Genomic DNA, 57171 nt, shown 5'->3' with positions numbered 1-57171 from the left:
CCGCCGTGAAAGGGCGGTGTCTTAACCGCTTGACCAACGGGCCGATGGTTGAGAACTTATATCGAAATGTTATGGCGGAGAAGGAGGGATTTGAACCCTCGCGCCGCTTACGCGACCTACACCCTTAGCAGGGGCGCCTCTTCAGCCACTTGAGTACTTCTCCAATATGGCTCCACAGGCAGGATTCGAACCTGCGACCGATCGGTTAACAGCCGATAGCTCTACCACTGAGCTACTGTGGAATAATGAGACAAAACTTATTATATCAGCCTTGATTTTTAGCGTCAAGAGGTAAATGTTTTTATTTATCTCTCGTGACGACTTTTATAATGTAACATAGGCTCGCCATATTCGTCAACCTTTTTCACGAAAAAATTCTTTTTATTTTTCCGCGGCATTTTCCGCATCTGTATCTGTCGGGGTTCATGGCGCGCTTCTTTATATACTGTTGGCCGCAGGCCGTGCAGATATACATATAAGTTTTTTTGCTTTCTGTTTTTTTGTTAAGAGGTGTACAGAACCTCGGCGCGTTGACCTGCTGCAGCAGCTCTCGAAAATCTCTGTCTCTGTGCTTGTACCCCTTTCCTTCAAGGTGAAGGTGATAATGGCAAAGCTCGTGCTTAATGATGCCGATCAGTTCCTCTTTGCCGTGTTCAATCAAATATCTTCTGTTCAATTCAATGTTATGGGAGGATAACAGGTACCTTCCGCCCGTGGTTTTAAGCCTGTCATTAAAAAGCGCCTGATGGCGGAACGGCCTTTTAAAATACGTTTCCGAAATATCCTCTGTCAGTTTTTGAAGCTCTGTGTTATCCATGGTGCACCTCACTTAAAAAACATTGAACGGGACAATTCACCGTTCGCATACAATATGGTAATCACCGTCCCTCTTATGATAAAAGCTGAGGAGGAATGAGCCTATGCCAAATTGGCTTAAAAAACAGATGCAAAAAGCGTTCCTTGAAAAAGATAATTACCAAATTAAACTGCTGAATCAATGCTGGTATTTCTATAGGAAAAAACACTGCTCGTAAGCAGTGCTTTTATTTTACCATAGACAGCGATACTCTGCCTTTTTGTACATCTACGCCATCAACCCACACCGTCACAATATCACCGACGGATACGACGTCAAGAGGATGCTTGACGAATTGATTGCTGAGTTTTGAAATATGCACAAGCCCGTCTTGTTTGACTCCGATATCAACAAACGCTCCGAAGTCCACTACATTGCGCACGGTGCCCTGCAGTTCCATTCCCTCTTTCAAATCTTCCAGCTGAAGGACATCTGTTTTCAGTAAAGGCTTAGGCACCTCATCACGCGGATCGCGTTCCGGCCTTGTCAGCTGTTCACAAATATCTTTCAGAGTGATTTCACCGATTCCCAGCTCTTTTGCCGTTTCAGAAAGCGCAAGCTGATTGATTTTGTCCTTTAATTCCGCCGTGCCGATTTGTTCTGTTGAAAGACCAAGCTTTTTCAATAACGCTTTTGTTTCCTTATAGCTTTCCGGGTGGATGCCCGTTCTGTCCAAAGGCTCTGTCCCTTCCTGCACCCTTAAGAAACCGATGCATTGCTCATAGGTTTTCGCACCGAGCCTCGGAATGTCCTTTAGTTCTTTTCGATTGGAAAACTTTCCGATTTCCTCGCGTTTTTTGACAATGTTGCCTGCGACAGACTTTGATAATCCCGCTACATATTGAAGCAGCGCGGCGGATGCTGTGTTAACGTTTACTCCAACTTGGTTTACAACGGTTTCAACAACAAACCGCAGAGATTCATTTAAGCGTTTTTGGCTGACGTCATGCTGATACTGTCCGACGCCAACAGACTTCGGATCGATCTTGACGAGTTCCGCGAGCGGGTCTTGAAGTCTTCTCGCAATAGATACGGCACTGCGCTCTTCAACCTTAAGCTCAGGGAATTCTTCTCTGGCAAGTTCAGAAGCCGAATATACGCTTGCTCCCGCTTCATTGACGATCACATAATAAATTTTACGCGGCATGTCCTTCAGTACATTAACGATGAATTGCTCTGTTTCTCTGGATGCCGTGCCGTTTCCGATCGCCACCATCTCGACTTGGTGCTGCTCAAGAATCTTTTTCACTTTTTCATGGGCTTCTTTTGTTTTGTTGACTGGCGCATGCGGATAGATGACATCAATCTCCAAAACTTTTCCGGTCTCATCTGACACAGCGAGCTTGCAGCCAGTTCGGAAGGCTGGGTCAACACCGAGAACGGTTTTGCCTTTCATCGGCGGCTGAAGCAGAAGCTTTCTCAAGTTTTCAGAGAAAATATGAATCGCCTGTTCATCCGCTTTTTCTGACAGCTCTTTTCTGATTTCACGCTCGATTGCCGGCTGAATCAGTCTTTTATAGCTGTCTTCAATCGTCTCCTGCAAAATTTCTTTTACAGACGTTGAGCGGTTTTTGATGATTTGCTTTTCTAAATATGCCTTAATGTGATCCGCTGGCGGTTCGATAGACACCTTTAAAATGTCTTCTTTTTCGCCGCGGTTCATCGCCAGCACCCTGTGCGGAACGACTTTTGCGATTGGCTCTTCATACTCATAATACATTTCATATACATTTTTCTCGTCGGCGTCTGCCGATTTTCCGGCTGCTGATTGAATCGTTCCTTTTCTAAAGGTTTCCTGGCGAATCCACTTTCTGAAATTAGGCTCGTCTGAGATTTGCTCCGCAATAATGTGCTTGGCGCCTTCAATCGCTTCTTCCCGTGTGAACACTTCTTTTTCTTCGCTGATGTATTTGTCTGCCACTGCTGCCAGACTGTTATCTTGCGGGAGTGTGAGAATATAGTCGGCAAGCGGCTCGAGGCCTTTGCTTTTCGCAACTGTCGCCTTTGTTTTGCGTTTTTGTTTATACGGGCGATAAAGGTCTTCCACTTCTTGAAGCTTCACGGATTGTTCAATTTTACGTTTTAGATCATCTGTCAGTTTATCCTGCTCTGCAATCAGCCTGATGACTTCTTCTTTTCGCTGATTCAGGTTTTGTATGTATTGCCAGCGTTCAGAAATCGTCTGAATCTGAACCTCATCCATTGACCCCGTCTGCTCTTTTCGGTATCGGGCGATAAACGGGACTGTGTTGCCGTCCTCCAGCAGGCGGATAACACTTTCAACGTGTTTTTGTGACAAACCTATTTCTTTCGCAATTTGCTGTTTTAAAAGGGCTGACGTTTCCATATAACCAAAGCCTCCAATATTGTCGTTCTATCTCTAGTGTATCAAAAACCGAAAAAAACACATAAAAAAAGACAGCTGGCGCTGCCGGTTTCTTTCCTCTTATTTCAACATGTCCGTTTGATTGCCTGTAAAAAAAGAAGCCGGTATTCCGGCTTCTTTTTGTTCTTATTCTCCTAGGACAGCTGTCCAAGAATATAGGTCAGATCGTCTTTTCTTGATGTCGTATACATTTTCAGTGAATTCGATATGTCTTCTACCGATTGGCCTTTTTTCAAATGGGAGCGGATATCGGGTACGTTGAGTCCATCTGTATGTATAATGAACTTTGAACCCTTTTCATAAGTGGCGGTATGCGTTTTGTATTTTTGCGGCTTGCCTGATAAGTAGCCCGAAATCGGCAGAGGATAAAAGCTTTCACCAGACGGGGAATGCAGAATAAACCGTACGTTTCCGACAGAGCAGTACGTAAACTGCCTTTGTTCAAAATTGATTTTCAGGATTGACGCTGTAGCGCCTCTTTTGTTTTTCATGGCCTGATTACAGCGTTCGATAATGCTTTGTACGTCTTCATCCGCATAGTTTTTCACTAAATCTTTAATGGCTGAGGAAGATTCGTTGGCAAGCGATCCGCTTCCAAGTCCGTCAGCTACCGCACAAATTAGCTCCTTATCATCAGCTTTCATAAAAAAGCTGTCACCGCAAATCGATTTTCCTTCTTTATTCAGTTGGTATACAAGAGTTTGAATATGCTCGTTTTCTTCAACCTGGATCATTACATTAACTCCATCGAGGGATCTTCAATCAAGGCCTCTCTGAGCTTCTTCACAGCTTTTCGCTGCAAACGCGAGACGTGCATTTGAGATATACCGAGAATGTCCCCAGTTTCTTTTTGGCTTTTGTTTTGGATATACGTAAGGTCTATGATTTGTTTTTCACGGTCTGAAAGGACATGGAACACGCTTTGCAGCATCATTTGCTGGTTCACCCGCTCATATCCGTCCTCCTGTGATCCGACAATATCAAGAATTGTGACCGTGCTTCCGTCCGAATCCGCTTCAATGCTGTGGTCAACAGATAGAGCCTGATAGCTTTTGCCCATTTCCATCGTTTCAAGAACTTCTTCTTCTGAAACATCGAGAAATTCGGCAATCTCTTCGACTTTCGGTGACCTTTGGGTTTCAGTCGTCAGCTGATCAACCGCCATTTTGATTCTTGGGCCCAGCTCTTTAATTCGTCTCGGTACGTGAACGCTCCACGTTTTATCTCTTAGGAAACGTTTAATTTCACCGATGATTGTCGGAATCGCAAAAGCTTCAAACGATTTGCCGACGACGGGATCGTATCGCTTAATCGCACCAAGCAGCCCGATCATGCCGACCTGACGAAGGTCCTCGTGAAAGCTTTTGCCTTTTGAATATTTTTTCGCAAGCATATCAACCAGATTTGTATACACCCGCACAAGCGTTTCCTGCGCCTGTTCATCTTGATTTGTTTGGTAATCGCTTATGAGCCGATCGACTTCATCTTTAGTTAGTTTCGTAGTTTTTGATGGTTGTGTCATGATCAACTCGCTCCCCATTTAAATACTTTGTCATCGCTACGGTGACGCCTGAGTTGTTTTGCACTCTGACTTCATCCATGAGCGTTTCCATTAAATATAGACCGAGCCCTCCTTCTGATAATTGATCAACTGTGTGCGAAGGTGTGTACGGGCCTAGATCTTGCTGCTTTTGATCGAAATCAAAGCTGTCTCCTTCATCCGCCACAATCACCTCTAACCGGTCTTCGAACACACCGAATCGTATTGACACTTCCCCATTTTTATCTTCTTTGTAAGCGTGCTGAACCGCATTTGTACACGCTTCACTGACTGCGATTTTCAGATCTTCAATTTCATCGTACGTATAGCCCATTCTGCTTGCGACGCCTGACAGCGTCAGCCTTATAATTCCCACGTATTCAGGCTGGGCCGGCACTTTCATTTCGATGTAATCAGCGTTATTCTTCATTGCACTCCACCTTCTGACTTTGCAGAAATATCAATGATGTCCTTCAGGCCTGTGATGTCAAACAGACGGATCAGCCTGTCAGAAAGATTTTCAAGCTTCAGCGAACCGCCTTGTTTTTTCACTGTCTTAAAGACACCTACAAAAACGCCCAGTCCGGTACTATCCATGTAGCTCACATCTTTCAGGCAAATTTTTAAATCAGCGCCTTGTTCTGCCAGAGGAACAAGTTTCTCTCTGAGCACCGGAGCTGAATATACATCGATTTCTCCTGCAATATTTACTTGTATATCATTCTCGTTTTGCTTCACATCAACATTTATATTCATACATATCACCTCAAATTTTCCTTCAAATCACTAATTCACTTATACCCACGGCCGGCTGATGCTAAACCTTTCTTCGCAAAACAATTAACGTAAAATCATCGTGAAGCTGAAAGTCCTGCAATTTGAGGAGGCTGTCATAAATGTTTTTGACCATTTCCTGCGCGGAGGAACACATATGTTCCTCAATGAGTTTCTGTAAATCAGGACGCTCCAAGAAACCATTTTCTGTTCTGCATTCTGTGACGCCGTCAGAAAATAACACAATCATATCGCCCGTTTCGAGATGCTGATCGAATTGTTTATAGTCATAATCCTGCGAGATGCCGAGAACAAGCCCTTTGGCCTCTAAATCGTAAAACGTGTTGTCTTTTTGAGAATAATAGAATCCCGGTTCATGTCCCGCTGAAGCATATGTAATTTGATGTTTGTCCATATTGTAATTTGCATAAAACATCGTAATAAACATGCTGGCATCAACATTTTGCTCAACAACCCGGTTTAAATTTTTCAGCACCTGAGAAGGGTGTATGCCCGTTTCCGGCAAAGAATCCATCGCATATTTAATCATGGACATACAAAGAGCCGCCGGAATGCCTTTTCCGATCACATCAGCAATTGCGATATTGATGGATTCCTTGTCTTTGACAAAGTGGTAGTAATCACCGCTCATCTGTTTAGCGGGCACACTGATGGCGCCGATATCCAGCGCTTCTTCTTGCGGAATCTTTGTTCCTAGCAGCGTCTGCTGAACATTTGCCGCGATTTCAATTTCTGATTTGATTTCCTGCTGTATCCCCCTAAGGGTTTGATGCTCCTGATAAGCCATTCCATACCCAATCATGACTTCTATTAAAAAATCCAGCGAATGAAAAACATCTTCCGGGAGACTCGGATACAGCTCCTTCAGCACTTTTCGGTGTATGCTGATGATTTCTTCCGGAGGAATTTGGTGCTCGATTGTTTTTCGGCTGAATTTTTGGGCCTGATATAAAGATGTTTCTGTTAATTCGGCTATATATCGACTAAGCAGCTGGTGATACCGCTGCTCAATAACCTCCCTAAAATCCACTTTCTTACCTCCTACCGAAGCCATTTAATGGCTTGTATCTCTGTTCCTTCCCCCGTTACGGAATTTAAGCTGAATTCATCCATCAGCCTTTTCACGCCGGGAAGTCCCGCTCCGAGTCCGCCAGACGTTGAAAATCCGTCTTCCATGACTTTGCGGATATCGGGAATTCCCGGCCCTTTGTCTTCCGCTATGATTTTGAGGCCTTTTTTTCCTCTGTCAGCGACCTGTTCAATTCCGATCTGGCCTTTACCGGCATATAAATAAATGTTTCTGGCTAATTCTGAAATAGCCGTTGTAATTCTAGCCTGGTCTACAGTGCCGAAACCCAGTTCTTTTGCAACGTTTCGCCCCAGCTGTCTGGCGGCCACAATATCCCATTCTGTCATGATTTTTACACAGGATTGGTCGTTCATTCGCTATTCCCCCAATTCCCGCTTCAATGTCTCAAGCCCCTGCTCTAAGTCGAGCGCAGTTTCGATTTCCTCAAGCGCGATTCCAAGCTCAATCAGTGTCACTGCTACAGCAGGCTGAATTCCCGTCAAAACCACTTTTGCGCCCATTAGTTTGGACATCGTGATCACGTCGCCAAGCACTTTTGCGATAAAGGAATCAATCATGTCCACAGATGTCAGGTCAATGACAACTCCGTTAGCGCCTGTTTCGTATATTTTATTTAATAAGTCTTCTTGAAAGGTTAATGCGGTTTGGTCATCAAGTTCCCATTGAATGGACACTAATAAGCAATTATACAGTTTCAAGATCGGGATTTTCGGATGTCTCAAAATGTTATTCCCCCAATGAAACAATTTTTCGATCTGTCATTTCCAAAGCCGTTTGAATTCCTTTTTGCAGGGTATTCTTAGTAATAACTTGGGATAAATCAATGCCAAGGTTGACGATGGTCTGAGCAATCTCCGGACGGATTCCGGCAAGCAGGCATTTTGCTCCGACAAGCCTTACCGCTTCAGACGCTTGAATAATATGATGGGCAACCATCGTGTCGACGACCGGCACGCCCGTAATATCGATCAAAACGACTTGTGAGCGATATTTGACGACGCCATTAAGCAGATTTTCCATAATTCGTTTTGCGCGTTCGGTATCAATTGTTCCGACCAGCGGCATCACAGTGATATTTTCAAACACCGGGATGAGCGGCGCCGACAGCTCCTGCAGGGCGATTTTTTGCAGGGATACTGTTTTTTCCCATGAGATGGAGTACTGATTAAAGATTTCTGTATTAATCGGGCTGAAAAAGCGGTCAATCTGCCAGATGAGTTCCGTACTCTCTTGATCTGGCAATCTCTTATCATTCATTTTTGTGTAGAGACCCTTCCAGAATTCAGCAAGCGCCGTAGCGAGAAACTTCAAAGAAAGTCCGATTTGCACGGCTCTCAGCGCCAGTTCACTGATTTGGTCCTCAGCAGAGATGTCATCCTTAACAGATAAAAGAAGAATGTCGATATATTCTTTAGATATATTTTCATACACTTGATCAGTGAGCTGATATGATTCTTGCTCGCTTAATTCTTTTAGTGTGTCAGTCCACAGTTGGAGCAGTTCATTTTGATTCTCGGCAATGAACTGGTATACAGTCTGATTCGACATCAAATTCGCTTACCTCCCGATAAAAAGCAACATATTTTTTCGTTATTTCATTATTATATCGCTAATTTTTTTTGAAAACAAAAAAAGTTGCTCTATTTGAGCAACCTGTACATATGTCTAAAAATCAATGAGTGCCAAACTGATTTGTAAGGCTTCATCAACCTTATCCATCATTTCATCATCCAGATGAGTAATCTTATCCGTTAACCTTTGCTTGTCAATCGTCCGAATTTGCTCCAGCAAAATAACGGAATCTCTTTCAAAACCGTAGCGTTTTGCATCGATTTCGACGTGGGTTGGTAATTTCGCTTTCTGTATTTGTGCTGTTATGGCTGCAACAATAGCAGTTGGGCTGAAGCGATTTCCGATGTCATTTTGGATCACTAAAACCGGGCGCACCCCGCCTTGCTCTGAGCCAACAACAGGAGATAAATCAGCAAAATAAACATCGCCGCGTTTCACAATCAAATGATTATCCTCCGCTGACTAAGCGCTCAACTGTCGTTTCAGCCTCGCACTCCGCAAAGTGAGCCTCAGAAGAAATATTCAGGTTGATTTTCGCCATTTCCATATAGCCGCGTCTCATCAAATCACGGTTGTGACGAGTTGTTCGTTCGCTGACATACGCTCTCACTGCTTGTGATATCAGTTCGTTTCTGCTACGTTTCTCCCGCATCGCTACACCATCCAATTCAGCCACTAGGTTTTCGGGCAAGCTGATTTTCATTTCGGTTCTTGCGCTGGATTCAGACAAAAAACATACACCTCCACCAAACTTACGGATACGACTCTTTATCCATCCAGTGATAATGATACCATTATTCACTCTTCAAGCAAAGCTGTTTTATGAATTCTCCATTGAGATGAGCTATTTGCTTGCATTTTCCTGCAATAAAGGATTTCTCAATTCCATTATACTCCCATTTTCCAAAAACATACGGGGAACACGGGAACTTATTGTACAAGACACCTCGTAGTTGATGGTTTCCAGCCTGCCGGCGATTTCATCCATGGAAATATATTCATCCCCCTGCCGGCCTATTAATGTTACTTTTGTGCCCGGCGGATATTCCTGATCCAGCTCCACCATAAATTGGTCCATGCAAATTCGGCCGGCGATTTTCAGCCGTTTTCCCTTCACAAGAATCTCGGTTCCTTTCAATTTTCGAAGCCAGCCGTCGGCATAGCCAACAGGCACCGTTCCGATCCATGTGTCTTTTTCTGCTGTGTATTCCGCTCCGTAGCTGACACTCTCGCCTTTTCTGATCAATTTAACATGAGACAGCGTCGAATGCAGGGTAAATGCAGGGAGCAGCTGAAACGGTATTTCGTCCGTAATGTCGGCTGACGGACGGAGGCCGTACATGCCAATGCCGAATCTGACCGCGTTGAAAAAGCCTTTTTTCAGACGAAGACCGGCGGCGCTGTTCGCGCAGTGGACCATCAGGTTCTTTAACGGCAGCGGCGCAATCAGCTCTTTAAAGCGCTCAAATTGCATCAAAAAATAGCTTCTTTCTTTTTCATCCGCTGTCGCAAAATGGGTAAATACCCCCTTGCACTTTAAACTGGGGTTGCGGTCAAGAATCGCCAGCACGTTCTGAACTTCTTCTTCCGATTTTACGCCAAGCCTGTTCATCCCCGTATCGACCTTCAAATGAAAATGAAGAGGACGTTTTTTCAAGTGGCGGGCTGCTTCCTGAAGCCATTCAACAGAATAGCCTGTTAATGTCACGTCATATTCCGCCGCGATTTCCGCATACTCCGGCGGGACCGCGCCAAGCACTAATATAGGCGCCTTAAAACCCTTGTTGCGCAGGGAAATCGCTTCATCCAGAATGGCCACCGCCAAGCATGAAGCACCTGCATCAAGTGCCGCCTGCGCTGTTTCTGCGTCGCCATGCCCGTAGGCGTTCGCTTTTACAACCGCTATCAGTTGGACATGTTCGCCGATGTGTTTTTTCATATTGCTGACATTTTCCTTTATTGCGGACAAGTCGATTTCTGCCCACGTATCTCTGTAAAAAGGTTTTGTGCTCATCATGACACTTCCTAGCTTTTATTCAATATCATTTACATATCATACTAAAATTATAGACAAAGGGAAATGATCCCTAACGAAAAAAGGCCAAATCACGTTTGGCCTTTGGCGATTATTTAGACGATTGTCCCTGCATGCTTTTCGCGACTGTCACCATTTCCTCTTTAGAAAGATCTTTAGAGGAGAGAAGGTAATCTACACCGTCATATGTCCATGATAGTGATGCGTCTGACAAGGCGCCGATGGTGTAGCCGAGATTCACCGGTTCGCCGTTCATTGTAACTGAGGAAGAAGCTTTGGCGACCTGGGCTTTTTCCTGTATTAAAGTAAATGATTTTTCTCCTCCGTAGGTCATGATGATACGCTTCCCGTCTTCAGAGGAAATATCTTTTTCTTCAAGCAGCTTTACGCCAAGCGGCAGTTCAAGCGGGGTTTTGACCGCGAACGTGTCGGATGGCTTCGCGCTTGTGGCGACATCCATTTGGGAAAGCGTCATATTTTTCTTTTCGTCAAATGATTCTTTGTCGAATTGTTTATTAAATTCGAAGCTGCTGAATTCCACTTTCACCATGACTTTTCGGTCTGTATCCATCACTTTGACAGATGATGGGCTCATATCTTTTTTGTTAAATGTGATTTCTTGCGTCGGCAGCATTTTGTTATGCTGATAGTTTGTTTTTGTTTCGAATACGTATTTCTTTTCTTTCGCAGTGAAGACTGCATCCGAATCGTTTTGAACATCCTTTACAAGCGATTCAAACAGGTAGACCTGGCTGCTGTTGTTCGGCCAGTCGCTTTGAAACCTGAAGCTCTTATTTAAAGACGGCGTGAGAACAAATACTCCGTTTTCATTTCGTAAAATGACTTGGTTTTGGTCCTTTTTCGGATTTTCCAGATAAACTCTGTACAGAGACGGCTTTTTGTGCCAGATTTCCACATTGTATACTTGAGGCTCACTCCCTGTCTCGATGGTCATTTTTGCTTTTGCTTTGTACGAGGTGTATTCTTTCGCCTTTTCATCTAATCCGGTCACAATATCTTGCTGCGTTTTTTGCCCGCAGGCAGAAAGAATAAGGACAGCAAGCAGTCCCGTTAAAAGCAAAACAAAGCTTTTTCTCACCTTTTTCAACCCCTTTTTCTCAATTGATGTAAAAGGAAGAAATCGCTTGTTTGACTTTAACGGTACGCTCGGTACACGTTAGGCAGAACGGATGCGTACCATAAAAGCCTCAAACAACTTGTCTCCCTTAATGCACTATCAAATATATGAGTGGGGTTTCCCTAATATGCAGACTAGCTTGACAACCTTTCAATCACAACCTGCGCGGCCGCATATTCCTTTGTATGTGTGATTGATACGTGAACAGCGGCTTGGCTCAGTTTCGTGCAAATGATGTAAGGCTTGCCATTATGGTCTTTCTTAATTACGATGTCCTGAAAACTGAGATGCTTCCCTATACCGGTGCCATATGCCTTCGAGAATGCTTCTTTTGCCGCGAATCTGCCCGCGAGAAATTCGATTTTTCTTTTTTCTGAAAGCTCATGATATTGGTCAAGCTCGCTTCGGGTTAAAATCCGCTCGGAAAACCTTTTCTGGCGGCCTGCCATAGAGGAGATCCGTTTAAGCTCGGTGATGTCCAGTCCAATGCCGTAAATCATGTGCAATAACCTCCTTTGCGGTACGTACTATTTGAATGGTTTGTCTCATAAACGTGTTACTATAGAAATACAAAAATGAAGAAAAGGGGCTCGGAATGTTTATACGGACTGAAAATTTCCAAACGTTCATCAGACTTTATCCCGCTGTCACCTTTATATTGGCCTTACAAGCTGTTCTCTGGCTGTTTTTTTCACTTCCTGCCCATTCAGTCGTGTTGTGGAGAGACGCGGTCACAGGCTATAATCTAGGCGTTGCAAACGGTGAATGGTGGCGGCTGATCACACCGATTTTGCTGCACGCAGGTTTTACCCATCTGCTGTTTAATTCCATGTCCATCTTTTTATTTGCCCCCGCTTTGGAGCGCATGCTGGGAAAAGTGCGTTTTCTGCTTGTGTACGCCGGCTCCGGTATCATCGGCAATATCGGCACATATGTGGCAGAGCCGCTTGATTACGTGCATGTCGGGGCTTCAGGCGCGATTTTCGGGCTGTTCGGCGTGTATCTGTTTATGGTTCTTTTTCGGAAAGAGCTGATCGGACAGGAGCACTCCAAAATGATTCTCACACTGCTCGCATTTGCCATTCTCATGTCGTTTATCAACTCCAATATTAACATGATGGCCCATCTGTTTGGGCTTTGCGGCGGGTTTCTTCTCTCGTTTTTATGTGTGCAAAAAAAAGAGCGGCGGTATTAACCGTCCGCTTTTTCATATGAATACCAATTCAAGATGAAGCCCGCATCCTCTTCACCTACATCCCTCACCGTTAATTCTTCCATATGGCTTGATGATTTTACCGAGGTAGAAATGGTATACAGGCTGCCTTTCTTTTGAAAATAGGATTGGCTGAACTTGCAAACCTGCATTCGTTTTTTCAGCACAATCGCGGTTGTTCTGTTGAACAATCTGGACGTCAATTGGAGGCGATCGCCGTTAATCGTCCAAGCTGCATCCTTATATGCGAGGTAGCCGAAAATCAATTCAACCGGCAGCAAGATGATTGACAGATAACCCCACGGCTGAAAGAAAATGCATAACGGGATGATCAAAAAGATTGAAAAAATGACGGAACGGAATAAATATCGTTTTAACGCGCGCCGCGGCAGGCGGCGGACGTTTTCTTCCAGCGTGTATTCCGGCGTAAATGTCCGAAGCATGTCCGGAAGCTTTTTTTTATGAATCATCGGAAAGAGGATGGTCAAAGCGCCTTCTTCTTTTTCCCTGTCGCCGCCGCCCGCGCTGACGATGGACACCGTCACAAAGCCGAAGAGCTGTCGGATGATATTTTCTTTTATTTTAATGGCTTGTATTTTCCGGAGCGGTATTGTGACTTGATGTTTTTCAATAATTCCTCTTGAAATCACCAATTCCTGCTCTTTTTTTATGATTTGAAAGTTCGCGTATCTAAACATCATACCGGCGATGCTGAAAATCCAGGCAATAAATAAACCGATAAAAATAAGGACCGCGTAAATGCCGATGCTGGCGTGCTTCAGGAAGGAGAATTTATCGAAAATCCAATCCATCGGCAGCACTTCGTCAAGCTGGGAAATAAGCGCAAATACAGCGGAAATAATCACTCCGATTCCGCCGGAGGTTGAAGCGGCCACGAGCAATTCTTTTGCGTTCATGCGGTAGTGCTCTTGCGGTTCAACTGCTGGAATCAGCTCCTGCTCTGCTTCGGAACAATCTTCATCGTGTTCGCTTGCGTGTCTTTGCGCTTTTTTCTTAAAGACGGCTTCCTTGATGCGCTCGGCTTCTTCAACAGAAATAGCAGAAAGAACCGCTTCCGCCTCCTTGCCTCCGCCCGCCGTTTCAATTTGCAGCTTCACCAGCTTAAAAATTTGCTGGACCACGCCCGCACTCGTATTCATCGTTTGAATACGCTCAATCGATATGTATCGCTTTTTCGTCACAAACAAGCCTTCTTCGATCCTAAATTCATCATCTTCAATTCGATAGGTGAACTTTCTCCATTTGATGATGCTTGCCGCTACAAGCCAGATGAACAGCACGCCGAGCACAATGGCTCCGTAAAAACGGACTGTATGGTTCGAATTGACGATGTACACAAAAAAGAATGGCAGAATGATATTTTTTACCGTTTGAATAATGGTATGGCATAAATTCAAAATGACTGCCGCCGGGTGCAGGCGTTTCGGTTCAGACATCATCGTCAGTCACCCTTGCCAGACGGGAAATGGAGTCTCTCAGCCGATCCGCTTCCTCCATCTCTAAAGCTGGGATCGAATGAACGGTCGCGGCCGTGGAAATTTTCACCGTTGCCAGGTTGTATTTTTTTAATAATGGCCCTTGTGACGTATCGACGTGCTGAACTCTGACCATCGGGACAATCACACGTGTCACCACAAAAATACCTGACTGAATGTCTATTTCATGTTCATGGACTTCATAGCGCCACACTTTATGGCGGATCTTTGGAATGATAAGGACTGTCACAATCGAACCCAGCAGCCAAACCGCGCCGAGCACGCCGCTGATCCAGTACGGCCAATGAAAATAATAGCTTAACACTGCAACTGCTATGACAATAAGCAAGCAGACAGCGGATACGATGATTTCTTGAAGTCGCCAAACCTTTAATCCGTCTGGACTGATTTGGTTTTTTGGCTGCTCTCTCAATATACCTACCTCCCGTTTTTTCGTCGTTACTTATACGTCTCTTATACAGAAAGGTTTCATTCTTAAGCATACATAGAAAAATGGCTCCCGTCAGCTGAAAGTTTGCTGAATCACAAATTGCGAACATAAAAAAACCCAAAACGTTATGTTTTGGGCTTTAATCGATAGAATTAGTAAGATTTTTTCTGGCGTCTGTCACCTGAACCTGAAGAACGGCGATCGTTTGAACGCTTTTTGTCATAGGAAGAACGGTTGTTGCTTTTCCCTTTTCCGCCGCGGTATCCGCCGCCTTGCCCGTCTCTGCGTTTAGAAGAGCGTTGGTTCTTGTAGCGTTTGCTGACCATCGGCGCTTCGTCTGTTAAGCGAACCGGTGTGTCGTCCGGCTCTTTTGTAGCCATTTTGATAGCCGCTGCAACCACTGTTACTGCATCATGATCTTCAAGCAGCTCAGCTGCCGCTGTCATGTAGAAGTTCAGGTTGTTTTCACTGATTGTCGTGCGAAGACGTTCAACAGTAACCTGCTGCTGGCCTTCTAACGCTTCATCAAGTGTAGGCTCCTTCATGCGGTCCATTTTGCGTTTTGTTGTTTGTTCGATTGCGCGAAGCATGCTTTTCTCACGCGGTGTAATGAACGTCATCGCCATACCTGTTTTTCCTGCACGGCCTGTTCTTCCGATACGGTGAACATAGCTTTCAGGATCTTGAGGCACGTCGAAGTTGTACACGTGTGTTACGCCTGAGATATCAAGTCCGCGAGCGGCAACATCAGTTGCGACAAGAACCTCGATTGCACCTTCTTTAAATTTGCGAAGCGCAACCATACGTTTCGCCTGCGTTAAGTCACCGTGAATTCCTTCAGCCGCATATCCGCGAAGGTTCAAGGCTTCAGCAAGCTCATCGACACGGCGTTTTGTACGTCCGAATACGATCGCAAGCTCAGGAGACTGAATGTCAAGAAGACGAGTCAGTGTATCGAATTTTTTGCGCTCTTGCACTTCTAAATAGAACTGCTGAATGTTAGAAACCGTCATTTCTTTCGCTTTTACTTTTACATGTTCCGGTTCAGTCATGAAGCGCTCTGCAATGCGTTTGATCGGCGCTGGCATTGTAGCAGAGAACAGAAGTGTCTGATGCTCGCTCGGCACGTTTGAAAGGATAGATTCAATGTCATCAATGAATCCCATGTTCAGCATTTCATCGGCTTCATCCATTACAACAGTGTTTACGTTGTTTAAACGAATTGTGCGGCGGTTGATATGGTCAAGAAGACGTCCAGGTGTTCCGACAATGATATTCGGATTTTTCTTTAACGCCCGGATTTGCCGTCCAATATCCTGCCCGCCGTAAATAGGAAGAACCTTCGCACGCTTATCTTGTCCGATTTTATATAATTCTTCTGATACTTGAATGGCTAATTCACGGGTTGGCGCGATTACGATTGCTTGAATATTAGGAGACTCGGGGTTAATTTTTTCAACAAGGGGTATACCAAACGCAGCTGTTTTACCTGTACCTGTTTGCGCTTGTCCAATGACGTCTTTATTTGAAAGTCCGAGCGGTATTGTTTGTGCCTGAATCGGTGTTGCTTCTTCAAATCCCATACGATTAATTGCTTTCATGAGATCAGAACTTAAATTAAAATCTTGAAACGTTATAGTCAAATTATTCAAACTCCTTCTAATTGCTGTTTCAGTAATGTCGTGATTTACCACTTATAAAACTGCCCTTTAAACCAAAAGGACAGGATCCATCCGTATACAAAGCCCGAATTACTTTACATTTTATCTTACCATTACACTATTGGTTTTTCAATAAGATGAGAAGCAGATCCGCTTCTCGAATATGCCGGCTTGCTGCTTCATCCGCTTCCAAATGTCCGGCGGAGAACTTCGGGGCAGCGGAAGAAAGTCCGGACGAGTATTTACGCATCATGAAATAACCTGTCTTTATTGTATCATAGCCGCAGCCGGCCAGACATACATAATTTCCGGCCGGCATACATTATTGTTCGCACATCATATTATTTTATGATGCCATATGCGGTTTTTTTGCAGTTTTTTTATGAAAGCGGGCTCTCTATTAAATCTTTAACGATTTCTTCAAGCTTCATACCTCTGGACGCTTTGAATAAAATCAAATCTCCTTTTGACGCGTTTTCTTTCACAGCTTGGAGGAGATCTTTTTTTTCGGTGTAATGGCTGACGCGGTCTTTCTCAAAGTGTTCCAGTGCGCCTTCCGCGATAAAAGCTCCCAGCTTTCCGTACGTAAAGACACGGTCGATTTTTTCAGGGCTGATCACAGCGCCGCACTCTTTATGAAACGTCTCTTCAAGATCGCCGAGTTCAAGCATATCACCTAGCACGAGCATTTTTTTTCCGTAGCCATCAAGGCTTTCAGTCAATTGAATGGCCGCCTTCATGGAAGTCGGACTCGCATTATAAGCGTCATTGATAATCGAAATGCCGCTGTCTGTTTTGATGAGTTCAAGTCTCATGCCGGTTACCTTTAGTCCGCTTAATCCTTTTGCCGCATCCTCAGGGGTGATACCGAAATAAGCTCCCGCGGCAATCGCAGCCATGGCGTTCATGACATTGTGTTTTCCAAGGATCGGAATAAAAAACGTTTTTTCCATTCCTTTGATGGTAAAATGGGTTCCCGCTTCACTCTGGCTGACATCCTGAAGCTGATAATCATTTTGCGCTCCAGTTCCGTACGTTTTCGTTTGGCAGCTGTACGCTTTTTGAAGAAGCGGCTCGTCACCGATATAAATCAGCACTCCGTCTTCTTTAAGCCCGTTAATGATTTCAAGCTTCGCCTCCGCGATGCCTTCTCTTGAACCAAGGTCCTGCATGTGGGATTCACCGATATTCGTAATCACTGCCGCATCCGGGTTTGCCAAGCGGGACAATAGGTCAATTTCTCCTTTGGCGCTCATTCCCATCTCCAATACAGCGATCTCCGTATCTTCAGGCATGGCTAAAACCGTCAGGGGCAGACCAATGTGATTATTGAAGTTTCCTCCTGTTTTGTGAACGCGGTACCGGGTTTCCAAGACAGCGTGAATCATATCTTTCGTTGTCGTTTTCCCATTGCTTCCGGTTACCCCGATGACACGAGTGCCAAGCTCCCGCAAATATGCTTTTGCAAGCTGCTGAAGAGCGGAAAGGGTGTCGTCCACTAAGATAACGGCTTGATTCTCGGGCGGATTTGGTTCTGACCGATCCCAAAGAACGGCCGCAACACCGGCTTCAAAAGCCTGCGGCACAAAAGTATGGCCGTTAAAATGTTCCCCTTTCAGCGGGATGAAAAGCTGGTGCTGTTCCAGTTTTCTTGTATCAGTTGCCACTCCATAAATGACTGTTTGTTCATATTGCGGATTTGTCAGTGTGCCTTTGACCATCTCGGCAATGTTCTTTACTGTTCGCTTAATCAAGTGAGGTCCCTCTCTTTCTTGTGATATACGGGAAAAGACACTGCCTTTTACCGGCAGTGTCCATTTCATTAGAATGTATGCTTGATCAATTGTTTTTCAGCATGGCGTTCTTTTGCAAGCTCCACAAGCTGTTCAATCAGGTCTGCGTATTCCACTCCAGCCTCTTTCCAAAGCAGCGGGAACATGCTGAAAGGTGTAAAACCAGGCATTGTATTGACTTCATTGATCAGAAATTCGCCGTCAGCTGTCAGGAAAAAGTCCGCTCTGACAAGGCCTGACCCATCGATCGCTTTAAACGCCTTAATCGCCATGTCACTGATTTTCGCGTATTCCTCATCGGTCACATTCGCCGGAATCATCAGATCGGTGTCTCCATCCTCATATTTCGCTTTGTAGTCGTAGAAATCTGTCTTCGGCGCGATTTCTCCCACAGCAGAGCATTTAGGATCGTCATTTCCAAGAACGCCGATTTCGATTTCGCGGCCGTTAATTCCTTCTTCAACGACGACTTTACGATCATATTGGAATGCCAGCTCAAAGGCTTTTTGCAGTTCTTCACGGTCTCGGCACTTGCTGATTCCGACACTTGAGCCAAGGTTCGCCGGTTTTACGAAACAAGGGTAGCCTAATTCCTGTTCGACCTGCTCACAGCTTTCTTTCGGTGAACGAGTCCAGTCTTTCTTAAGGAAAGCTGCGTATTTAGCCTGGGCAAGGCCGGCTTGCGCGAATAAATGTTTCATGACGACTTTATCCATGCCGGCTGAGGAAGCAAGCACACCATTGCCGACATAAGGAATATTCAACAGTTCGAGCATTCCTTGAATCGTTCCGTCTTCCCCGTTCGGTCCGTGGAGGAGCGGGAATACGACGTCAATAGATTCATTTTGCTGTGACGCTTCCTGCGGAAACATCTCCTGATTCAAGGCAGCTGGAGAAAAAGCACTGCCTCCCTGCTCAAATTGAAGCATTTTCACGTTAGAAACAGGCTCAGTTAAACGGGCGCCTCTTACCCATTCGCCTTTTTCAGTTATATAAATCGGATGTATATCAAACTTCTCAGTATTTAGCGCTTTGATTACAGCCAGAGCTGTCTGCAGGGAAACATTATGTTCTGCCGACTTTCCTCCGTATACTAATCCTAGACTTGTTTTCAATGGATACTCCCCCCACTACAATTCATCTTTACTATCTTATCACTTTCACGAGAAAATGATCTAATTATTTTTGGGCATGCTGATGTTGAATGCATATATATGTAATTCCTTTTTATTTTATATTAAAATGACATTGAAAAGGAGATGTGACATATGAAAAAAATCACAACAAACGAACAATTTAATGAACTGATTCAATCTGATAAAGAAATAATCGTAAAATTTTATGCTGATTGGTGCCCAGATTGCACACGCATGAATATGTTCATCGGCGATATTCTGGAAGAGTACAATCAAAACGATTGGTATGAGCTCAATAAGGACGAGCTTCCCGAACTTGCTGAAAAATACCAAGTAATGGGTATTCCCAGCTTGCTTATCTTCAAAAACGGTGAAAAAACAGCTCACCTTCACAGCGCCAATGCCAAAACGCCTGAAGAAGTGACTGAATTTTTATCTGAACATATAAGCTAATTCGTTAAACAGCCTTATTTTATGTCGTCAGGCTCTACATGAACATGAACATGTGTGACATCGTGTTCATGTTTTATTTTGTCCTCTACTTCATCCGCCACTCCATGCCCTTCTTCAACTGTAAGCTTCGGATCAACCGTAATGACCATCTCGATATGAACAGTGCTGCCTAAATATCTCGCTTTCACATCCTTTAGGCGATGTACATTTTCAATTCTGCCGACGGTTTGTTTGTAAGGCTCAAGATCTTTTAATTGGAAGCCGTCTGTTAAGGAATGTGAAGCGTCTTTAAAGATATCCCAAGCCGTTTTGCAAATGATGATGCCGATGATAAAAGCTGTTACCGGATCGATCCACGGCAGATGCAGCTGAGACGAAAAAACACCGATAAACGCGCCGGCACTCACATAAGCGTCTGACCTGCTGTCCTTCGCCGCCGCCATCAAGGCAGAGCTTTTAATGGATGCCGCCAGCCTTTTGTTATACAAATAGATGCCATACATAAACACAGCACTTCCTAACGCCGTCCATGCCGCGATAAGGTTTGGCGTTTCCGTAGTTCCGTCCGCTATCGCTCTTCCTCCGCCGATTAACACTTCAATGCCGACAGCCATCATAATAAAAGACGCAACAAGAGACGAAATTGTTTCAGCCCGATAATGGCCATATGGATGATCGCTGTCAGCCGGCCTTTGGGAAATACGCAATCCAATCAGCACAGCTGCTGATGCTACAATATCTGTTCCATTATTTAATCCGTCTGCTCTTAACGCTTCGGAATGATATAGAATTCCAATGACAAGCTTCACAACAGCAAGGATGACATATGCCAAAATATTGAGGAGCGCCCCTTTTTCTCCCTTTTTCAGATTTTCTGTCCGCTCCATTGAATACCAGCCTCCATTCTATTACTTAGTATGGTTCAAAACATAAAAAATAGCAGCGACAGCATTTTCAATAAAGAGCGACATTTCGACAGCAAATTATTGCCCGGGAAACTTTTTGTCGATCTTTTGAACACTTTCATATTTTGGAAGAAAAGGACTGTTTTTACCTTTACAGGCTTTTGGGGACATTGTATAATGAAGTTAATTGATAATGATTATCAATATCGTTCGATTGGAGGTTGGTGACACAATGACACCTCAGTCTGCAGAAACCAGAAAAAAACAGCTCATTCATCTGTTAATACAGAATGGTATATACAAAAAGTCAAAGCGTCATTTGTATGAATTGTCGCTTACGGAGTTAGAAAGTGAATACAAACATGTCAGGAGGGCGCCAGAGCATGTCGAAGCGTAAAGTGAAAACGTACCAGCAGCTGATACAGGAAAACAAAGAGGCAATTATCGGCAATCCAAAGCTCATGAACGTGATTTATGACAGGATTGACCGCAAGCATCAAAAAAATCTCCAAGAGCAAAACAATACATAAAAAGAGCCGGGAAGGCTCTTTTTTTATGACTCAAACGCCTCGGCAGCCAGTTTTTGGATTACAGCGTCATCCATCGGCGGGTTATGGAGACCGGCGCGCACATCCCGATAATAGCGCTGAAGCGGGTTAGTTCGTTCAAGGCTTTTTGCCCCAACAATTCTCATTGCTTTATCGACAACAGACAGCGCAGCATTTGTGACAATATGTTTCGCTGCACCGAGCTCACTTCTCAAGTGAGGGCGGCGTTTGGGATCGTCATATAATTGAGCGATATGGAACAGAAAATGTCTGGCCTTAAGCAGTTCAAGCTCCATTTCGCCTGTTCTTTGCTGGACGGCCGGGACATCCTTGATCGGTCCATTCAAACTGTTTGGAGAATACTCAGAAGCAAATTGTACCGCATAGTCTCGCGCTGCTTGAGCAATGCCAAGATAAACCGCAGGAATATGAAGCAGCCAGCCATTCGGCTTCGCTCCCCGAGGCCCTTGAAGCAATTCCACCAGTTTCTCCTCATCGAGCGTTACCTCATTCAGTACAAGGTCATGGCTTCCTGTCGCCCGCATCGCACTCATATCCCACGTTTCTTCAATCGACAAACCGGGATCATCTTTATGGATGAGAAAGACGCCTGTTGTTTGTTTTTCTTCCATCCATGCGGTCACTAAAAAATAATCCAGCGCTTGTGACATCGTCGTAAAGGTTTTTCTTCCATTCACTGTCCATTTGCCATCCTTTTTGACGGCGTTTGTACCGGGACGCCCTCCTCTTGTCGGGCTTCCTGTTTGCGCTTCTGTCGCCGCCCTGTTGATGACGGCTCCATTTTGAACTTCCTTGGCAATAAACGCAAACACATCCTTATCCCAGCTGTTGCCTTCCCCGAGCTCCCCGATTACGCTTAAATGCCAGCCGATGCTGAGCGCTGTGGGAGCGTCCCCCCGTGCAAGCCGTTCTTGAAACAAAAGCATATCATAAACAGAAATGCCCCCGCCCCCATAAGACGACGGCAATGTTAATGATGTATATCCGGCATCACGCAATTTTTGTATTTTTTCAACAGGAAAACGCCCCTGTTTGTCATCATCAGCGGCTGTTTGCTGAAATTCATCCGCAAGCCGTCCGATTTTCTCCATCCATCGCCGTTGTTGATTGTTTTGTATAAATAATGACATCCGGCAGCCCCCCAAGTTTTTAATTCCGATAAATTTAATATGTATTATAGATTTCCCGCCGCCATTCCGCAACTGTTAACCTTATTGTCCGGTATAGAAAAACACGCCGTTCCCCGGGGAACAGCGTGTTTACACAGGATTTGCATCCCGGTCTTGTTTCATACCGAGATAAATCAGCATATAGGTCAGGTAACCCATTGTCATCACAAGGCCGCCAAAGAAAAAGCTTGAGAAAATCGGCTCTTCAAAAGCGGTCACTGCTGCAAGCACAATCCAGCTGGCATACAGATAGATAATGAAATAGCGGATGCCCGTCTTCATTTTATATATCATGTACAGCCCCGCGAGAGAGAACAGTCCCAGCGCGAGTCTGAAATAAACAAGATGTTCAAACTGAAACATAAATGACACAAATGAGAATCCAAGCAGCAATACGATCGGTAAAGCGGTAATAAAGTTCCTCAATCGAGACACCTCCGTCAGTACCTTTAGTATAAACCAAAATATCAAATGATATTGATTTACGTGAGCTTTTTCACAAAAATGTCATTCCTTTCCTTTACACCCGGACATCTCGCTTACAGAAGCACCACCAGCCAACGGCAATGAAGAATATGGCATGTATGATGATAATTCCCGCTGAAAACAACGGCGTCATGCCTGAAAACAGGACTGTCTGTCCGCTGCTGTATTGGGTAAAGTCAGTGTTTGCAAAAAGCAAAAAGCTTCCCCATTTGTTTTCAAAGAGCTTCATGATCTGGACAAGTGTGCTCGCTCCATATAAAACGACAAAAGAAACGACGACTGCTACGGCGCTGTTGCGGAACAGTGAAGAACAAAGCAGCCCGAATAATCCCATCATGACGGCTTCAAGCCAGTTTGACCCGATCAGCTCAAGGGTGTTGATCAGCAATGTCTTTGATTCCGCGCTCACGGATGTGCCGAAAAAGACGAGACCGAATAATAATGACAGAATGTAGTATGCCAAATACAAGTAAAAGCTGACCAGCACGACTGTGATTAATTTTGACCAAAAAATCTTTTGCCGTTTTACCGGACGAATGAGCAGAAATTTGATCGTCTTTTTATCAAATTCCATTGAGACAATTGTTGCTGCAATCACAATCGTTAAAGCCTGCAGCAGAATGTTCAGGCTCGGTGTATACGATAAATAGCCGATAAAGTTTTCATCTGTTCCGGCACTGATGACAATCCGTTTAATGATCAATGCCATGAAAAATTGAAAGACTGCCATCAGGATAAGAGATACCAGTGTGACCTTCCGATTAAAAAGTTTCATGTGTTCATTCCAAATTAACTTAGACAAGTTCTTCTCCCTCCTCTTGATGAGCAGTTGTCGCTTTTAGGAATTCATCTTCCAGTGATTGTGTGTAAGGCCTAATAGAAAAGACATTCAGAGCTTGTCCGACAAGTAAACGGTTCAGTTCCGGAATATTTTCTTTTGCCACCTCAACAACAATCGCCCCGTTTTGCCGCTCAGCTAGGTATTGATGGCCTGTCAGCCAATTGAGCGCTTTTTCTTCCGGCTGCACTTCAATGACCGCTTTCTCTGTTTTTTGATCCGTTTCATGTAAGCTGACTTCCGCTTTAATTTCGCCTTTTTGAATGATGATGACACGGTCGCACAGATCCTCAACCTCACGCAATAAATGTGTCGCGAACAGGACTGCTGTTCCTTCTATTTCTGCGAGCTCCTTGATATGGTCACGAAAATCCTTCATGCCTGCAGGATCGAGACCGTTTGTCGGCTCATCTAATATAAGAAGCTTCGGCCGGTGAAGAATCGCCTGGGCGATGCCAAGACGCTGGCGCATGCCGAGCGAATAGGTTTTCACCTTATCGTGAATCGCTGACGTCAGCCCGACACGTTCCACCACTTCATCAAGTCGTTCATCGGTTATTTTTTTGTGCATATTTGCAAAGTGCTTTAGATTTTCCCAGCCTGTCAGGTACGGATAGAACTCAGGGTTCTCGACGATCGCTCCAACAGCTTCCATCGCTTTTTCAAACTCTGTATCGTGCTGGAATCCGCTGATTGTCACGCTTCCGCTGTTTTGTGTTAACAGCCCGACGATGATACGGATGAGGGTTGTTTTTCCGGAACCATTCGGACCGAGCAGGCCGATGATTTCTCCCTCCATGACGTCCATGCTGATTTGTTTGAGTATTTGTTTAGATCCAATCTTTTTATCGAGTCCTTCAATATGTAAAATCGGCTCAGCCATAAAGCCTTCCTCCTTTTTCGACAAAAAATAAACAGTGCCTAAAAATAGGCACTGTGTGTATTATAGCATTTGTGGCTTCCAAATGTTTGGTTAAACCGATAGCGTCGGCGTTTGCTCTGGCTGTTTGTTCTTTTCGGTTTCTGTAATGATGACGGCGCAGGCTGCGTCACCTGTTGTGTTCACCACTGTACGGAGCATATCGAGCAGACGGTCAATGCCGAGAATCAAGCCGATTCCCTCGACTGGCAGGCCGACAGATTGAAGCACCATGGCGAGCATAATCAACCCGACTCCAGGTACACCTGCGGTTCCGACACTTGCCAGCACCGCTGTCAGTATGACCATCAGCAGCTGCGTGAATGTCAGATCCTGTCCGAATACCTGTGCAATGAAGATGGTGGCTACCCCTTGCATGATGGCTGTTCCATCCATATTAATTGTAGCGCCGAGAGGCTGAACGAAGCTGCTGATCGGCTCAGGCACTTTTAATTTTTTCTGGGCTACATCCATTGATACCGGCAAGGTCGCATTGCTGCTGGACGTACTGAACGCGACGACCATGACCTCTGAGAAATCTTTAAAGAACGTAATCGGATTTCGTTTTGCAAAAAGTGCAATCGTTGAACCGTACGTCACGATTGCATGAATGATCAGGGAGAGCGTCACAACAATCATATACAGTCCCATCGCCTTAATTGCGCTGAAGCCTTGGCTGCCGATTGCAGTCGCAATCAGACCGAACGTTCCGTATGGCGCAAATTTCATGACCAAGTTGACGAGATACATCATCAGTTCATTTCCCTGTTCAACGACTTTTAGAAGCATATCCGCTTTTTTGCCGAGCATCGTGATGCCGAGCCCTACAAAAATAGAAAATACAATGATTTGCAGCATATTTCCTTCTGTCATCGCTTGAACGGGATTCGCAGGAATAATGTTCAGAAGAGTATCGGCAATACTTGGAGCTTCCTCAGCATCAAACTTGGCAGATGAAACATCATATGTCCCAAATTCACCAGGTTTAATCGTAAGAGCAAGAATAAGCCCGATCGTAATTGCCACTGCTGTCGTGATGAGAAAATAAGAGATGGCCTTCACGCCGATTCTGCCAAGCTTCTTTGGATCACCCAGCCCGGCTACTCCCAGTGTCAGTGAGAAAAAGACAATCGGCACGACAAGCATTTTAATGAGGTTTAAAAAGATGGTGCCAAGCGGACCGAATACAAACTTATTCAAATTTTCAAATAATTCAGGCGACATAACGTTGAGGACCAATCCAGTCACTGCACCAAGAACCAATGCAATGATGATTTTTGTTGCCAGTTTCATCAGCATTCCTCCCTTTTTTGAAAAAAAGCCCGCGAGAGACTCCCGCGGGCTTTGGCTGTATATCAAACCACAGAGCCCTCTCTTCACACCGATGGGGTTAGCTGACGGGTTCGGACGAAGAGATGTCCGTTTTTCAGATGAAAAATTAACCCCAATAGACCGGGTCCCCCACTCCTTATGCAAGGATTAAGCGTGTGGCTTGCTATTGTATGATTTAGTTTATTTATACAGAAAATATCCAATTTTGTAAACTGTTTTTCGTTACTTTTCTCTCGGATTTTTTTTAGGTCGATCTTCCTTGTTGGTGACGTCAAGAATATCAAGGAGAAACACAAAGATCGGAATCCCGATAATTAATCCCCAAATGCCGAAAAAGTGCTCAGAGAAAATGAGTACTGTGAAGGTGAAAAAGATCGGCAGCTCCGTTTTCGCAGACATCAGCTTCGGATTTAAGAAATAGGTTTCGATCGCATGTATGGCGAAGATGACAAGCACAATATAGAGCACATACATTCCGCCGCCAGTGCTGTAAGCGATGATACTGAGCGGGATCAGTGAAATGACGACGCCTGCTACAGGGATTAACCCTAGGAAAAACACCATGATAGAAAGCCCAAACAGCTGCGGGAAATGCATAATCGAAAGCGCGATAAACGTCAGAATGCAGTTGACGAGCGCAATGATGAATTGAGCTTCAAGCACCTTGCCGAACGTTCTTGCAAATTTGCTGCCGAAAAAAGCAAATTCCTCATAAAAGACCGCCAGTTTGCTCGTTTTAAATTTTCCCATGAATTCAGTAAGCCGCTTTTTCTCAAACAAGAAAAACATGCTGAGAATGAGAGCCATTACGATCTGTAAGCCGAATGTGCTGATATCGGCCAGATACGTATACACCACATTGAAACCCTCTTTGACATATGAACTGATATTAATATCCCCGAAAACACTGGTGATCTCATCAAAGAAAGGGATGCTGTCCGGGTGGTACGCAATATGTTTAATCTGCTTAACCAGCTGTTTAATCTGCTCCGCGACGACCGGATAAAATACAAATCCTCCGACTGTCAGCAGCACAGCCAGCAATATATAAAGAAACGTAATGACAACCCGCTGGCTCACGCGGAAAAACCGGCTTAAAAACTGCCGGACGACAGACTCCAAACGATCCATAAGAAATGTGAAGATGAAGGTAAGCAATATTAAGTTGATCATGCTCTTAAATAGATATAACACACCTGTTAACACGAGAAAGATGGAAAAACGCCTTACTCCCGGGTGCTGAAAAAATTTAACTAAAGCTGCCATTTATACACTCCTGTTAGGACAAACGTCCCTCATTCAATATAGTATCCATTTGTAAATTATATAACAAAAAAATGCTGAGGTCTCTGTCCTAACCTTAATAATTCTTAAACAATTAAAAAAACGGCCCCGTGGATGGGCCGTTTTTTTTCAGACTGCTGTTTTCATGCTTTCCACAGCCTCCACGCTTTTCGCTTCATCGAATTCATTTTCACTTTTTGCCACAATGATCGTGGCGATTCCGTTTCCAATCAGGTTCACAATGGCTCTTCCTTCACTCATAAAACGGTCGACACCAAGCAGGAGGGCAAGCCCCTCAAGCGGAATGACCTGAAGCGCTGACAGTGTTGAGGCCAGAACGATAAATCCGCTTCCCGTCACACCGGCCGCCCCCTTCGATGTCAGCATCAGAACGAGGATAATTGTAATTTGCTGGCCGATGCTGAGATCAACTCCAAATACCTGTGCCAGAAAAACCGTTGCCATTGATAAATAAATGGACGTGCCGTCGAGGTTAAATGAATAGCCCGTCGGAATGACAAGCCCGACAACGGATTTCGAGCAGCCATAGCGCTCCATTTTATCCATCATACGCGGAAGCACCGATTCTGAAGAGCTTGTGCCAAGCACGATCAGAAGCTCATCTTTAATGAAGCGAAGGTAATTCCACAGGCTGAATCCATAAAGCTTGCAGATGATATTTAACGCAACAAATACGAACAGGAACATCGTAATATAAACAGACATCATTAAGCTTGCCAGAGGCTTGATGGAGTCGAGGCCGAAGTGTCCGATCGTATACGCCATCGCCCCGAATGCCCCGATTGGCGCCGCACGCATGATGTAGCCGATGATTTTGAAAAAGACGTGAGAAATCTTGTCGAAGAAATCAATGACGCTTTTCCCTTTTTCACCTAATGCCGCAAGACCGACTCCGAAAAGAATAGAAAAGAATAAGACCTGCAAAATATCCCCTTTTGCGAAGGCATCAATCATGTTGGACGGAACAATGTGTGTGACAAATTCAATCCAGTCGATTCCCTGACCGCCATTTTGCGTGTATTGTGATACATCTCCCTTTTCAAGCTTGCTGTAATCAAGACCGGCGCCCGGCTTCATGATATTGACGACAAATAAACCGATAATGAGCGCGAGAGTCGTCACAACCTCGAAATAAATAAACGCTTTTCCCCCTACTTTTCCAACCTTCTTCATATCGCCCATTTTTGCAATCCCGAGAACGATTGTGAAGAAAATAATTGGAGCGATCACCATTTTAACAGCATTGATAAATGTATCGCCAAGCGGCTTCATTTCTTTTCCGACGTTCGGCCAGACCAGCCCGACAATGACCCCGATGATGACCGCGGTTATGACTTGAACTGTTAAATTTTTAAACAGTTTCATATTCTTCATCCCCCTGTCCTATTTCCCTTTGTGTCTTTCTTACTAGAATGATAGCGTTTTCAAGTGAGGTCGGGAAGTTTATGATCATAACGGACATTTTGGTCTTTTTGGTCTCAGATTTATCCTTTAAACACGTAGCGGTTAACGGGCCGCCCGACTCCTCCGTATTGGACATCCAGCTTAATCGTTCCGTTTTTTTCAAGGTAATCAAGGTATCGTCTGGCTGTCACTCTGGCGATGCCGAGCGCCTTGGCGACTTCTTCTGCAGAAAGGGATGCGGTTTGCCGTTTCAAAAAAGCAGTGACTTCATTCATCGTGAAATGATTCAGCCCTTTCGGCAAATCCTGTACGGCCTGCTGCGGCATATGCAGGATTGCATCGAGCTGTTCCTGGGACAGCGTATCATGCGCTTCGATTTTTTGTTTATATTGCTTGTACTTTTCAAGTGCCTGTCTCATTCGCTCAAGCTTAAACGGTTTTAAAATATAGTCGGCCGCTCCATTTTGCAGCATAAGAGAGATCGTTTCCTTGTCTTTTGCGGCGGAAACGACGATGACATCCACTTCCAGCTTTTGCTTTCTGATTTCCTGCAGCGTTTTGATTCCGTCCTTTTTCGGCATGTACACATCGAGAATCACGAGGTCGGGCTGTTTTTTTTTAATCAGCTTAATGCCTTCTTCTCCGTTACCCGCTGTTGCACAGACAGTGAAGCCTTTGACAGTTGTAATGAAATCCTTGTTTACCTCTTGAACCATCGGATCGTCTTCAATGAGCAGAACCTTCCATTCCTTACGAGCCATGCTGTAATTCCTCCCCCTTCATTGGAAAAACGATTGAAAAAGATGTTCCCCTCCCCGCGTGTGAATCAACCTCTACCGTGCCCGATCCTTTGTCCGTGATTTGTTTCACTAAATACAGGCCGTAGCCTGTTCCGCCTGTTTTATTGACCGTAAACCCTTTGTCGTAAAGGTGCGGCATATGTGCGGGTTCAATTCCGCAGCCGTTATCTTCTATTAAAATAGCAAGGATATCATCCGTTTGTTCGATGCTGATGTCAATTCGTTTGTCATCAGATTGGACGGTTTCAAAGGAACCGAAGGCATTTTCAATCAGGTTGCCGAGAAGCACGACGATGTCATGCTGATCAACATGCTCGGGAAATTGCTGCAGACTGCTGTTTTCATCTATATGAACAGCAATGCCAAGCTCCCTTCCCCTTCTGATTTTGCTCAATAGAAGACCGGCCGCGGCGTCATTTTGAATTGAGCGGTGCAGAAACTCAGTCACATTTTCCTGCTCGGTTGACGCTTGGAATGCGAGCTGCAAGGCTTTTTCAGATTTCCCCAGCTGAATGAGACCGGCGATCGTATGCAGCTTATTCATATGCTCATGGTTTTGGACGCGGAGCGCCTCCACAAAGTTTTTGACACCGGTCAATTCCTCCGCCATCTTAGCCGCTTCCGTTCTGTCTTGAAAAATCGCCACGGCGCCGATGACTTTTTTCTTCATCACAATCGGTATTCTGCTGCTCATGATGACCTTTCCGCTGACACGAATTTCTTCATTATAAACCGCCTTGTTCCGCTCCACGATTTCGGGCAGCCGAGAATCCTTGAGAACCTCCCAAATCACCTTTCCGACCAGATCCCCCCGCACCTCAAAGATTTGTTTCGCTTTTTCATTAAAAATCGTGATGATGAGGCGACTGTCGATGGCGATCACCCCTTCATTCATGGAGTGAAACGTTGCTGTCCGTTCTTCATACATTCGGACAATCTCATGGGGCTCAAGCTGGAACATTTGTTTTTTGATATGACGGGCGAGCAGTAAGGAACCTGCAAGGCCAAAGCCGAGAGTCAGCACAACGATGAATGCGATATCTCGTTTTAACTGAAGCAGGATGTCGGCGATCCCCGGCAGAGTTTTCCCGACAAGCACCACGCCGATCTGATTTAGATCGTGATCCTTCACCGGATAAAAAGCGCGGACCGCCGTGCCGATCGCACCCTTAGCTTCTGAGAAATAAATGTGCTCCGCAAACGCCGCCTCTTCGTCTGCACCCTCGGATTTCTTGCCGATGCTCGTGCTGACAGGATGCGTATATCGGGTGTGATTCATATCCATGACGACAATATAGTCTGCTTCATTAATCATCCTGATTTCTTCCACTCCGTGACGAACCGCTTCTGTTTGTTTTTTTCGCGCCAAGGCTTCTTTCACCTCTGTCATCTCTGACACTGTCCGGGCCGTATTCATCAGCCGCTTTTTCAGCTCACGCTCCTCTGTATGCTGGATATTTCCAATGAGCACAATGCCGCCGATCAAAAAAGAGAAAATGACGAGAATATAGGATAGGATCGTGATTTTCCAGCGGATTGAGAGCTTCTTTTTGTTCATCAGCTTCTCCTTTCAGGTCTTTACGGATGGCATGGCCCCCATTATTCTTAACATAGAGGGAGGGGCTTTTCATGAAGAGTTTGCTTGCATGTCTCGCATTGATGATCGCCGGAATTGCAACCGCTTTATTTATTGGATTCCATGATCGTTCCGGCAGTAAAGAGCTTGTTTATGATGACGATCAGGAAGGTTTACAGGATCAAATCGTGTTTACATTCAGCCATGTGGTTGCCGAAAATACGCCGAAAGGGCTGGCTGCCAATAAGTTTGCCGAGCTGGTAAACGAAAAATCAGGCGGGAAAATAAAAATTGAAGTGTTCCCGAATGGAAGCCTGTATTCGGATATTGAAGAAATTGAAGCTTTGCAAAACGGCGATGTTCAATTTATCGCCCCCTCCACATCGAAGCTCGGCATGCTCTCGCCCGAATGGGGCGTACTGGATCTGCCGTATGCATTTACAGATTACAATGCCGTCAAAAAAGGGCTGAACGGCAGCATCGGCACACAGCTGTTTGATTCTTTGAAGAAAAACCAATTAAAAGGCCTCGCCTATTGGACAAACGGTTTTAAGCAAATGACGACAAATCGAGGACCGGTCAAAACCCCGGATGATTTAAAAGGACAGGATCTCCGCATTATGCAAAGCGATGTGATAGAGGATCAGTTCAAGCTGCTTGGCGCAATACCTCATCAGGAATCCTTCAATTCTACCTTTCAGCTGTTAGAAAACAATGTAGTTGACGGTGAAGAAAATACAATCTCAAACATCTATTCTAAAAAATTTTATAATGTTCAGGACTATTTGACAATAAGCAGCCACGGTTATCTCGGCTACGCTGTCATGACTGATGAGCATTTCTGGAACGACCAGACCCCGGAAACAAGACGCATTTTGACTGAAGCGATGAAGGAAACGACGGAGTGGAATGAAACGTATGCCGAACAAATGAACAAGGAGCAACTGGAGGAAATCAAAAAGAATTCATCTATTACAATCTATGAGCTGACAGAGAAAGAGAAAAAAGCATGGATGCAGCGCCTTGATCCTGTTTATCATCAGTACGAGCCCATTTTCGGCCGAAAACTGATTCAGGCGCTTTTAAAACTGCGCGAAGAGTCATAGCCCATCTTAATAGGCTGTTTTTTGTTTATCTTTGCTCCTGCCGGAAATATAGAAAGAGATAAACGAAAAAAGGAGATGGGTACATGTTTAAGCATACAAAAATGCTGCAGCATCCTGCTAAACCAGATCGTCCAAATCCGTTATTCGCTAAAAAAATGCAAGAAATTTTAGGCGGGCAATTCGGAGAAATTTCGGTTGCCATGCAATACTTATTTCAAGGCTGGAATACAAGAGGAAATGAAAAATACAAGGATTTGCTGATGGATACGGCAACTGAGGAAATGGGGCACGTTGAAATGATCGCCACGATGATCGCCAGACTTCTTGAGGATGCCCCGCTTGATCAGCAGGAAAAAGCCGCCGAAGATCCTGTGATCGGCTCCATCCTGGGTGGCATGAATCCTCACCATGCCATTGTATCGGGACTCGGCGCCATGCCGGAAAGCAGTACAGGCGTCCCTTGGAGCGGCGGCTATATCGTAGCGAGCGGAAACCTGCTCGCTGACTTTCGCGCCAATCTGAATGCGGAATCACAAGGCCGTCTGCAGGTCGCGCGCCTGTTTGAAATGACGGATGACAAAGGCGTCAAAGATATGCTCAGCTTCCTGCTGGCACGTGACACGATGCATCAAAATCAATGGCTCGCCGCCATTAAAGAATTAGAAGCACAGGAAGGCCCGGTTGTGCCGGGGACATTCCCGAAAGCACTCGAAAAACAGGAATTTTCGCATCAGCTGATCAACTTCTCTGAAGGCGAAGAAAGCGCCGGACAAACCTGGCTGAACGAAAAAGCGCCGGACGGAGAAGCCTTTGAATATGTGAAAGAAGCAAAAGCTTTTGGCGAAAAGCCTGAGTTAAAACCAGCGCCGCCTTATGTTCATAATACGCTTCCAGGACGCGAGTAAAGACCAAAGCCCAAAACAAGATGTTTTGGGCTTTGATTATGCCTTCAGTACCAACCAGTCTGGTTCGTATTGGATGTCAGAGTTATGTAACAGATCGTGAATGAAAGGTTCATCCTCTTCATACAGCGTCACTTCTATCGAATGAATCACAGCCTTCTGTTCGTTTCCATCGTAAATGCTGTCATGCTCGTTCTCCATAAAATGGTCATATGCGGCTCTGCTCTCCCAAACACTGATGATCTCTGCGGTCAGCGGTCCATCTATCGTTTTTTGCCAGCCGCCGGCCTGTTTGATGAAGCCATTTACATGTGATAATGCTCCCCACTGCGACTGCGCTTTTGCAAATTCTTCAGCGTTTGCATCGTCTACTTCACATATAATCTTTTTGATTAGCATGGCAGCTCCTCTATGATGACGGTTTTGGCTTGTTTATGCTCCACACAGAGATTCACCGTCCTGACGTAAGAGCGTGTGCGGTGAACTGTGCCTTTCGGGATCAGCAGGCTGTCATTTGCTTTGAGTACCGCGGTTTCTTTGTCCTGAAAATCGATCAGCAGTTCTCCTTCAAGAACGATGAACAATTCATCTGAGTCGGGGTGATGATGCCAGTCATATTCTCCCGTAAACACTGCAAGGCGCACGCAGTGGTCGTTGACCTCTGAGATTGAAAAATTGGCGTGCTTTTCTTTGACTTCATTTGCGATGGCGAGCAAGTTTTGCATTTCGGACATTAGCGAAAACCCCTTTTTCACTAATTGTATCGCAACATCGGCTTAGATCAAGAAATTTCCACCATAAAAAGCGATCCAGCTGATGCGCCGGATCGCTTTTTATCTTCAGATAGTCTGCCTTTATGCTTTTGATTAGTCGTTGTTGCGGGCGTTTCCGCCTTTTGAGCCAATTTCTTGATAGAATTCTTTATCGTGATTTTTGCTTGTTGCTTCTCCGCCTTTACGGCCGATTTCTTGATAGAATTCTTTGTCGTGATTTTCGCTAGTGGCTTCTCCGCCTTTTTCACCGATTTCTTGATAAAACTCTTTGTCATGGTTTTGGCTTGTGGCTTCTCCGCCTTTTTCGCCAATTTCTTGATAGAATTCTTTGTCATGGTTTTCGCTAGTGGCTTCTCCGCCTTTTTTCCCAATCTCTTGATAGAATTCTTTATCATGGTTTTTGCTTGTTGTTTCTCCGCCTTTTCTACCTGCTTCTTCTCTGCTCATTTTGTTATTGTCTGCCATTTTGAATTCCTCCTTTAATTGGTGTTGGTTGTTGTATTCCCGCTGACAATTCTTTTAAACAAACAAAACACATCGGGTGTGTTTTCATTTAAAAAAGCAGGCGGAGCGCGGTGTCCGTCTGCTTTCTGCTATACCGTTTCTTGTTGTGTTTCTTTCAGCCGCTCAAGAATGCGCCGCTTTTTATACAGCATCATGCCTGTTTCGGTAATGTCGTTTAATGTCGAGCGATTGGCTGATGCACCAAAGACCATTCCGGCGACCGGCACAAGCTGAAAAAGCTTTTTCCAGCCGAATGTGTCACGGTAGCCTAACACGACTTCACGCCAGCCTTGAATTTGAGAAGCGACATTCTTATATATACGGTCTTGATCGTAATCTTTTAATTCCTGCAAAATCGATTTTTTGCCGACAACATCAGCCGATGTCAGCTGCAGACATTTTACGATGAAGACACGCTCTTTTTTCTCCTTTGGGTCATAGCCGTAAGCAACCGCGATATCCTGTAACGTTTTCAACGACAGGCCAAGCACGGCCGGAATATCTGCCGCAAGAGTAAACACGCCGCCCACACCCGTTGTCGCGCCTTGAACGGTTGCGGCGTTGATTCTGTTTTTGCCCATTCCTTCCGCAATTTCATCCATGACAGGCAAAGGCGCTTTTCGGATATCCTCCAACGATTCGTAAGTCTCCTCCGGCAGTTTCTTTTGAAACATCTTGATAATCTGTTTTTCAGATGTCAGATACTGTCCTCCTGTTTGAACAAAGCTTCCCACCTCATCCAAGAGCTTGCCGATCTTTTTCTGGATGAATTCCGGTGTCAGCTTGTCCAGCAGCTGAAACGGGAGACGGCTGAGCTTTTCCCAAAACCAGACTTTTTGCTGATCTTTTTCCCATTTCTCTATTTCTTTTAATTGCTGATGCAAGTCTTCTTTTCGTTCAGTTGTCACCCAATCCGCACTTCCCTTCTGTTTTTTCTACTATATAGTAGTATACCTTCATTTTCTCGGGTGCGTTTTTATTTTTCACCCGCGGGTACCATTTTTATAAAAGGAAAAGGAGTGATGGACATGCCTTGGTCGATGAAGGATTATCCAGCTTCATTGAAAAACCTTGAGAAGCCGGTGAAGAAAAAAGCAATTGAGATTGCGAATGCGATGATTGATGAGGGCTATGAGGACGGACGTGCGATCCCGATTGCAACAAGCAAAGCAAAGGAATGGGCGGAAAACGCCTCTAAAGAAGAGATTGATGATTTCCTCAAACATGATGACGAGACAGAACACGATGAGGATTCCAGCAGCGGCGGAGACCCTGAACTCATGGATAAAGCGGAGCATGTCATCAAGCATCAAAACGGCTGGGCGGTCAAAGCTGAGGGTGCCAAACGTGTGTCTGAGATCAAGGATACAAAAAAAGAAGCCATTGAACGGGCAAAGGAAATCGCAGCGCATAAAGGCACTGAGGTGATTGTTCATTTGGCTGACGGAAACGTGCAGCGAAAAATCAAAACAGGATCATAACGCGATATGCTATTCGATGTTTCGGATTCGGCAGGAGCGGTTATTGATTGATAAATCATTTATGAGAGGTGAATAGAATGATTAGCTTTTTGGTTTCATTAGTTGTTGCTATCGTAATCGGATTAATCGGGAGCGCCATTGTAGGCAACCGGATGCCGGGTGGGATTTTCGGCTCTATGATTGCCGGGCTGATCGGCGCTTGGATCGGACACGGACTCCTCGGTACTTGGGGACCGAGCCTCGCAGGCTTTGCTATTTTCCCAGCCATTATCGGGGCCGCCATCTTCGTGTTCTTGCTGAGCCTCGTATTCCGCGGTCTGCGGAAGGAAGCCTAAACTCATTTGATACAGGAGGCATCGTTTCGAATTGAAACGATGCCTTTTTATATGGGACCTTATCCGAATCCCTACATATCATATTACATAACAGGGAAAAATTCAGTAATGGATTTTGAACATTTTCGGTTGACAAGAAACTGGGAAGATCATATGATGTAGATAAAATAATTTGCCTTAAGGAAACTCTTTGTTGTACGGCAAAAACAATCAGAATTCAGGTGAGGTATGATGAACAAGGACATCACAGCACAATCTCCCCGTTCCAAAGCAGTCCAAGATGCGCTTGACGGGAAAATCAGAGGATTCAGAGGGCTGCTCCCTTTTCTTGGTCCTGCGTTTATAGCAGCCATCGCCTATATTGATCCCGGCAACTTCGCAACGAATATATCAGCGGGTTCTAAATATGGATATATGCTGCTATGGGTGATTTTATTTTCTAATATCATGGCGCTGTTAATCCAATCACTATCCGCTAAACTCGGTATCGCGACAGGCAAAAATCTGCCTGAGGTTGCCCGCGAAGAATTCCCAAAACCCGTCTCCATCGGATTATGGATTCAGGGCGAGCTGGTCATTATCGCAACTGATCTGGCGGAATTTATCGGAGCGGCTCTGGGACTGTATTTGCTGTTTGGCATCCCTATGCTTGAAGCGTCAATTATAGCGGCGGTCGGATCTTTCGCGATATTGGAGCTTCAGCGCCGCGGTTATCGCTCACTTGAAGCCGGCATTGCCGGTATGCTGTTTGTAGTGGTGATCGCCTTTGCGCTGCAGACTTTTTTTGCAAAGCCTGATGCCGTGTCAGTGATGAAGGGCCTATTTGTCCCGACGTTTCACGGTACTGACAGTGTGCTTCTTGCAGCGGGGATTCTTGGCGCCACCGTTATGCCGCACGCCATTTATTTACACTCAGCCCTTACACAGCGGCGGGTGGTCGGCAAAACTGATGCTGAACGGAAAAAAATCTTCAGATTTGAGTTTATTGATATTTTAATAGCGATGCTGATTGCAGGTGCTATTAATGCGAGCATGCTGATTGTGGCTGCCGCATTATTCTTTAAAAACGGCCTGTTTGTCGAGGATCTTGATATCGCATTTCAGCAATTCGGACATCTTGTCAGCCCTGTGTCAGCGGCTTTATTCGGAATTGGACTGCTCGTTGCCGGACTATCCAGTTCATCTGTCGGCACACTTTCAGGCGACGTGATCATGCAAGGATTTATTAATTACCGCATCCCGCTGTATGTAAGGCGGTTTATCACGATTATTCCGCCGATCCTGATCATCGCGTCAGGCGTCAATCCTACGTCTGCTCTCGTGCTGAGCCAGGTTGTGCTGTCCTTCGGCATCGCCTTTGCCTTAATCCCGCTTATTATGTTTACAAGCAATAAACGGATTATGGGCTCACTGATCAACGCAAAATGGGTCACAGTTGTGTCTTGGCTGATCGCTGTATTGATCGTCGCTTTGAATGTGTTTTTGATTGTTGATACGTTTCGTTAGAAAAAACCGGCTGGCGAGGCCGGTTTTTTGTTTTGTCTAAAACTCATTGATATGCTTTTTGACAGAAATTTGTTATGATAAAAGAAAAAAATCGGAGTTTTGATGATGTCAGTATTTATTCTGTTTTATTTATGGATTGTTCCTATTGTAATCGGTATTTTATGTTCTGTTGCTGCCTATAAATCCAAGGGGAAAATGAGAGTCGCGCCTGGCATTGCCATGATCGTGCTCAGTATCATTTCCTTAATCACCGCGTTTACGGCCGGGCATACGAATTTCCACGTGTTTATCGGCGGCATGTTTTTATTCGGCACATTATTGGTCGGTTCTGCTTTTCCTTTCTTTTTCGGGCTTAAGAAAAAAGAGAAATAAGCTTATCAAGACATGGACACTCTGTCAGATGTGACAAGAAAAAACATATGAAACATACAAGGACAAATGCATCTTCTTGCTTTGAAAGAAGATGCATTTGTCCTTTTGTCTGTTTCGAGCAATGCAAACCATGAAGGCCTTGATAAACACAACAATATTTCCCAACATGTTACCCCCAATTATCCCCAACAAAAAACAGAGGCCGCTAAGGCCCCTGGTTTTTTAGAATAACCGTTTTAAACTTTTCTTCAGTGACGGCATTTCAATTTTTTGGTTTTCGAAGAAATTTTTCAGCATGTATTTGCTGAAGCCTTTTGCCTGTCCGTAGGTGATTTTGCCGGGAAGCGGCGGTTCGTTTCCGATCATGACATCCACAACGACCGGCTGATCTGAGTGCAACGCCTCATGAAAAGCTGGCGCAAGCTCTTCCGCTCTGGTTACTTTGATGCCCTTTGCGCCGCAGCTTTCTGCAAATGCGGCATAGTCGACGTTTTGAAGATTTGTGGCATAGTCGATATTGCCTTTGACCTGCTGCTCATACTCGATCATGCCGAGATTTTCATTGTTTAAAATGACGACGGTGATCGGGAGCTTGTATTTGACGGCAGTCGGGAGATCCTGCATCACCATGGAAAAGCCTCCATCACCACAGACAGCGATTGTCTGGCGTTCTGGTTCAGCCAAGCTTGATGCGATCGCTCCCGGCAGGCCGCAGCCCATTGTCGCAAGCCAGCTGGAAACGATAAAATCCTGGTTCGCATTCATTTTGAAATGACGCGCCATCCAAACTGTCACAGTGCCGACATCTACAGAGAGCACCGCATCATCGGCAGCCGCTTCCTGAAGACGTGCCACGACCTGCTGGGGTTTAAGCGGTGTTGCCGCCTCTGTCTCATCATTTTCAATTTCGTTCCACCAATGCTGCATATGTTCCGTGCAGGCATTCAGGAATCTTCTGTCTTCCTTCCGCTCAATATACTCCGTCAATTCGCGCAGGCCCAGCGCAGAATCGCAGACAAGACCCGCTGTCACCGGATAGCGTTTTCCGATTTTCGCCGGATCTGAATCGAGCTGGATGGCCGGTGTGTCATCAGGCAAATAATCACGGTACGGGAATGACGTTCCGAGCATGATTAATAAATCGCATTCCTCCATTGCCTCGTAAGCCGGCTTCGTGCCGATCTGCCCGAGGTTGCCGAGAAAATGCGGGTGCTTATCAGGAACGACGCCTTTTGCCGGGAGCGTGACTACGATCGGCGCGGCGGCTTTGTCCGCAAATTCCAAAAGCTCCTGTTTTGCCTTTTTCATTCCCTGCCCCGCCAAAATAATCGGCTTTTTGGCGTTATTAATATATTGCGCGCAGGTGACGAGCTGCTCCTTTTTCGGTTCAAGGTTCCCTTCTATATACACTGGTGAAGTGTACACGGGCTCGCGTTTGATTTTCTCCGCAAACAAATCATCAGACACGCTCAATACCGCAACGCCTTTTTTGCTGTAGGCGGTGCGAATAGCCTGATTCAAGAGATCCGGCAAAGATTCCGCGCTATGTACCTCTCTGTTGAACACAGCCACGTCCTCAAACATTTGCTCAAGCTTGATCTCCTGAAAATAATCCCGTCCGACTTCACCTGATGAAACCTGTCCCGCAATCGCCAGCACAGGGGCGCCATCCGCTTTTGCATCATATAATCCATTTAATAAGTGCACCGCCCCCGGCCCTGCGATCGACAGGCAGACGCCGATTTTGCCGGTGAGTTTCGCCTCAGCCGCGGCTGCCAGCGCCGCCACCTCTTCATGGCGGGTTTGAATGAATTTCAATTGATTTCGTTCATGTCTTAATTCCTCAATAAATTCATTTATACTGTCTCCGGGGATGCCGTAAACATGTTCAACTCCCCATTGTTCGAGCAGTTCTGTCATTGCTTGTCCTGCAGTTTTATGTGCCATGCCGTATCCTCCTTTTCCCTTTTCTCAATACCACAGGAGAAGGGCTTTGAAACCCGGAGACCCTGAATCACTTGCCCAGTCTTCTTTTGAACAGGTCGATCACCGCAAGCATGCTGGTATCCTTAAGGATGACAGTTACATCTCGATCGCCGTTCTTAAAATCGTTTATTTGCCTTTTTCGGTTCGGCACCATTAAAAGCGGCAAATGGTGCGGAGAGAACCACTTTAAACCCGCTGTCTCCGCACTGTCAGCAATCGCTTCTCCGCCTGTTATGATACCTGCAAACACATGCTGTTCATCTTGAAACTTCTGCCTTCGATAAACACCTATTTTCGCAGAAAGCGCGGCGCTGTATCCTGTTTCCTCCAAAACCTCCCTGACTGCCGCTGTCTCGGCCGTTTCCCCGGGATCGATCGTGCCGCCCGGCAGATCCCATAAAGGAACGTCTTTTCGTTTTACCAGCAGGATCTGATGTGTTTCGTTCGATACAATGACAAAAGCCCCTTTCGTATCCATCGCCATTTCTCCTTTTCCCGCAAAAAAAGACCAAGGTGATTCCCTTGGTCTCTAGAGCTTTACTTTTTAAAATGATACGGAAGCGTGGCCACTATTATGTCCTTTTTCCAGAACAGCCGGACTCTGAGAAGGAAGGCTGATTGGTTGTGAAGGATGGTGTGCCAGCGTTTTTTTGTAATAAATTGCGGAAACAGCACCATGACGGAAAACTGTTTCTTCTTCGCTTTTGCTTCTACCGTTTCCAAAAACTTATCAAACGGGTGGACGAGGCTTCTGTACGATGAGTGAAGCGTAACGAGACGCACTCCGTTATTAAGCTCCTCCCAGCGTTTTTCAACTTTCTTTTCCTGTTCTCTGTCAAATGACACGTGAACGGCAATGACCTGATCGGACAATGATTTCGCGTATTGAATCGATTTTTGCACGACAGTCGTGACACCGGCTACAGGCACAATGACAACCGTGCCTTTGATTTCTTCCGGCTGTTGATCTACGATGCGAAGCTGTTCACCAACAGCTGTATAGTGATTTTTAATCACATAAAACAGCAGAACGACGATAGGCATAAAGATTAAAACCGGCCATACGACATTAAACTTCGTCACAAATAGGATGGACAGAACCATAAACGAAATCAAAGCGCCGCACGCGTTGATGAGCATTTTTCCGATCCAGCCTTTTGGTTTTTGCTTGTTCCATTTGATGCACATGCCGGTTTGCGAAAGCGTAAATGGAATAAATACGCCGACAGCATATAACGGGATTAAGTGCTCTGTCTGTCCTCCGGAAAACAGGATGAGCACAATGGAGGCAATGCCTAAAAAGATAATTCCATTTGAGAAGCCCAAACGGTCGCCTCTGACTGTAAACATACGCGGCATATATTGGTCTTTCGCCAAGTTGAAGGCAAGCTGCGGGAAGGCTGAAAATCCCGTATTCGCCGCAAGGACCAAAATAAGTGATGTCACACCTTGAATGACATAGTAGAACACATTTCGCCCGAAGGTTTCAGACGCAATCTGTGAAACCACCGTTTCATTTGGCTTTGGCGCCACTCCATATCCGTATGCGAGCGCCGTAATGCCAGTAAACAGAATCGCCAGCAAAATCCCCATCATCGCAAGCGTTCTTGCCGCGTTTCGCGCAGGCGGGTTTTTAAAGGCAGGAATCGCGTTAGAAATGGCCTCAACCCCTGTCAGCGCCGAGCAGCCGGAAGAAAAAGCCTTAAGCAGCAAAAACAGTGTAATGCCGGCTACCGGTGTGCCGAGCGGTGTATGATGGGCTGGCTGGTCAATTTGCCCCGTCATGAGTTTGAACAATCCGACTCCAATCAGAACCAAAAGCGCCACCACAAACAGATACACCGGATAGGCTAGAATCGATGCCGATTCTGATAGACCGCGCAGGTTCAAAATCATAATGACTATTACAAGAAAAACAGCGATCGGCACGTGATAATGATGCAATGCAGGAAAGGCCGACGTGATGGCGTCTGTGCCTGCGGAAATACTGACCGCTACCGTTAAAATATAATCGACAAGCAATGAACCGCCTGCGATTAATCCCGGCTTTTCACCGAGGTTTTCTTTCGAAACGACATACGCTCCGCCGCCCTGCGGGTAAGCGTAAATAATCTGCCTATATGAAAGAATCAGTGCGAGCAGCAATATGAGAACGCCAACTGCAATCGGAATGGAGTACCAAAAAGCCGCAGCACTGACCGTTGCCAAAATGATCAAAATTTGTTCTGTCCCATATGCGACAGATGACAGCGCATCTGAAGAAAGCATCGCCAAGGCTTTTAATTTAGTCAGCTTTTGCTCTCCGGCTGCTTGAGATTTTAACGGTTTCCCAATCAAAAAACGTTTGATTGAATGATACATCATTGATGTTTTCTCCTTTTAATTTCTGATTTTATTAGAACAATAAAACATCAGCATCTGCATTCACATAATAGAAGAGTCCTTTCTGCTATGATGTCTCTGTAAACGATTTACATTCTAAAAAATGAACGGCAAAAAACACAGAGGCAAACGGATGCCCCTATGCCATCACATCGAACATAGGTTTCATTCATCTCCTCTCACAAACGCTTACGAGGTTAGCTGACGGATTCGGGCATATGAGAGTTTGCCCTACCTAAAAAGGATTCACCCCTACGGCAAAAAAGCCGTTCTAATGGGTCCCCCGCTCTGATTTCAGATTAAGCGATTTGTTTTCTAAAAGAGATCATACTCCCGTTCAAGCACGTTGTAAAGAGGCTTATTGGCTGAGCGAAAAAAATAAAATGACAGGTTCCACAAATGGAATTCACACACCAAAAAACATAAAAAAACAGAGGCTGGATTTGCCTCTGTCTTTTATATTTGATCATGTCCCAAACGGCGTTAAAAACCCTTGAGGCCTCGGAAACCGAGCACCGGGGCTGAAATGGCCTCTGTTTATTCCGTATCTGTCTTTCTTTTTCTTCGTCTTGCTGTAATCCAAATGAACACTGCCGCAATCACTATAATCAGTGCCAACACACCAATATAAAGCCATTTCCGGCTATGATCCTGTGATGATTGCTCAGCGCTGGAACTGCTTGTTTCCGATTTGAGCTGCTGGTGGTTTGAAAACACCTGCTGGCTGTCAGTTTCATTTACGACGGTTGCCGAGTCATCGGTGCTGTTCAGATCATTAATGATCTCTTTTGTGACGGCGGCGCCTGTTCCTTTAGCTGGTGCAAAAACAGCCATCGTGTAGCGTGAATCCCAAAGAGATTTTTGGGTAAACGCCACTTGTTTTGTCGTCTCATTCAGCATGTCAAAACCTGATACATCAAACGAGCCGTTCTTCGCTTGCGGAACTAGAAGATCTGATGATTTCTCCTTCAGAAGAGAAAATTGATTGATGCCTCCTATGAAAATGAGGTTCCGCTCTTTGGCATCATTTGCGGTTACATCAGATGATTTCTTCACCGTGTATGCATACTGCGCTTCGCTGCCAAAGGACTCCGTTACGAGTGAAAGCTCCGCAAGCTTCGAATGACTGACATTGTCAGGGAGCACGATCAGCGTTGCCCGTTCCTGAGTTCCGGCATAAGGAAGCGGCCACTCTTGAAAATCTGCTGACGGCGAAATGCCTTTCATGCCATAAGATAGGGTACTGCTTTTATCGATAAAGACCCATTTTTCTTCATCAGTCGTGTTGCAAGGATTGTTTTCCTTTAACCCCGTTGTGACAAACTGAATATCAATGTAACGGTTTTTTTGCAGCAGTTTAGGATCCACTTTTACCGTGACATGATAGAACCCGTTTTTATCTTCTTTTCCTAATTCATCAAGCCGGACCGAGTGCGGCTGGCCGTTGATCATGATCTTCAGCTCTGCAGCCTGAGAAGCTGATTCGTTTTCTGCCGTTGGGGCTTGAATCGTTTCGGACTTTTTCAGCTTAAGCGACAGCTTCGCTGATTGGTTTTCATCTAAAACCGCCGAAGCCGGGTAAAAGTAATGTGCTGAAGATGTTTTGTCAGCTCCAATTGTCATATCATCGGCTCCAAAATTCTCGAGGGTCAGCTTATCGCTTTCCTTTTTTTCTGCCTGCTGAAGCTTGCTGATAGAGAGTGTCTCGCCGCTGAGCTGGCCTGTGTATGTTTGATCCGTGATGACGCTGATTTTTTCACTGAGTACGTCATCGGATGCCGCTTGTGCAAACAGAACCGGCTGCTGCTTGCCCTCTGCTTTCAGCACCCGCTCCGCAAGCAGAAGGTGTTCTCCTTTTGCCTGTAAGCCGGCTTGTTTCATAATCTTCTTCACCTTGCCGTTCCAATGCTTGTCCACTCCGATGAAAATCGTCGGTTTGTCGATTTTTTTCAGATCAGATTCCGTGATATACGAAATGCTGACACTGCTGTCCACCGTTTTCAAATAGCCTTCTGTTTTGACTGCAGCTTCAATTTCCGCCGAACTTGGGTCATCCGGAATGACGATGGCGGTTTTCTCCGCTGTCGTTCCCGATTGGGCGAAAGGATACGGATAATGGTCCAGCGATGTACCCTTCGCTTCACTGCTGTCCGCCAGCGTCAGACGGCTGTCCGGATAAATTTTGATCCAGTTGCCGGACGTATCCTGTCTGACGCAGACACCCTCTTTCATCACCCCGTAAAACTTCAGCGATACGCTGTGATAGCCTTGGGCAGACTGGCTTTTATTCAGGTTCAGCTTCAATGTTTTCCGTTTGGAATCACCAGCAAGCTTCAACGTTTTGACCGGTTCATCGTCAATGACAGCCGTTAACGATGATGGAGAAATTAAAAGATTTGATGCCTCGTATTCAATCACCAATTGCTGGTTGCCGGAAGAGGCGCCTGCCGGGACCTGATACGTCAGCTCTGCGCTGTCTTTTGATCCGTACAGTGTGATCAGGTCACTTGTCAGGACCTGCTGTTTGGCTTTTTCTTGGCTGTTTTTTCCGAGGAGCGAACCGCTGACCTCCACCTCTTTGGCAAAAGCCGCTTGCCCGGTCATCGCCAGCACCATGAGGCTTGTGAGAAAAATCATTATTTGTTTCAAAAAGGTCACCCGCTTTTATGTTGATTGTATCGTTCTGTTTTGTACCATTTGACCTCCTGCTTGAATAAACGGTGCTTGATTTCTACAAATAAAGAATAGATGACCAGCACAATCCATGCCTGCGAGTATGTAAAGTACATAAGAAATACGATAAAAAAGTTTTGTTTGTTCATTTCTGTTTTTTCAATGCTCAGCGTAATCATGACCTCTGTCATAAATAAGAAGAACGCCAGGATCCAGAGAATCATCGCCAAAAATCCGACCGACAAATGCAAATCATAAAACAGATTCACGACAAATATCGTATTTGACATGATCACGCCAAAGAAAAACAGAAAGTACGTAAAGAAAAAATAAAACAAATCAAAGATAATCCGTTTTCGTTTCAGCTTAAAAAACTGCGCCAAAAATTTCAGCACGACATATTGATTGCCGCGCGCCCATCTGGTGCGCTGGCGCCACCACACTTTCCACGTTTCCGGCTCCTGCTCCCAGGTGATGGCGGCAGGGAAAAAGCGGATGTGATAGCCGAGGTTATACACCCGGATGGTCAGCTCTGTATCCTCAGCGAGCGCTTTGTCATCCCAGCCTCCGAGCTTTTCGATAATGCTTCTGCGGATCGCGAAGTTAGTGCCTGGGATAGTGGCGATTTTAAACCACTTCCATCTGCCTCCCTGAGCCATCCACTGAAAACAAATCGTTTCGATATTAATAAACTTCGTTAAGAGCGTTTTTGCCGCATTGATAACGCGGAATTTTCCTACCACGGCTCCTGCCTTTTCGTCATTCATCAGGCCGAGCACGAGATAATACACGGCCATTTTCTCAGGCGTGTTGTCGGCGTCATATACACAGATCACGTCGCCGTTTGATTCGGCAAAACCGGAGTTCAAGGCTGAGGATTTGCCTTTTCCAGCGTTTGGCGGCTTCGTCATCACCATTTTGATGAAATCGTATTTCGCGGAAAATTCATTGACGATATCACCCGTCCGGTCTGATGAATTGTCATTAACCACGATAATCTCCAGCCGGTCCTTCGGATAATAAAGGTTGACCATCGCCTTCAGCGTCTGCCGAATGACAACCTCTTCGTTATGCGCAGGGATGAGGACACTGACCTTTGGCAGCTCCTTCATATTTTCTCTCCACTTCGGGATATTCCGTTCGAAGGTCATATAGTGGCGGAACCCGCCCTGCATGAGGAACATGTGGTAGAGAAGCATGACCCATATTAAACTTAGCGAGATAAAGAACAGCGTATTACCCAAGGCTTCTTCTCTCCTTAAAAATTCGTTTTTTCAAAGTGGCTCTCAAGTAAAACGTATAACTGACAAACATGACAACAAATAAGAGCACGATTGCGGAGAGAATCCATAACGCTTTTTCCAGAGGGGTTTGCCGATGATGATCGAAAAACTCGTCAATGGCGCTTACGCCGTTTTTCACCTGAATCGTTCCGTCACCGCTTGTATGAATTTCCACTTTGTCTGTTTTGACGGTTTGTTTCGTTTTCTTTAAATCAAGCCATTCACTGTCCGGGATGCGCTCCATCTGGTTAACCAGCTCCGGCAAATATTTCATCCCGAGATACGGGTGATAAAACCCTCCGGCAACTCCGCCTTCAAAATCTATCATCTGGGAGATGTGCTCCTCCATATCGCCGAGCGGGTTTTGCTTAGATGTATCGACAAAGCCGATTGTTTCCGGATACAGCGTCATGCCGTGCAGCATCGAAGGAGTGGTCACATACGGAGATGCGCCGGATGTTTTCCAGGTGGCGCCGCTGAGCTGGACCTGGCCGAAAATACTTGTAAAATATTGCGAAGCGATTTGATAGCCGAATTCTGACATCGTGTAATGAGGGGCTTCAAACGCAAGCGGGTAGAGACCCGATGATGTCAAATCCTCAATTGCCCTTGTCAGTTTCTGCTTTGTATAAGATTCTTCCTTTTCACGAAATGGTTTCAGATAGCTGTTGTAGGCTTGTTCGTTCGAGAAGTCCTGTTCGTTTTCCAAAATGGACGGGGGGTCTTCGGCATTTCCGGATGTAATTGGCTGATCCGCCTTTGCATCCCAAAATTCAAAGCCCTCTCCTGTTTCACTGTAGCGATAAGCGTGGGTATAGCCGTGAACAATGATGCTTCCGCCCATGCTTTGCAGCTTTTTCAGCACTTTGACCATCTTTGGTTTATCAGACAAATACACTTTGTCACCAGTTTCCGGGTTCAAGTAAACGGGAATCACGGCCAAAATAAAAGGAACATGCCGCTTATACAGATATGTACCGGCTTGAAGGAGCAATTTTTCATCAGACATCGGGCTGATATCCTCGAGGCGCAAATACAATAACGTCGTCCCCGCTTTCTCACCGAAAGCTTCCCTGAGCTGTTTCGCCACGATCAAATTGTCATTTAATAAATTCGTTAATCCAATGTACACATTCGCTTTTTTTGTTTTCCATATAAAAGAATGCGTTTCGCCGTCGTCATCTGATTTGAAGGTATAAAGCGGCGTTCCTTTCAGTCCTGATACGCTCAGTACGTTAAGCCCGCTCTCCAAAGACACATCCGTCTTTTCCGACCTGCTGTGGACCTGAAAGACATTTTCTTTCTCAGCTAATGAAAGCCCGGAAAATTGGCTGAGTTGGCCTGCGTTATAGCCAATGGCGACAACAGGTTTTTTTACGCTGCTGATAAGAGACACCAGTTTTTTGCTGAGCTTTCTTTTCGTTTGCCCATAATAAATCACACGATCTTTTTCTTTTACATCAGAAGCTTCAACATCCGAGTCTTTTTTGACTGTCACGCGTGATGTAAAGTGCCCCGCAAGCAAATCGAGCATTTTGACTTGAGACGACTCTTTGCCGTTTAAGGTTGAATAGATGATGAGAATGCCGGCATCCCGCTCTTTCGCTTGTGCGGAAACGGGAAAAGCCGCAATAGCTGAAAGCAGAAGCGTTACGACGCAAAGCAGCGTGATTCTTTTATAGTTCATTCATCATCATCTCGTTTTCCAGTTCATCTAAAAATTGATCTGCTGTTTTGATATCTTTGCGGTAAGGCAAATAGCAGACGTGGAACGTAAGCGTCACATACTTGCCATTTTCCAGCTGATACGTGTCTAATTGTTTTTTCAGCTTTGTCAGGACGGCCGGCATATGTTCAGCAGGCGTATGCGTCAGCACGATCCCGATGCGCTCGTCGGAGGGACGGAATTTCTTATCCGTTTCCCTGACGCTTGACCTGATTTGCTGACTGACATATTGGAAGAGACGGTCCGTTTCTTTATCACCGTACAAAGACTTAAACTCTTTGAAATAATGCATGTGCAGCAGCAAAAACACGAAAGAATTGCCATAGCGCTCCGCCCGCTTGATTTCCTCTGAAAGCTCCAGCCTCATCCTCTGCTTGTTATCAAAGCCGGTCACTCTGTCAACAGCGACAAAGCTTTTGATTTCGGATTGAAGCCGTGTAACTGAGCGCCGGAGCCCGGCTGCAATGTCGTGGATTCTTCCAGATATAAATGAAAACAGCAAAAGCGCGATCCCCCACACAACAAGCGTTCGCAGCCCTTCCTCAGCCGGAAAGAGCACAGCCTGTCCAGTTTGAAAAAACAGCATCAAGGTGCCGAGAACAAAGAGCACGATTAACGTCACTGCCAGCGCGTAAATCGGTCCGAACCAAATGCCTGCGGCGATGACGACAAACGTGATGCTAAGGATCAAAGCGCCTTCCGATTGCTGGGCTGACACATAATAAATAAACAGAGACAGGGCTGCGATGAGCCCTGAAAAATAAGAAAATAATTTTTGTGATTCATTGAATGATAGTTTCATTAAAAAGCTTCCTTTCGGCTAACAGCGGCAGCAGATTGTCAAAAGAATGCGTCTGAGTGCCGCTCATATAACCTCCATAATACGATTGCACCGGATCAAGGATTTCAAAGTCATTCATTCTGTCATATATCGCTTTAATAACAGAGCTGTCTTCATGCTGCTTCGTTAGAAACAATACGGCTAATGCGTATACGGATGGCGACTCATATTGAACGGCTGTCTCCTTCGTGTCTGCCGAATATCGCCCGTACAGCTTTCCGTTTGTTTGAAATTTCTGCTTGATCCAGTCCGCTAAAACAGCGGCTTTTTCATCCCCTTCCGGCAAGTTCCAAGCGGCGTACAACTGGTCAATCAGGTTCACTTCACTGTCATAGGTGTATTCCTTTGTTTCCGAGCTGTACGTCTTTGGCAGAAAGCCGTTTTTTAATGGAGCTGAATAGAGAACATCGGCATTCCGCTGTTCTGTTTCTTCGTCTATGATTCCATTCTTCTTTAAGACAGCTAACGCATCAGGCATGACGTATGAAATCGTCACATCCTTTGAAGCAGCCTGTGAGTCGTAAAAATCTGTAAATAACCCGTTGTTCATATTGTATGTCTTCAAGGCTTCGCCGATATCCCGAGCCGCTTGCGCATAGTCGCTGCGATCCCATTTTGCGGCGGCTTGGTCAAGAGACAGCATAATTCTCATATCATCTATCAGCGCATTCGTCCCGCTCGCTTGGCCGTTTTGAATCTTCCATGTTACCAAGTGATTGCTCATCAGAAATGAGTCAGTCAGATGCTGGTATTGCTCCTGAAAATGCGGGGCATCATTTTTGCTGACGAGAAACTCCATCCATAGGCCGAGAGATTCTGATAAATAAGAAGGCTGGTCTGACAAGTCAGTTTTGATCAGCCCTTTGTCATTCATTAGATTGTGATAGATGAAATACTCCGCCGGCTGAAGCGGGCTGGCGTTCGTTTCTGCCGCTGACTGAATTTGAGTCTTGTTTCCAGCCTCAGCGCCCCCTGCAGACAGCCCGATAGATAAGAACAATAAGATGACAGCGATTAACACATGCCTCACAGGAAAAATCCCCCTTTGTCGCCTGAAGCGAATCAGACGCTCACAAATATATGTAGACGAAAAAATGACTGCCATGTTACAAAGTACATTTACTATAAAAGAAAAAATTGCAGATTACTAGCTTTTTTCCCCCTTTTTGAACAGTTAAAAAAAGGTAGATAAGTCCGATAGAAAAACCTGTGCGGGACGCACAGGTTTTCTGTTATTTATCCAAACCGAGTTTCTTCAGCTGTTCTGCCAGCGCGGTATTAATCGGCTCATCTTTATTTTGTTTTTTCATATAAGAGGAAACGTCCCGTTTGGAAGCACGGGCTTTATCTTTGTTTTTTCGTTTTTCAAATACGGAAAGCTTCTCACGGTGCCCGCACACACACGCGAAGGTCTGGCCCTCGCCTTGGCCGCGAAGCTCCATTCTTTTGTGGCAGTTCGGGCAGCGCGCGTTTGTTTTACGGGCAACCGTTTTTCTGTTTCCGCATTCACGGTCTTGGCACACGAGCATCGTGCCGCGTTTGCCGTTTACTTTCAGCATCATTTTGCCGCATTCCGGACACGCCGTTCCCGTGATGTTGTCGTGTCTGAAGGTTTGGCTGCTGTTTTTGATTTCTTTTACCGTTTGGTTAGCGTAAGCTTTCATGTCCTTAATAAAGACAGCAGATTTTAATGCACCGGCGGCGATCGCAGACAGCTTTTGCTCCCATTCCGCCGTTAAGGCCGGTGATTTCAGATCCTCCGGAACAAGCTGCAGGAGCTGTTTTCCTTTAGATGTGATAAAAATATCTTTGTCTTTTTTCTCGATTAAAAAGCTGTTGAACAGTTTTTCAATGATGTCGGCACGTGTTGCCACCGTGCCGAGGCCGCCTGTTTCTCCGAGCGTTTTGACGAGGCCTTTTTCTTCTCCCTGCATAAAAGCGCTTGGGTTTTCCATCGCCGACAGCAGGGTCCCTTCGTTAAATCGGGCAGGCGGCTTCGTTTGGCCGCTTGTTTCAATTAATGTGCGAACGGCTAGAGCATCGCCTTTTTGAAGGGCCGGAAGTGTTTGGTCTCTGTCATCTTCCTGCTCATCATCCTCATCCGCCATATCATAAACAGCTTTCCACCCTTGCGACTGCACGGTTTTGCCTTTCGCCGTAAAGGTTTCTCCGCCGATTTCTGCGATGACCTTTGTCTCCTCATATTCGAATGCCGGCATTAATACAGCAAGGAAACGTTTCGCAATCAGGTCATACAGCTTTCGTTCTTTATCACTCAGGCTGCTGAGAACGAGCGGCTCTTCTGTCGGGATAATCGCGTGGTGGTCTGACACCTTCGCGTCATTGACGTAGCCTTTATGGGATTTGATGCCTCGTTTTTTAATTCGGCTGACATATTGGGCATACGGTTTGACTTCCATGCCTTCCAGACGGTCTTTTAACGTCGGAACGATGTCACTGGTTAAAAACCTTGAGTCTGTCCGCGGATACGTGACGAGCTTATGCTGCTCATACAGCTTCTGCAGGACAGAAAGCGTTTCTTTGGCAGAAAATCCGAAGCGCTTGTGGGCGTCACGCTGCAGCTCCGTTAAATCATAAAGGGCAGGCGCAAAGCTTTTTTTCGCTGTTTTTTTCAGCTCAGCAATGATCGCTTGCTTTCCTTCGAGGTCTTTCAGCAAACGGCTTGTTATGTCTTGATTGAATGTTCTCGTTTGCTTTGATTTTTTATCCTGCCACGTCAGCGTCATGCCATCGACCGCCGCGCGGATGCCGTAATACGGAACCGGCTTAAATGCTTGAATGTCTGCTTCTCGCTTTGCGATCATGGCAAGTGTTGGCGTCTGCACACGCCCGCATGAGAGCTGGGCATTGAATTTTGTGGTGAGTGCACGAGTCGCGTTAATTCCCACAATCCAATCCGCTTCCGCTCTGGCGACGGCAGAATGATACAGGTTTTCGTATTCTTTACCGCTGCGCAGCTTTTGAAAACCTTCCTTGATTGCTTTATCCGTCACAGATGAAATCCACAGCCGTTTGATCGGCTTGCGGACGTTCGCTTTTTCAATGATCCAGCGCGCAACAAGCTCCCCTTCCCGGCCTGCATCAGTCGCGATGACAATCTGATTGACATCTTTACGGGTAAGCTGGGATTTGACCGCATTGAACTGTTTTCCGGTTTTCTTAATCACTACAAGCTTTAAGGGTTCTGGGATAATTGGCAGATCCTCGAGCCGCCATGATTGAAATTCTTTTCCGTAGCCTTCCGGATCAGCAAGTGTCACCAAATGGCCCAAAGCCCAAGTCACAATATATTGATCACCCTCGAGATAACCGTTTCCTTTTTTATGGCACTTCAGCACCCGGGCTAAATCCCGGCCGACTGAAGGTTTTTCAGCTAGTACAACTGTTTTTGACATGCTTGATCACTTCTCTTTCTTTCACGCTCATCCTGTTATTATAACAGACTTCGCGCAGCACTCTCTAACCGCGCCCGTTATTCGTGTCAATTTCTGAGAAAATGACGTGAGTGACGGTTTGCGCGTATGGCGATGTTTTATTGATGAAATCTTCTACCGCTTCAAGGCTTTCGGCATTGATTTTCAGCATATAGCAGGCCGCGCCAGCAATCCGGTAGCAAAATTCGATATTCGGCAATGTTTGAATATAGCTTTTGAACCGCTCGTAATCCGCGTTTTTGACGGTCGCTTCCACAATACAGGAAACGGGAAACCCCAGTTTTTTCCGATCGACTTCCAGCGTGTATTGCTTGATGATCCCGAACGATTCAAGCTGCCTCACCCGTTCTGTCACGGATGGCGGTGACAGCTTGATTTTCCTGCCCAATTCCCTCATCGACAAACGGCTGTCCTTCTTCAGCTCCTCAATGATATTCAGATCAATCTGGTCAAGTTTCATTTCAACATCCTTCTTTTATGATTTTGTACACATTATCTCGGGTATTTTTGTAAATGACAAGTACAGTTCCCTAGAAAAGGCATATAAAAATGAAAGTTTTCCGAACATTTTCTGAAAGCGGTCATATGCGCTCTCCGGATTGTTTATCATATAGAATGAAAATGTGTCCACAAGGAGGGCGATTTATGTTGCAAACGCCGATCGGAAGACTGCGCACGATGGGTTTTATTGAAGGAATGTCACTCTTAATCCTGCTGTTCATCGCCATGCCGCTGAAATATTGGGCAGGCCTTCCGCTTGCGGTGACCATTATCGGTTCGGTTCACGGCGGATTGTTCATTTTGTATTTGCTTGTTTTGGCGTATGCGGCTTTCTCTGTCAAATGGCCGCTGAAATGGTCAGCCGCCGGGTTTATCGCCGCTTTTGTCCCATTCGGAAACTTTTTGTACGACCGCGGATTAAGAAAATATAAATAAGAAAACGCGAAAAAGGCTGGATCTTTATGATCCAGCCTTTCTTAGTTAAAACCACTTTGTCAGCCACGCGATATAGTAGGCGCCCGGGATAAACAAGAGCTGGGCGAGGAGCGTGCCCGCCACCCTTGAGGTAACCATTGTGATAGAGGTCCACTTTAAATACGTATAGCTTCTTTTTCCTTTTGCCACGTCATCTGCGAGAACAGATACCTTAGGATCAACAAAAATGGCCAGCAGCATCGTCGCAATCCCGTTGATCAAACCCGATGCCATGACGGCTGTCGTGCTGCGCTCCGGCGCCAGAAGGCCTGCGTATAAAGCCGAAAGCACGCCGATCGTATAAATGGATGTAATCAGCATGTTGATGACAAACAAACGCTTCGGGATCAAGCGGATGTCAAACCCTTTTACATATGAAAGAGACGGCAGACGCAAATAGGAAAGGGCATTTTTGAATCCTTGTTTCGAGAATCCCTTTTGAAACACTTGGAAAACGGAGCCGCCGCCGCCCGCCAAGTGAATAATCGCCCGTGAGAAAAGAGCGACAAAAGACGGAAGCAGGATAATGCCCAGGATGGTGCCGACTGTCGATCCGAAAATCAAGAAGCGGAACTGCTCGCTGACAATCGCCAGAGCGTTTTTTCCCGCATCATCAATTAAATGTCCGGTAAAGGGCTGCTGCACCATGTTCGACATTCTGGATACGATGACCATGACATTAAACAGAGAAAGCGCGGACGCAATAAATCCAACGCGGGCCCCGGAAAGCCTGGTGGCATAAGCTAAAGTTTCTATCGAGTGAATCAGTAATAAAAAACAGAAAATAAAAAGTACTTGTGTTGTAATGACATGCACGTTATTCTTCCTCCAATTTCATCCTAGAGATAAGACTATAGAGAAGATAAAGAGGTTTCAGTTTCCAATAAAAAAACCGCCGGCTCGCGCCGGACGGTTTGTCTTATTCTTTTCTATACGCAAATAAAGATTATATCATCCGCACATCGGGCGGGTTAGATTCATAAAGCATTGTTCCGAAGAATCACTCTTGAAAGTAAACACCATGGAAATTTCTTGAACACAAGACAACGAAAGCCCTACCTCTCAATCGTCACTGCGGCTCCGAAGCCGCGCCAGTGTGAATTGTAAAACAAAAAAGTCTTTTTTCCATCTCATCGTTAGGGGCGATTTGTTATGAAGGAAAAGAATAAGGGCAGCTGGTTTGCTGCTCGTGAAGCGGTAAAGCTTCTATCTCAAAACAGAAAAAAGAAGTTTACTTTCTTTTTTATTTGCTTATTTTTCTTGCTTAGCTATTCATGATAACATATCGCCCCTGCAAATACAACCTTTTTATAATTCGAGTGAGACTGGCGTTTTCTCTCCGGCATTCATCAATCTGATATCCTCCGGCTGAATTTCAAGAATCACCAGATTTGGATCATCCTTGCCGTCAAACCAGCGTTCTAATTTGGAACTCCATATTTTGTCCTTCAGTTCAGCCGAATTGTTGATTTTGGCTTTTCCTGCAACCTCGACATACGCGTCGCCAAAGCCTTCACAATCATAGCCTAATAAAATGTGGACATTGGGGTTGTTCTCAATCTCTTCCGTTTTATGAGTTTCTTTGCTTGTTGGTGTGTAGATCGTCAGCCCGTCATGGAAAAAAGTCATGTAGCGGGAATGCGGCTTACCCTTTTGAACCGTTGCGAGCGAGCCTACTTTATGGTGTTCTAGAACATCTAGCACTTTTTGTTTGATATCTTGCTGATTCATTGTGAATCACTCCTTTTTAACGTCTCCGCTGTTACTTTTCCACATCCGGGGAAGATTTAAACAAGAAAATGCGCGTTTTATTTTGATTCTTTCCATTCACGCTTCAGCATGCTGTAATACACAAGATCATGATACCTGCCGTTAACAAATAAGCCGTCCCGCGCCTTCCCTTCCTCTTGAAAGCCGAGCCGCTCCGGGACCGCCCGGCTTTTTTGATTTCCGACAGCCGCACATATTGCAACGCGGTTCAGTCCAAGCTCTTCAAAGGCATACGTGATGAGAGTCCGGCAGGCGGCAGTCATGATGCCTTTTCCTTCATATTCTTGGGCAATCCAGTATCCGATTTCCGCTTTTCGATTCACTTGATCAAGGTTATGCAGTCCGATCATGCCGCATAGGCTGCCGTCATAAAGGAGCCCCGCTTCGATGCCGTTCATGTCGGCATATTGCCGCCGCCAATCTGGAATGAGTGTTTCTCTATACGTTTCAGCGCTGCTTGGGTTTTCCGCAAAAAACAGCCACCGGCCGAGCCGCTGCTGATTTTCGATAATGAGTTCGGCAAGCCGATCCGCATCCTTTGGCTCCAGCAATCGAATGGTGATGTGCTCATTTACCTTGCAGGTGAACATTTCCTCGCCCTCTTTCCTTTTTTACCCATTATAGCGGTGATTCTGTTTTTTTCAATACAAAAAAGGATGGGCTGTTTAAGCCCCATCCTTAAATTCTCGGATCCGTAAAGATATCATGTTTATCTGTGCTCGTCGAAGACATTTCCGTCACGACGGCACCTTCTTCCCCGGCCTGGAACCAATGCTTCGTGTTCGGCGGGATCGTATATTGCTCGCCTGGTTCAAGCTCAATTTCGTGCCAGACTGTATAGTATTCTTTGTCCTCTTGCGGAGGGAGAACCTTTGGAAGCGGCGTTTTTTCTCCTTCTACATAAAGATATACTTTTCCGTAGCGGCAGCGGAATGTCTCTTCCTTGCCTTTCTGGCCGTCGACCGGCGGATGGCGGTGTTCCGGGCACGTCTGTCCCGGAAACAGCACCAGTTCCTTTGAGCAATAACGGTCTGTATTCACGTAGATGAAGAGCTGGAGCCCGGCTTTTCTTTCTTTTCCTAAGCCGTAGTCCATCAGCTGAATTTGGTCTACTTCCTCATCTGTTAATACAATACCGGCTTTTTGATAATAGCTGTTGACTTCTTCTTTCGTGATACCCACATGTTTCACTCCCTCTTATGTCGTCACAAAACTGCCGCCATTAACGTGCAGTGTTTGGCCTGTCATGTAAGATGACTCATCTGAAGCTAGCAGCACATAAGAGCCAACGAGCTCAACAGGCTGTCCAGGACGGCCCAGAGGCGCATTTTTTCCAAATTGAGCGACTGTCTCTTCTGAGAATGTAGACGGAATTAATGGCGTCCAAATTGGTCCCGGTGCAACTGCATTCACACGGATTCCATCACTGGCAAGCGCCTGTGCCATTGTTCTTGTAAAGGCATTGATCGCGCCTTTTGTCACTGTATAATCAATCAGTTTCGGGTTCCCTACGTACGGATTGATGGATGTCGTGTTGATAATAGTACTGCCCGGTTTTAAGTAATCAATTGCTTTTTTAGTCAAATAAAATTGAGAATAAAAGTTTGTTTTGAATGTGCGGTGAAGCTGTTCACTTGAAATTTCTTTGATGCTGTCCTTCGGATGCTGTTCACCGGCATTGTTTACAAGGATATCTAGGCCGCCTAGCTCCTTGACCGTTTTTTCAACCGCTTCATTGCAGAACTCCTCTTCGCCTACGTCACCGGGGATCAGCAGGCATTTTACACCTTCTTGTTCTATACGCTTTTTCGTCTCTTCGGCGTCCCCATGCTCATCTTTATACACAATGGCGATGTCAGCGCCTTCCTTTGCGTAAGCGACGGATACCGCGCGTCCGATCCCGCTGTCGCCGCCTGTAACGAGCGCTGCTTTTCCTTTTAATTTGCCAGAGCCTTTATAATGTTCGTACTCATACACCGGGGTTGGATTCATTTCACTTTCGATTCCCGGCTGGCGATTTTGGATTTGTCCCGGCAGTTCGTTTGGATAATTTGTCATGATGATTCTCCTCCTTTGTTTTCATGTCTATTTGTTGAGTACCTCACACGGTCTACTCATAAACATGGATTGGCACCTTCACATTGCTTTATTAGAAAAATGTTTCACATGAAACGTAAGGAGGA

General features: G+C 45.5%; 62 protein-coding genes, 3 tRNA genes and 2 riboswitches (1 of these 67 cut by a window edge). Of the genes, 12 read left to right on the top strand and 53 right to left on the bottom strand.

The features are described 5' to 3' along the window. The 4 genes from G4P54_RS02620 to G4P54_RS02605 all read right to left on the bottom strand — a co-directional run. Positions 1-43, bottom strand: a tRNA-Glu gene (locus G4P54_RS02620); it reaches 29 nt to the left of the window's first position. 29 nt (positions 44-72) lie between these two features. After that, positions 73-163 (bottom strand) — tRNA-Ser (locus G4P54_RS02615). 4 nt (positions 164-167) lie between these two features. Beyond that, positions 168-242, bottom strand: a tRNA-Asn gene (locus G4P54_RS02610). A gap of 122 nt (positions 243-364) precedes the next feature. After that, positions 365-817, bottom strand: a complete 453-nt coding sequence (locus tag G4P54_RS02605; protein WP_167871690.1) for a SprT family protein — start codon at positions 815-817, stop codon at positions 365-367. 103 nt (positions 818-920) lie between these two features. Here G4P54_RS02605 and cmpA point away from each other — a divergent pair, with 103 nt between their 5' ends. Continuing rightward, complete coding sequence (cmpA, locus tag G4P54_RS02600; RefSeq protein ID WP_003225207.1) at positions 921-1034, top strand: cortex morphogenetic protein CmpA; 114 nt, start codon at positions 921-923, stop codon at positions 1032-1034. Positions 1035-1043: 9 nt separating this feature from the next. Here cmpA and G4P54_RS02595 read toward each other — a convergent pair whose 3' ends face one another. From G4P54_RS02595 to acpS, 14 genes are all read right to left on the bottom strand, one after another. Continuing rightward, on the bottom strand, positions 1044-3203 hold the full coding sequence (locus G4P54_RS02595; RefSeq protein ID WP_167871689.1) for a Tex family protein: 2160 nt from the start codon (positions 3201-3203) through the stop codon (positions 1044-1046). A 173-nt stretch (positions 3204-3376) separates the two neighbouring features. Beyond that, the gene (rsbX, locus tag G4P54_RS02590; RefSeq protein WP_024714442.1) at positions 3377-3976 is read right to left on the bottom strand and encodes a phosphoserine phosphatase RsbX; all 600 of its coding nucleotides are present in this window, start codon (positions 3974-3976) and stop codon (positions 3377-3379) included. Beyond that, the gene (gene sigB / locus G4P54_RS02585) at positions 3976-4764 is read right to left on the bottom strand and encodes an RNA polymerase sigma factor SigB (RefSeq protein WP_024714443.1); all 789 of its coding nucleotides are present in this window, start codon (positions 4762-4764) and stop codon (positions 3976-3978) included. The genes rsbX and sigB overlap by 1 nt, the downstream gene beginning before the upstream one ends. Next, positions 4730-5212, bottom strand: coding sequence for an anti-sigma B factor RsbW (rsbW, locus tag G4P54_RS02580; RefSeq protein ID WP_024714444.1), 483 nt, complete (start codon positions 5210-5212; stop codon positions 4730-4732). Before rsbW ends, sigB begins: the two co-directional genes overlap by 35 nt. Continuing rightward, entirely contained in the window at positions 5209-5538 is a 330-nt protein-coding gene (gene rsbV, locus G4P54_RS02575) for an anti-sigma factor antagonist RsbV (protein ID WP_024714445.1), read from the bottom strand. The genes rsbW and rsbV overlap by 4 nt, the downstream gene beginning before the upstream one ends. A 61-nt stretch (positions 5539-5599) precedes the next feature. Further along, positions 5600-6607 carry a phosphoserine phosphatase RsbU gene (rsbU, locus tag G4P54_RS02570; RefSeq protein ID WP_024714446.1) on the bottom strand — a complete coding sequence of 336 codons (1008 nt, stop codon included), beginning with the start codon at positions 6605-6607 and terminating at the stop codon, positions 5600-5602. An 11-nt stretch (positions 6608-6618) separates the two neighbouring features. After that, complete coding sequence (gene rsbT / locus G4P54_RS02565) at positions 6619-7020, bottom strand: serine/threonine-protein kinase RsbT (protein ID WP_024714447.1); 402 nt, start codon at positions 7018-7020, stop codon at positions 6619-6621. Between the two features lie 3 nt (positions 7021-7023). Next, the gene (gene rsbS, locus G4P54_RS02560; RefSeq protein ID WP_003225190.1) at positions 7024-7389 is read right to left on the bottom strand and encodes an RsbT antagonist protein RsbS; all 366 of its coding nucleotides are present in this window, start codon (positions 7387-7389) and stop codon (positions 7024-7026) included. Positions 7390-7393: 4 nt separating this feature from the next. Beyond that, complete coding sequence (rsbRA, locus tag G4P54_RS02555; RefSeq protein WP_081719822.1) at positions 7394-8218, bottom strand: RsbT co-antagonist protein RsbRA; 825 nt, start codon at positions 8216-8218, stop codon at positions 7394-7396. A 114-nt stretch (positions 8219-8332) separates the two neighbouring features. After that, complete coding sequence (ndoA, locus tag G4P54_RS02550) at positions 8333-8683, bottom strand: type II toxin-antitoxin system endoribonuclease NdoA (RefSeq protein WP_003156187.1); 351 nt, start codon at positions 8681-8683, stop codon at positions 8333-8335. Between the two features lie 4 nt (positions 8684-8687). Continuing rightward, positions 8688-8969 (bottom strand): type II toxin-antitoxin system antitoxin EndoAI, encoded by a 282-nt coding sequence (endB, locus tag G4P54_RS02545; RefSeq protein ID WP_003225183.1) that lies wholly within the window; start codon positions 8967-8969, stop codon positions 8688-8690. 114 nt (positions 8970-9083) lie between these two features. Further along, entirely contained in the window at positions 9084-10253 is a 1170-nt protein-coding gene (gene alr, locus G4P54_RS02540) for an alanine racemase (RefSeq protein ID WP_167873807.1), read from the bottom strand. A 112-nt stretch (positions 10254-10365) separates the two neighbouring features. After that, a complete protein-coding gene (locus tag G4P54_RS02535; RefSeq protein WP_081719823.1) occupies positions 10366-11382 on the bottom strand; it encodes a LolA family protein in 1017 nt (338 codons plus the stop codon). Positions 11383-11546: 164 nt separating this feature from the next. Beyond that, positions 11547-11912: a holo-ACP synthase gene (gene acpS / locus G4P54_RS02530; RefSeq protein WP_167871688.1), complete on the bottom strand. Its 366-nt coding sequence runs from the start codon at positions 11910-11912 to the stop codon at positions 11547-11549. A 95-nt stretch (positions 11913-12007) separates the two neighbouring features. Between acpS and G4P54_RS02525 the strand changes: the two genes are divergently transcribed. Next, the gene (locus tag G4P54_RS02525; RefSeq protein WP_024714452.1) at positions 12008-12607 is read left to right on the top strand and encodes a rhomboid family intramembrane serine protease; all 600 of its coding nucleotides are present in this window, start codon (positions 12008-12010) and stop codon (positions 12605-12607) included. Here G4P54_RS02525 and G4P54_RS02520 read toward each other — a convergent pair. From G4P54_RS02520 to G4P54_RS02495, 6 genes are all read right to left on the bottom strand, one after another. Further along, a complete protein-coding gene (locus tag G4P54_RS02520; protein WP_167871687.1) occupies positions 12604-14085 on the bottom strand; it encodes a PH domain-containing protein in 1482 nt (493 codons plus the stop codon). The two genes, G4P54_RS02525 and G4P54_RS02520, sit on opposite strands and share 4 nt — an antisense overlap. Next, the gene (locus G4P54_RS02515) at positions 14075-14554 is read right to left on the bottom strand and encodes a PH domain-containing protein (protein ID WP_024714454.1); all 480 of its coding nucleotides are present in this window, start codon (positions 14552-14554) and stop codon (positions 14075-14077) included. Before G4P54_RS02515 ends, G4P54_RS02520 begins: the two co-directional genes overlap by 11 nt. Before the next feature lie 170 nt (positions 14555-14724). Further along, on the bottom strand, positions 14725-16215 hold the full coding sequence (gene cshA, locus G4P54_RS02510; RefSeq protein ID WP_024714455.1) for a degradosome RNA helicase CshA: 1491 nt from the start codon (positions 16213-16215) through the stop codon (positions 14725-14727). Positions 16216-16351: 136 nt separating this feature from the next. Continuing rightward, positions 16352-16552, bottom strand: a complete 201-nt coding sequence (locus G4P54_RS02505; protein ID WP_240939714.1) for a hypothetical protein — start codon at positions 16550-16552, stop codon at positions 16352-16354. A gap of 61 nt (positions 16553-16613) precedes the next feature. Continuing rightward, positions 16614-17987, bottom strand: a complete 1374-nt coding sequence (locus tag G4P54_RS02500) for a UDP-N-acetylmuramoyl-tripeptide--D-alanyl-D-alanine ligase (RefSeq protein WP_167871686.1) — start codon at positions 17985-17987, stop codon at positions 16614-16616. Between the two features lie 68 nt (positions 17988-18055). After that, positions 18056-19141 (bottom strand): D-alanine--D-alanine ligase, encoded by a 1086-nt coding sequence (locus G4P54_RS02495; protein WP_167871685.1) that lies wholly within the window; start codon positions 19139-19141, stop codon positions 18056-18058. 153 nt (positions 19142-19294) lie between these two features. On the opposite strand from G4P54_RS02495, the gene G4P54_RS02490 reads away from it, so the two are divergent. Beyond that, complete coding sequence (locus G4P54_RS02490; protein WP_003225161.1) at positions 19295-19615, top strand: thioredoxin family protein; 321 nt, start codon at positions 19295-19297, stop codon at positions 19613-19615. Between the two features lie 14 nt (positions 19616-19629). Here G4P54_RS02490 and G4P54_RS02485 read toward each other — a convergent pair whose 3' ends face one another. Then, a complete protein-coding gene (locus G4P54_RS02485; RefSeq protein WP_167871684.1) occupies positions 19630-20502 on the bottom strand; it encodes a cation diffusion facilitator family transporter in 873 nt (290 codons plus the stop codon). Between the two features lie 250 nt (positions 20503-20752). On the opposite strand from G4P54_RS02485, the gene G4P54_RS02480 reads away from it, so the two are divergent. Together G4P54_RS02480 and fbpB are read left to right on the top strand one after the other, a co-directional pair. After that, positions 20753-20917, top strand: a complete 165-nt coding sequence (locus tag G4P54_RS02480) for a Fur-regulated basic protein FbpA (RefSeq protein ID WP_167871683.1) — start codon at positions 20753-20755, stop codon at positions 20915-20917. After that, positions 20871-21050, top strand: a complete 180-nt coding sequence (gene fbpB / locus G4P54_RS02475; RefSeq protein WP_167871682.1) for a Fur-regulated basic protein FbpB — start codon at positions 20871-20873, stop codon at positions 21048-21050. The genes G4P54_RS02480 and fbpB overlap by 47 nt, the downstream gene beginning before the upstream one ends. Before the next feature lie 23 nt (positions 21051-21073). Here the strand turns inward: fbpB and G4P54_RS02470 are convergent, their stop codons facing one another. The 9 genes from G4P54_RS02470 to dctS all read right to left on the bottom strand — a co-directional run bounded on the left by G4P54_RS02470 (position 21074) and on the right by dctS (position 30900). Next, positions 21074-22219, bottom strand: a complete 1146-nt coding sequence (locus G4P54_RS02470; protein WP_167871681.1) for an acyl-CoA dehydrogenase family protein — start codon at positions 22217-22219, stop codon at positions 21074-21076. Positions 22220-22348: 129 nt separating this feature from the next. Continuing rightward, positions 22349-22684, bottom strand: coding sequence for a hypothetical protein (locus tag G4P54_RS02465; protein ID WP_019257527.1), 336 nt, complete (start codon positions 22682-22684; stop codon positions 22349-22351). Positions 22685-22778: 94 nt separating this feature from the next. Further along, a complete protein-coding gene (locus G4P54_RS02460) occupies positions 22779-23546 on the bottom strand; it encodes a DUF2705 family protein (protein ID WP_167871680.1) in 768 nt (255 codons plus the stop codon). After that, positions 23539-24465 (bottom strand): ABC transporter ATP-binding protein, encoded by a 927-nt coding sequence (locus G4P54_RS02455; protein WP_167871679.1) that lies wholly within the window; start codon positions 24463-24465, stop codon positions 23539-23541. The genes G4P54_RS02460 and G4P54_RS02455 overlap by 8 nt, the downstream gene beginning before the upstream one ends. 90 nt (positions 24466-24555) lie before the next feature. Continuing rightward, a complete protein-coding gene (locus G4P54_RS02450) occupies positions 24556-25794 on the bottom strand; it encodes a dicarboxylate/amino acid:cation symporter (RefSeq protein ID WP_024714462.1) in 1239 nt (412 codons plus the stop codon). Between the two features lie 72 nt (positions 25795-25866). Further along, a riboswitch (cyclic di-AMP (ydaO/yuaA leader) is annotated at positions 25867-25997 on the bottom strand. A gap of 58 nt (positions 25998-26055) precedes the next feature. Then, complete coding sequence (locus tag G4P54_RS02445; RefSeq protein WP_167871678.1) at positions 26056-27099, bottom strand: AI-2E family transporter; 1044 nt, start codon at positions 27097-27099, stop codon at positions 26056-26058. Between the two features lie 147 nt (positions 27100-27246). Beyond that, a complete protein-coding gene (dctP, locus tag G4P54_RS02440) occupies positions 27247-28503 on the bottom strand; it encodes a C4-dicarboxylate transporter DctP (RefSeq protein ID WP_167871677.1) in 1257 nt (418 codons plus the stop codon). Between the two features lie 119 nt (positions 28504-28622). Continuing rightward, positions 28623-29303 carry a two-component system response regulator DctR gene (dctR, locus tag G4P54_RS02435; RefSeq protein WP_167871676.1) on the bottom strand — a complete coding sequence of 227 codons (681 nt, stop codon included), beginning with the start codon at positions 29301-29303 and terminating at the stop codon, positions 28623-28625. Then, positions 29293-30900 (bottom strand): two-component system sensor histidine kinase DctS, encoded by a 1608-nt coding sequence (dctS, locus tag G4P54_RS02430; protein ID WP_167871675.1) that lies wholly within the window; start codon positions 30898-30900, stop codon positions 29293-29295. Before dctS ends, dctR begins: the two co-directional genes overlap by 11 nt. Positions 30901-30971: 71 nt before the next feature. Here dctS and G4P54_RS02425 point away from each other — a divergent pair, with 71 nt between their 5' ends. After that, entirely contained in the window at positions 30972-32024 is a 1053-nt protein-coding gene (locus tag G4P54_RS02425; RefSeq protein WP_167871674.1) for a TRAP transporter substrate-binding protein, read from the top strand. 83 nt (positions 32025-32107) lie between these two features. Next, on the top strand, positions 32108-32929 hold the full coding sequence (locus G4P54_RS02420) for a manganese catalase (protein WP_167871673.1): 822 nt from the start codon (positions 32108-32110) through the stop codon (positions 32927-32929). A gap of 36 nt (positions 32930-32965) precedes the next feature. Here G4P54_RS02420 and G4P54_RS02415 read toward each other — a convergent pair whose 3' ends face one another. The 4 genes from G4P54_RS02415 to G4P54_RS02400 all read right to left on the bottom strand — a co-directional run bounded on the left by G4P54_RS02415 (position 32966) and on the right by G4P54_RS02400 (position 35111). Beyond that, entirely contained in the window at positions 32966-33325 is a 360-nt protein-coding gene (locus tag G4P54_RS02415; protein WP_167871672.1) for a YdbC family protein, read from the bottom strand. Next, on the bottom strand, positions 33319-33660 hold the full coding sequence (locus G4P54_RS02410) for a cupin domain-containing protein (protein WP_024714470.1): 342 nt from the start codon (positions 33658-33660) through the stop codon (positions 33319-33321). The genes G4P54_RS02415 and G4P54_RS02410 overlap by 7 nt, the downstream gene beginning before the upstream one ends. A 132-nt stretch (positions 33661-33792) precedes the next feature. Next, positions 33793-34164: a glucose starvation-inducible protein GsiB gene (gene gsiB / locus G4P54_RS02405; protein WP_024714471.1), complete on the bottom strand. Its 372-nt coding sequence runs from the start codon at positions 34162-34164 to the stop codon at positions 33793-33795. 128 nt (positions 34165-34292) lie between these two features. Next, positions 34293-35111, bottom strand: coding sequence for an EcsC family protein (locus tag G4P54_RS02400; protein ID WP_024714472.1), 819 nt, complete (start codon positions 35109-35111; stop codon positions 34293-34295). A 120-nt stretch (positions 35112-35231) separates the two neighbouring features. Between G4P54_RS02400 and G4P54_RS02395 the strand changes: the two genes are divergently transcribed. The 4 genes from G4P54_RS02395 to G4P54_RS02380 all read left to right on the top strand — a co-directional run bounded on the left by G4P54_RS02395 (position 35232) and on the right by G4P54_RS02380 (position 37897). Beyond that, positions 35232-35684, top strand: a complete 453-nt coding sequence (locus tag G4P54_RS02395; protein WP_167871671.1) for a DUF2188 domain-containing protein — start codon at positions 35232-35234, stop codon at positions 35682-35684. A 77-nt stretch (positions 35685-35761) separates the two neighbouring features. Beyond that, a complete protein-coding gene (locus G4P54_RS02390; protein WP_003225121.1) occupies positions 35762-36019 on the top strand; it encodes a GlsB/YeaQ/YmgE family stress response membrane protein in 258 nt (85 codons plus the stop codon). Between the two features lie 228 nt (positions 36020-36247). Next, on the top strand, positions 36248-37525 hold the full coding sequence (locus G4P54_RS02385) for an Nramp family divalent metal transporter (protein WP_032682067.1): 1278 nt from the start codon (positions 36248-36250) through the stop codon (positions 37523-37525). Between the two features lie 105 nt (positions 37526-37630). Continuing rightward, a complete protein-coding gene (locus G4P54_RS02380) occupies positions 37631-37897 on the top strand; it encodes a hypothetical protein (RefSeq protein ID WP_024714475.1) in 267 nt (88 codons plus the stop codon). 222 nt (positions 37898-38119) lie between these two features. Here the strand turns inward: G4P54_RS02380 and G4P54_RS02375 are convergent, their stop codons facing one another. The 10 genes from G4P54_RS02375 to lrpC form a co-directional block, all read right to left on the bottom strand. After that, the gene (locus G4P54_RS02375; protein ID WP_167871670.1) at positions 38120-39844 is read right to left on the bottom strand and encodes a pyruvate oxidase; all 1725 of its coding nucleotides are present in this window, start codon (positions 39842-39844) and stop codon (positions 38120-38122) included. A gap of 67 nt (positions 39845-39911) precedes the next feature. Then, positions 39912-40361 (bottom strand): NUDIX domain-containing protein, encoded by a 450-nt coding sequence (locus tag G4P54_RS02370; protein WP_167871669.1) that lies wholly within the window; start codon positions 40359-40361, stop codon positions 39912-39914. 59 nt (positions 40362-40420) lie between these two features. Then, entirely contained in the window at positions 40421-42244 is a 1824-nt protein-coding gene (kimA, locus tag G4P54_RS02365; RefSeq protein WP_167873806.1) for a potassium transporter KimA, read from the bottom strand. 192 nt (positions 42245-42436) lie between these two features. Beyond that, positions 42437-42581, bottom strand: a riboswitch (cyclic di-AMP (ydaO/yuaA leader). Positions 42582-42802: 221 nt separating this feature from the next. Further along, positions 42803-44914, bottom strand: coding sequence for a cellulose biosynthesis cyclic di-GMP-binding regulatory protein BcsB (locus G4P54_RS02360; protein WP_167871668.1), 2112 nt, complete (start codon positions 44912-44914; stop codon positions 42803-42805). 5 nt (positions 44915-44919) lie between these two features. Continuing rightward, positions 44920-46182 carry a glycosyltransferase family 2 protein gene (locus tag G4P54_RS02355; protein WP_167871667.1) on the bottom strand — a complete coding sequence of 421 codons (1263 nt, stop codon included), beginning with the start codon at positions 46180-46182 and terminating at the stop codon, positions 44920-44922. Beyond that, a complete protein-coding gene (locus G4P54_RS02350; RefSeq protein WP_167873805.1) occupies positions 46175-47887 on the bottom strand; it encodes a DUF2334 domain-containing protein in 1713 nt (570 codons plus the stop codon). Before G4P54_RS02350 ends, G4P54_RS02355 begins: the two co-directional genes overlap by 8 nt. 10 nt (positions 47888-47897) lie before the next feature. Further along, positions 47898-48749, bottom strand: coding sequence for a diguanylate cyclase domain-containing protein (locus G4P54_RS02345; RefSeq protein ID WP_024714482.1), 852 nt, complete (start codon positions 48747-48749; stop codon positions 47898-47900). Next, positions 48730-49818, bottom strand: a complete 1089-nt coding sequence (locus G4P54_RS02340; RefSeq protein WP_167871666.1) for a lipoprotein YdaJ — start codon at positions 49816-49818, stop codon at positions 48730-48732. The genes G4P54_RS02345 and G4P54_RS02340 overlap by 20 nt, the downstream gene beginning before the upstream one ends. 202 nt (positions 49819-50020) lie before the next feature. Beyond that, the gene (locus G4P54_RS02335; RefSeq protein ID WP_167871665.1) at positions 50021-52204 is read right to left on the bottom strand and encodes a DNA topoisomerase III; all 2184 of its coding nucleotides are present in this window, start codon (positions 52202-52204) and stop codon (positions 50021-50023) included. Between the two features lie 64 nt (positions 52205-52268). Beyond that, positions 52269-52703, bottom strand: a complete 435-nt coding sequence (lrpC, locus tag G4P54_RS02330) for a transcriptional regulator LrpC (RefSeq protein ID WP_167871664.1) — start codon at positions 52701-52703, stop codon at positions 52269-52271. A 185-nt stretch (positions 52704-52888) separates the two neighbouring features. Here lrpC and G4P54_RS02325 point away from each other — a divergent pair, with 185 nt between their 5' ends. Then, the gene (locus G4P54_RS02325; protein ID WP_167871663.1) at positions 52889-53179 is read left to right on the top strand and encodes a DUF3817 domain-containing protein; all 291 of its coding nucleotides are present in this window, start codon (positions 52889-52891) and stop codon (positions 53177-53179) included. A 45-nt stretch (positions 53180-53224) separates the two neighbouring features. Here G4P54_RS02325 and amj read toward each other — a convergent pair whose 3' ends face one another. The 5 genes from amj to G4P54_RS02300 form a co-directional block, all read right to left on the bottom strand. After that, positions 53225-54034 (bottom strand): lipid II flippase Amj, encoded by an 810-nt coding sequence (amj, locus tag G4P54_RS02320; protein WP_167871662.1) that lies wholly within the window; start codon positions 54032-54034, stop codon positions 53225-53227. 492 nt (positions 54035-54526) lie between these two features. After that, complete coding sequence (locus G4P54_RS02315; protein WP_024714487.1) at positions 54527-54949, bottom strand: pyridoxamine 5'-phosphate oxidase family protein; 423 nt, start codon at positions 54947-54949, stop codon at positions 54527-54529. A gap of 77 nt (positions 54950-55026) precedes the next feature. Then, the gene (locus G4P54_RS02310) at positions 55027-55578 is read right to left on the bottom strand and encodes a GNAT family N-acetyltransferase (protein ID WP_167871661.1); all 552 of its coding nucleotides are present in this window, start codon (positions 55576-55578) and stop codon (positions 55027-55029) included. 88 nt (positions 55579-55666) lie between these two features. Next, on the bottom strand, positions 55667-56170 hold the full coding sequence (gene lyxE, locus G4P54_RS02305; protein ID WP_167871660.1) for a D-lyxose ketol-isomerase: 504 nt from the start codon (positions 56168-56170) through the stop codon (positions 55667-55669). 15 nt (positions 56171-56185) lie between these two features. Continuing rightward, positions 56186-57046: an SDR family oxidoreductase gene (locus G4P54_RS02300; protein ID WP_024714490.1), complete on the bottom strand. Its 861-nt coding sequence runs from the start codon at positions 57044-57046 to the stop codon at positions 56186-56188. Between the last annotated feature and the right edge of the window lie 125 nt (positions 57047-57171).

The organism is Bacillus tequilensis (assembly GCF_012225885.1).
In the GTDB taxonomy this organism is placed as follows: Bacteria; Bacillota; Bacilli; order Bacillales; family Bacillaceae; genus Bacillus; species Bacillus tequilensis.
This window is presented reverse-complemented; position numbering and strand designations above follow the sequence as displayed.

What these genes read in the sequence shown, in the direction of transcription:
- G4P54_RS02605 (WP_167871690.1), bottom strand. Translation starts at nt 817, where the DNA reads ATGGATAACACAGAGCTTCAAAAACTGACAGAGGATATTTCGGAAACG.
- cmpA (WP_003225207.1), top strand. Translation starts at nt 921, where the DNA reads ATGCCAAATTGGCTTAAAAAACAGATGCAAAAAGCGTTCCTTGAAAAA.
- G4P54_RS02595 (WP_167871689.1), bottom strand. Translation starts at nt 3,203, where the DNA reads ATGGAAACGTCAGCCCTTTTAAAACAGCAAATTGCGAAAGAAATAGGT.
- rsbX (WP_024714442.1), bottom strand. Translation starts at nt 3,976, where the DNA reads ATGATCCAGGTTGAAGAAAACGAGCATATTCAAACTCTTGTATACCAA.
- sigB (WP_024714443.1), bottom strand. Translation starts at nt 4,764, where the DNA reads ATGACACAACCATCAAAAACTACGAAACTAACTAAAGATGAAGTCGAT.
- rsbW (WP_024714444.1), bottom strand. Translation starts at nt 5,212, where the DNA reads ATGAAGAATAACGCTGATTACATCGAAATGAAAGTGCCGGCCCAGCCT.
- rsbV (WP_024714445.1), bottom strand. Translation starts at nt 5,538, where the DNA reads ATGAATATAAATGTTGATGTGAAGCAAAACGAGAATGATATACAAGTA.
- rsbT (WP_024714447.1), bottom strand. Translation starts at nt 7,020, where the DNA reads ATGAACGACCAATCCTGTGTAAAAATCATGACAGAATGGGATATTGTG.
- alr (WP_167873807.1), bottom strand. Translation starts at nt 10,253, where the DNA reads ATGAGCACAAAACCTTTTTACAGAGATACGTGGGCAGAAATCGACTTG.
- acpS (WP_167871688.1), bottom strand. Translation starts at nt 11,912, where the DNA reads ATGATTTACGGCATTGGACTGGACATCACCGAGCTTAAACGGATCTCC.
- G4P54_RS02525 (WP_024714452.1), top strand. Translation starts at nt 12,008, where the DNA reads ATGTTTATACGGACTGAAAATTTCCAAACGTTCATCAGACTTTATCCC.
- G4P54_RS02520 (WP_167871687.1), bottom strand. Translation starts at nt 14,085, where the DNA reads ATGATGTCTGAACCGAAACGCCTGCACCCGGCGGCAGTCATTTTGAAT.
- G4P54_RS02505 (WP_240939714.1), bottom strand. Translation starts at nt 16,552, where the DNA reads ATGCCGGCCGGAAATTATGTATGTCTGGCCGGCTGCGGCTATGATACA.
- G4P54_RS02490 (WP_003225161.1), top strand. Translation starts at nt 19,295, where the DNA reads ATGAAAAAAATCACAACAAACGAACAATTTAATGAACTGATTCAATCT.
- G4P54_RS02485 (WP_167871684.1), bottom strand. Translation starts at nt 20,502, where the DNA reads ATGGAGCGGACAGAAAATCTGAAAAAGGGAGAAAAAGGGGCGCTCCTC.
- G4P54_RS02480 (WP_167871683.1), top strand. Translation starts at nt 20,753, where the DNA reads ATGACACCTCAGTCTGCAGAAACCAGAAAAAAACAGCTCATTCATCTG.
- G4P54_RS02470 (WP_167871681.1), bottom strand. Translation starts at nt 22,219, where the DNA reads ATGTCATTATTTATACAAAACAATCAACAACGGCGATGGATGGAGAAA.
- G4P54_RS02455 (WP_167871679.1), bottom strand. Translation starts at nt 24,465, where the DNA reads ATGGCTGAGCCGATTTTACATATTGAAGGACTCGATAAAAAGATTGGA.
- G4P54_RS02450 (WP_024714462.1), bottom strand. Translation starts at nt 25,794, where the DNA reads ATGAAACTGGCAACAAAAATCATCATTGCATTGGTTCTTGGTGCAGTG.
- G4P54_RS02445 (WP_167871678.1), bottom strand. Translation starts at nt 27,099, where the DNA reads ATGGCAGCTTTAGTTAAATTTTTTCAGCACCCGGGAGTAAGGCGTTTT.
- dctP (WP_167871677.1), bottom strand. Translation starts at nt 28,503, where the DNA reads ATGAAACTGTTTAAAAATTTAACAGTTCAAGTCATAACCGCGGTCATC.
- dctR (WP_167871676.1), bottom strand. Translation starts at nt 29,303, where the DNA reads ATGGCTCGTAAGGAATGGAAGGTTCTGCTCATTGAAGACGATCCGATG.
- dctS (WP_167871675.1), bottom strand. Translation starts at nt 30,900, where the DNA reads ATGAACAAAAAGAAGCTCTCAATCCGCTGGAAAATCACGATCCTATCC.
- G4P54_RS02425 (WP_167871674.1), top strand. Translation starts at nt 30,972, where the DNA reads ATGAAGAGTTTGCTTGCATGTCTCGCATTGATGATCGCCGGAATTGCA.
- G4P54_RS02420 (WP_167871673.1), top strand. Translation starts at nt 32,108, where the DNA reads ATGTTTAAGCATACAAAAATGCTGCAGCATCCTGCTAAACCAGATCGT.
- G4P54_RS02415 (WP_167871672.1), bottom strand. Translation starts at nt 33,325, where the DNA reads ATGCTAATCAAAAAGATTATATGTGAAGTAGACGATGCAAACGCTGAA.
- G4P54_RS02410 (WP_024714470.1), bottom strand. Translation starts at nt 33,660, where the DNA reads ATGTCCGAAATGCAAAACTTGCTCGCCATCGCAAATGAAGTCAAAGAA.
- gsiB (WP_024714471.1), bottom strand. Translation starts at nt 34,164, where the DNA reads ATGGCAGACAATAACAAAATGAGCAGAGAAGAAGCAGGTAGAAAAGGC.
- G4P54_RS02395 (WP_167871671.1), top strand. Translation starts at nt 35,232, where the DNA reads ATGCCTTGGTCGATGAAGGATTATCCAGCTTCATTGAAAAACCTTGAG.
- G4P54_RS02390 (WP_003225121.1), top strand. Translation starts at nt 35,762, where the DNA reads ATGATTAGCTTTTTGGTTTCATTAGTTGTTGCTATCGTAATCGGATTA.
- G4P54_RS02385 (WP_032682067.1), top strand. Translation starts at nt 36,248, where the DNA reads ATGATGAACAAGGACATCACAGCACAATCTCCCCGTTCCAAAGCAGTC.
- G4P54_RS02380 (WP_024714475.1), top strand. Translation starts at nt 37,631, where the DNA reads ATGTCAGTATTTATTCTGTTTTATTTATGGATTGTTCCTATTGTAATC.
- G4P54_RS02375 (WP_167871670.1), bottom strand. Translation starts at nt 39,844, where the DNA reads ATGGCACATAAAACTGCAGGACAAGCAATGACAGAACTGCTCGAACAA.
- G4P54_RS02370 (WP_167871669.1), bottom strand. Translation starts at nt 40,361, where the DNA reads ATGGATACGAAAGGGGCTTTTGTCATTGTATCGAACGAAACACATCAG.
- kimA (WP_167873806.1), bottom strand. Translation starts at nt 42,244, where the DNA reads ATGTATCATTCAATCAAACGTTTTTTGATTGGGAAACCGTTAAAATCT.
- G4P54_RS02345 (WP_024714482.1), bottom strand. Translation starts at nt 48,749, where the DNA reads ATGAAACTATCATTCAATGAATCACAAAAATTATTTTCTTATTTTTCA.
- G4P54_RS02335 (WP_167871665.1), bottom strand. Translation starts at nt 52,204, where the DNA reads ATGTCAAAAACAGTTGTACTAGCTGAAAAACCTTCAGTCGGCCGGGAT.
- lrpC (WP_167871664.1), bottom strand. Translation starts at nt 52,703, where the DNA reads ATGAAACTTGACCAGATTGATCTGAATATCATTGAGGAGCTGAAGAAG.
- G4P54_RS02325 (WP_167871663.1), top strand. Translation starts at nt 52,889, where the DNA reads ATGTTGCAAACGCCGATCGGAAGACTGCGCACGATGGGTTTTATTGAA.
- G4P54_RS02315 (WP_024714487.1), bottom strand. Translation starts at nt 54,949, where the DNA reads ATGAATCAGCAAGATATCAAACAAAAAGTGCTAGATGTTCTAGAACAC.
- G4P54_RS02310 (WP_167871661.1), bottom strand. Translation starts at nt 55,578, where the DNA reads ATGTTCACCTGCAAGGTAAATGAGCACATCACCATTCGATTGCTGGAG.
- G4P54_RS02300 (WP_024714490.1), bottom strand. Translation starts at nt 57,046, where the DNA reads ATGACAAATTATCCAAACGAACTGCCGGGACAAATCCAAAATCGCCAG.